Below are 57,671 nucleotides of genomic sequence, written 5' to 3'. Positions count from 1 at the left end.
CGACCGGCTCGCCACCGACCGCGTCTGGTACCCCCTGGGCATGACCCGTACCCGCTTCGGCCCCCTCTCCGCCACCGAAGCTGCCCGCTGCGCCCCCACCGAGTACGACGAGGCGACCGGCACCCACCTCAGGGGCACCGCCCACGACTTCTCCGCCCGCCTCCTCGGCGGCGTCTGCGGCATCGCCGGCACCTTCTCCGTCCTCGACGACCTCGCCCTCTTCCTCCGCCACATGCTCGCCCCCACCCGGGTGGCCTTCGGCCCCGCCTGGATCAACGACTCCCTCCGCATCCACACCGGCACCCTCACCCCCGCCCGCGGCCTCTTCTGGCACCCCGCCCCCGGCACCGACCCCGCCGAAGACGTCTGGGTCCACTACGGCTTCACCGGCACGGGCATGTGGATCAGCCCCACCCAGGACCGCTGGGCCGTCCTCCTCACCAACAAGCTCCGCTACAACCGCGATCGCGAACCCTTGACGGAGATCCGCAATGCCTTCCGCACGGCCGGGTTTACCTCGCCGCATCGCACCCGGAGAGCATGATGTTTCAACGTTCTTCACGGCGAGGTGCCGCCATGGCGGCATGCACGTAGCGGGCGGCGCTTGCGGTATCCCGATCGGGCAGCCGACGGATGCCACGCCGGGAAACGATCGCCGAGCGCAGCCAAGACTCGACGTGCCCTTGCGGCAAGAAGTGTTGGAGATGACGGACAGATCACGCCACACAACACCTACCATCATATGATCACTGTTGCTCTGGGTGACGGATCAGGGGTGGGGCGAGCGGTGTACGCGTCCAAGGTGTTGGTAGAGCGATTCCGATCATGCGAGCGGGTGGAGATCCCGCTGCGGCCGGAAGTTACGGTCCTGGTCGGGGAGAACAACGCAGGCAAGTCGAGCGTGATCGACGCGCTCCGACTGCTCGCGGATCCCCTGGATGGGCGCCGAATACGGTACTTCGAGGAAGCTGACGTCCTGCAGGCTGCGGCCACGCTGGGCGGCCCTCTCCTGCAACTGGACGTAGCAGGCATCGGTCCGCAGCACAGTGGGGCGTACTTGGAGGCACTGCTGCCCGAAGGAGCTCCCGATAGTCGTACCGCGCGGTGGCAGGTGTCCTGGACACCACCACAGCCGGGCGGACGCCGAGGAAGTACCGTCTGGACGCAGGGCGTGGGCCTCCCCGTCACAGGCGATCCTCCCGCTCGTGGGGGCGTGCGGCATGTCTACCTGCCCGCGCTGCGCGACGCGGAGCGAGAGCTGGCCTCGGCTGGCGGGGACCGGGTGCGGATGATCCTTCGCGGGCTGTTGGGGGACGATGAGCAGGTTGATGCCTTCGTGGAACGGATCGGCAGCGATCTGAAGAGGGTGGCTGCGGATCCGGACGTGGCTAGAGTCAGCGAGAAAATTAATGACCCTCTGCGGAACATGACCGTCGGCGCACACCCCCAGACTAGTCAACTCGCGCTGGCCGAGCCTACGTTCGCGTCGATCGCCCGGTCGCTCCGGGTGCTGCTGGGTGATGCCGTCGGCCAGCCTCTTCCGCTGTCGGCCTCGGGGCTGGGCTACTCCAATGCCCTGTTCATCGCCACAGTGATGGCAGAGTTGGACGCAGCAGCGGACGCCGACCTGACCCTGCTGCTGGTCGAGGAGCCTGAAGCGCACCTGCATCCGCAACTGCAGACGCTGCTGCTGCGCTACCTGCAGCAGCGGGCGCGGGCCTCGCGCTGTCGTCCTGCCGGTGACCCGTCCCAGCCGGCCGGGCATCTGCAGGTGGTGGTCACGACCCATTCCCCGATCCTGTCGGCTGCCGCCAGCGTGGAGAATCTGGTGATTATGGCCCGGTGCCCGGCCGGGTGGTCCAGCGGCTGGCAGGCACATCCTTTGCCGATTCCCCGGCTGCATCTGAGCCCAGATCGGATAAGGCATCTGGACCGCTACCTGGATGCCACGAAGAGCGCCCTACTATTCGCGTCACGAGCAATTCTGGTGGAGGGCATTTCCGAACTTCTTCTGCTGCCCGCCCTGGCCGAGCGGGTCCTTGCCGCCCCGGCGGGTTCAGACGCACGAGCAGTCCGGGAAGCGTCCGAAGCACTGGAACGCTTCTTCGGCACCACCCGGGTGATCGTCGACGGCGTCGGATTCGAGGTCTATCTGCGGGTACTTCTGGCACCCGTGGACGGGATGAGCCTGGGACGGCGGGTGGTGCTGATCACCGACACCGATGTGGCACCCGACCAGCCGGAACCGCGCCGGCTGCAGTCACTGCGGGCGCTTCCCCTCCGCTGGGGTTCGCCTGGTGAGCTACACCTGGCCGCGGCACCCCGCACGCTGGAACCGGCGCTGTGGTCGGCCGACAACATCGCCGCCTTGAAGGCCGCGTTCCTGCGGTGTGCGCCGCGCTCGAAGGAACGCTGGGAGCAAGTCGCCCAGGCAAAGGACCCCGCCCTGGCATTCGGGGAGTTGTTCGTCGCGAAGACCAGTCGGACTGCCACGGGCGCGGACGAGCAGGTCGTGAAGGGCACCGAGATCTCCAAGGGCCTCTTCGCCCAGGAGCTCGCCGATGTGCTGGGCGATCCGGCAGTTGAGTTCACCGTGCCCGACTACCTGGCGGACGCCATCCGCTTCATCGTCGCCATCGACAGCGCTGCCGGGTTGATCACGCCATGAGCGAGCCGGAGCAGACGAAGACGGTGCGAGCCGACGCCGAGGCACAGCAGAACACCGCAACAACGGTGATCGCTCCGGCCTACGTACCCGCCTGCCCAGGCGCGGGCAAAACGCATGTGATCACCAACCGCCATCTGCAGTCGCCCAGACGGCTGCTACGCCAAGGCCGGGCACTGATCTCGTTTACTCGGGTAGCGCGGGATCAGATGGCCCGCCGCTGCCGCCAGGCGGGCCGCGCCGACCTCGTCCAGGCACCACACTTCATCGGCACGCTCGATTCGTTCTTGTGGGAGTTCCTGGTCAAGCCTCGGCGTCCAGCCGAGCCCGTGCCCCGGCTACTGGACTCGTGGGCGAGCATCAAGGCCCCGGTGCAGGGTACAGACCGCGAAATCTCACTGCACCGCTTCCCCATGGCCCTGCACCCTTCGCACGATCCAGCGCGCGAGGAGGTGGTCTGGAACAACCTCGACTACGACACCAGGCAGCTCATCGAAGCCAGCGCCTACGACCGCCTGGCTTGGCAGGAGAAGATCTTCGCCACCCGCAAGTCTTTGTGCCAGCAGGGATACTTCACCGGGCATGAGGCACGGTTGTTGGCTCTGTGGAACCTGCACAACGCCGAGGCCTCAGCCAAGCTACTGCCCCCGCTACGCTCCCGGTTCGCGGAAATCGTCGTCGATGAGGCCCAGGACTGCTCAGCCGCCGACCTGGCAATTCTCCAGCTACTGCACGACGCCGGCCTACCGCTGATCCTCGTCGGCGACCCGGACCAGGCCATCTACGCCTGGCGCGGCGCCGAACCGCACGCACTTGGGAACTTCGCAGCCCGTCTGTCCCACACTCCTCACCGCCTGACGGGCAACTGGCGAAGCTCTCCCGTCATCTGCCACCTGGCGGCCACCCTGCGCACGGGACAACGCCCACCGGACGCATCCGTCATGCGCGACGACGACATCCCTGTCCTGCTGCTGCCCACCCGGTTCGCCACCTCCGGCAGCCGTCACCTGCACTCTCCGACCGGTGACAACATCGTCGATGCCTTCCGTGCACGCGCCGAGGAGTACGCCATCGAGGCCAAGGACTGCCTCGTGACCGCCTACAGATACGCCACCCTGCCGGGAATTGCCCGGGAGAAGCCCAACACCAACGCCATCACGAGCCTGGCCTGGGCCCGCACCGCTGTCCACACCACGGGCGCCTCCAGCGACGACCTCGCCCGGGCCTGCGCCACCGCCATACGCGCCCTGTTCGGCTACTGGTATCCAGGCGAAACGGGCGGCCTCGACCGCATCATGGCTGCTCACCGCCTATCGGCAGGTCAGATCTACCGCACGGCCTTCGCGTTCCTCCACAGCCTGCCTGCACCCCACAAGGAATGGGGTCCACAGGTGTGGCAGGCCATGAAGGCCTGGCCCCCTCTGCCCGGGGCTGCTCCGCAGGGCAGCAAGGGCCGCCTTGCAGGAAAACCCACACTGCCCCGCTCCCAGCCGGCCACCGGCATACGTACCAACATCGTCCACCAGCTCAAAGGCGACGAAGCCGACGGGGTCCTGCTACTGCTGCCCGACCTCGGAAGTGTCCAACGATGGGCCACCTCGGATCCGGCCACCGACGAGGTGCTGCGTGTCTGGTACGTCGCCGTCACTCGCGCCCGCCGCTTGGCCGCCATCGCCCTGCCCGAGGAGGAGATCAACGCGCTGGCCCAACTATTGGACGGTCGCCAAGTGCCCGTGCGAATCACATGATTCTTTTCCAAGCTGCAGGGCAGGGGCAGGTCTTGTGAGTTGGGAGACTATGCGAGCGACGCCTCATGCAGCAGGGCGTGCGGACGCTACTCGTACGGTGCCTGGACAACGCAGCACCGGATCGATGCAGCGCGCTTGAAGTGCGGCTGGCCGAAGTCGAGAGCCATGGACCTAGCTTCGCCCGTTCCAGGCGGAGTGGTGATGACCTGCGGCTTACCCGCGCCAGCCGTCGGCCCGCCAATTCGGCGGCCGGCGCTGCGTGAGTGTTCCCCGTTGTCATCGGCGGCCCTCGTCGCGTCTGGGGCGCTCAGGGGTTTGGCCCCTGAGCGGTGACATGCTGCTCGGCCAGGTCTGGGGTGTGCAGGGTGCGGATCTCGCTGGCGATGTCAGGTTGCCCGTAACGGTCGGTGAGGGCAGCCATCGTGTCGATCAGGTGGTTCTTGGCATCGGTGGTCAGGTCACTGATGAAGGTGTGAAGCAGACGGGCGAGGAGTGCCCAGCGACCTTGTGGTGCGTAGGCAGCTACTTGGCTATGCAGTTGTTCGAGGCGAGTAAGCGTGTCTTCGTCGATGGTGTGCGGCGCGGTGGCGTACCAGTAGGCCAGGGCCAGGGAGGGGTCGCTCATCACTGTGGTCCGGAAGGCGCGAGCCGTCTCCAGGTGGCGGGCCTGTTCGGCGCGGCGTTGTTCCTCCTCGTACTGGTGACGTTGGTGTCGGGTCGTGGCGCTGAGTGCCTCGAGGTCCGTGCTCAGGTCGACGTGGGCCCAGACGAGCCTGACAGGGATGCCCGGGATGTCGGAGGCCTGACCGAGGAGCGTGTTGATGCGGGCCGCTGCCAGGACGGCGTCAGCCGGAGTGAGGTTCGAGGTGATGTTGCGGACGATGGTCAGGGCGTGGTGGCTGGCGGCAGCGTCGGGATTGTGGTGGGGACGCGGCGAGGGGAGTTCTTCCCACGCCCCGGTGAGGGTGAGGGTGAAGGGGTGGCCGGGCATCACATTGGGCATGGGGCAAGTAATGCTGAGGTTGCCCGCCCGGGGTTGAGGCCAGCCACCCCCTCTACGCCGTAGTCGGCGCATCGCCGGCATGGATCGGGGCTGTGGGGTCTGCCTCTCGGATGGCGATCAGCACCTCGTCGCGCAGGCGGGTACGTTCCGTGGGCTGCTGCCCGGCGTGGGCAGGTTCCCATCCATTGGCGGCGTGGTTGAGAACGATGTACCGCTGAGCGAGGTAGGTGCGATCGGTATCGGATCGGAAGACGGCTTCGGTGAAGGTGGTGACGATTGCGGTGCGGAGGTCGCGGTGTGCGAGCGCGGCGTCAAACCAGGCGTTGACGGCGCCTTGGATCTGGCTACTGCTGGCGTCGTCGAGGGATCGGCGCCAGCCCGTGAGGGTCCAAGGGTCTGGTCCGCTGTTGTCTGTGGCCAGGAGGATGGGGATGCCGTAGGGGCCGGTCCGTTCTGCGAGATGCAGGAAGGCGCGGCGGGCGGCCGCGGTTTGATGGTGCTGTGCTGCGGTGAACCACGTGGTGAGTGTGTCGCGGATCCGTTCCGCGAAGCCTTCTTGGTCCCACATGGCCATCAGGGCCTCGCCAACGGCTTGTGTGACGGTGGCGTTGCCGGTGTGGGCGGCGAGGTCTGCCAGTCGCCTCACTGCGACCCTGGGATAGGCGGGGCCGAGTTGTGCCATTGCTTCGGCGAGGACGCGCTTGAGGGCGACCGGGGTGTGACCGCGTTCATCGGGGGGTGGCTGGTCGGGGGCGCTGGCCCATTGAAGGTATTTATCGCGGGCGAGCTTGCCGGTTTGCGGGTCAATGGCGGCGGCAACCAGGAGGTCCACCGCGTGGCCGCTGAGGTTCTTTGTGGCTGCCCAGTGGGTGGCGGTCGCGCGCAGGACAGTCAGGCTCTGTTTGGCAAGGGTGTAGCGGATGACCCACTGGCTGACGCGATCAGCCAGACGGATCCCGAGGCCGCCGGACAGGAGGGCTGCTTGCTCGGCTGTCCAGTGGGTGAAGGCCTCGACGTGGTGGGGGCGGTCGACCCAGAAGTAGTCGACGACGGCTTCGGCGTATCCCGGGCGTAGGAAGCGGACGCGGTCGTCGGCGCCGAGGTCTGCATTAATGGTGTTGGTGAGTTCAATGATGCCGGGGCCACGCTGGCCTTTAGTGGGTACGGGTGTGTCTTCGAGTGCCGTGCCGAGCTTGAGGTGGGAGTCGTAGACGGTCTGGGCTGTTGCTCCGTCGAGTACGGCGGCTGCGAGCAGGTAGGTGCGGTGACCGCTGTCGGTGTGCTCCCTGTGCCAATTGAGGAGTTCGCTACGCCAGTTCTGCGCGGACTGGATGACGAAGCCGACGAGTTCGTCGAAGGATTTCGGTTCCGCCGTTGAGCGGTTCAGCGTGACGGCCGACGCGATTGTGTGGGCACAGCTGACCGCCATCGCTGGTGTGGCGTGCTGGAGGTGGCTGGTGATCCCGCTGTCGCTGAGCCACTGGTCCACCTCGCTCGGTTTGAGAGGCTGGTCGGCGAGGTGCGCGCGGGCGACACGGAGCCCGTCCGCGGGCTTGAGCTGATGATCCAGATCTGATGCTTCGACAGCCACGCTCGTCCAGGTGTCGGTGTGGACGACGGCGACGACGAACGATCGGGTCTCGCGCAGATGATCCGCGATCTCTCTCAGATGAAGTCCGGTGGCGGTGGGTAGCGGCTGTGTCTCGTGTCGCAGGTCCAAAATCCAGCCGGTGTCCTGGTCCAGAAGCCCTTCGAGTTCGATCTTGTCGTCGGGGAGACGCCTGACCTGGCGGATGGAGCGCATACGCAAGGTGGTGAGGATGTGCAGGGCAGTGGTGTAACGGCCCGTACCGGGCGGCGCGTGGATGACCACGACGCGGTGGGCTTCGAGGATCGTCTCGAGTGCCTTCGTCGTTTCGTCGTTGCTGGCAAAGCTGCGCAGGCGCCCGCGGACCCAGTCGTCGGTCAGAGGGGTTCCGCGTAGTCGCTGGATCTCGTGGTTGTTCTGAACGCCGATGACCGTGCCCTGGTTGTTCGGAACCTTCTGTTCGACCCTCAGCGCGAAGTCGGCGTCGCTGGTGAGGTCTTCGGCATGGCGATCCGGTTCGGACACGCGATCAGCTGTGGTGGTCGCCTCCGCAGGCACCGGTGACTGCTCGGCAGCGGGCTGGACGCCGTCCTGCGCGAGCACTGTGGCAGGCGCAGGGGTAGTAGAGGCGGCCCCGGAGGGGAGGGCGGCGGGAGGCTTGGTCTCGTCGGTGCCGTTGGAGGGTGGAGCCAGTGCCGGCAGGCCGCGGGGCTGGCTGGGGACGGTCGGTTCATTCAGTGTCAACACACGGCCCTTCGGACGGATGGCGCCGTTGCGCGGGTGCGCAGCGGGTGGCGTTTCGGCGCTGCTATCCGCCGATCCGGCGCGCCTTCATTCCGATAAGCTTGGCGTTTGCCTCGACCGTTTCCACCTGCTGAGCGACCCGGGCGTTCCCGTTAATCTCGTCGGCATCCATGCCGGTGGCCTCACCGGTGAGTGTGGTCAGCTTCTGTTCGACGAACGGCCCGGAGGCTGGGCGGTTCTCGCCTTCAAAGGTCAGGCGCTGCCCGTAGATGTCCTCGAGAGCGGCCCGCAGCATCGTCATGCTGCGCAGCAGGTTCGGGTCTGTGATGTCTGTGTCCAGGCTACGGCCGGCGTAACCCTGGAGGACGAGGTGGAGCACTTCGAGTTCACGTTCGTAGACCTGAAGGCGCTCCTCGTTCGGGTGCAGGGGCAGCTGAAGCGCTCCGACCAGGGTGTCGGGAAGGCTGACGTCGGGCTCGATCTCACGGCGGCGTGGGCTGAGCAGGTGTTCCAGTCGCTGAAACAGGAAGGTTAGCGTGGCGGGCACGGCTGAACTGATCAGGGCGATCTCTACAGGATCCGGCATGACACTCTCCCCCGTTGTCTGGCTGGCAGGCTCTTGATTCTCACGAACCGGCCAAGCGTCGAGGAATCCTTTTCAGAATGTGGCGGAAAGCCCACGGTCTTCTCGATCACCGCTGTTGTCGACCGAAAACTAGTCGTGTCGAATCGGGCCATGTGGCCGGTTGTTGCCGGTCTGGTCATGCTGGTCGGTGCCAGCGGGAGCCCTGTGTCCGAGCCACACATAGGGAGCCTCTTCAGGGTGTCTAGCGACCCTGGCCCGCCGCCAGGCCACGTCGAATGAAGTGCGTCCACGGCTGGCCGTGGACACCCGAAGCGCCTGCCAGCTGGTGACGGGGTCGAGGATCCAGCGCAGGAGATGAAGTCGCATAGCCGTAGCGTCCACACGGTCCGGCGAGATGACGGAGAATCCGAAATTCACTTGATTCTGCAAGCCACCTCGCGATCTGTTTCCGCCATCACATTCACTAGGTTAATGTGACGTGCGATGCCTACTGTTTCTACTGTTACCTGAGAGGCATGGATCGGCGAAGCAGAGAGATACAGGTATCAGCCACCAACTGCTTGTAGCAGGGGCTGCCGGTGGGCACCGGGGCTGCCGCACGTCGGGTGCCATCTGATCTGGCTTGCAGTGCGGGGCGCGTGGAAAGGATGTCGCTGCGCCTAAACCCCCAACCCGGAACAATCCCGCCAGGACGTCGCGGGGTCGCGAGTATCCGCGGCCCGGCGTAACGATCGAGCAGGTGGCCGCCGACTTCGGAGTCCACGCGATGACGCTGGGAAGTGGGTGTGCCGGGCGGACATCGACGATGGGACCAAGCCCGGAACAACCAGCCAGGAGAGCTCGAAGCACGTTGGCGTAGCAAGTGCTGGCACAGGAGCACGAGGCCCTGCGCCGGGCCGCGACGTCCCGGGAAAACGATCTACTCGGAGCGACGCTCGGATCAGGCTCTGGCCGGTGACGATCCGTCTTCCCAGGCTGCTGCGGCTGGGGAGAAACTGGGGAGAACGCAGCCCCATTGGGGAGCGGCTGGGGAGGGCCGGGCGCATCAACGGGCAGCACGGCGAAAGAGCCTGAAAGGCGGATCGTCGCAGGTCAGAGCGCCTGACCAGCCGGTTTCCGCAGGTCAGCGGCGGGAGGGTGACGACTTCAAGAAGATCTCCGCCTGGGCCGCCATCCTCTTCGCCCCGCCCCTGGTCGGCACCATCTACGGCATGAACTTCGAGGACATGCCCGAGCTGAAGTGGGCGGGCGGCCACCCCTTCGCAATCCTGCTGATGGCGGTGGTCTGCGTGAGCCTGTACGTCATCTTCAGGAAGCGCGACTGGCTGTAGGCCGCACAACAGCGCCACTACAAACCGGCAGTGGTCCAACAACCTTGCCCGTGGGGCGCCGATGTCCGACCCTCTGTCTAGCCTGTCTCCGTGAAGCCCACCGAAAGCCGCCAGTTCCCCGCCGCGCTCGCCAATGCGATGGCCGTTCCATTCGACTACGCCGACGGGAAGACCGGGGTCGACTTCGAACCCTTCCCGGCTTTCCTGTCCGCTGCCGAGACCACCGACTGGTTCCAGGCATGGACCGGGAACAGCGAACTGGACGGCAACGACTTCCGCGTGTTCGGGCAGGACGGCACGGGCGGGTACGCGGCGATCTGGCTCATCCGCCAGAGCCGGCCACTGGTCGAGCAACCCGTGGTCTTCCTCGGCTCCGAGGGCGAGACCGGTGTCGTAGCACGCGACCTGGGCGACTTCCTGTGGCTACTGGCCGACGGCTTCGGCCCCTGGGAAGCCGCCACGTCCTACGAGCCGGACTGGAAGGCGCAGCCCAATCCGGAGTTGGCATCCATCGCCGAAGGATTCGCACCGAACCAGCGCCGGTCGGCGGCAGCCGTGATCGAGCTGGCGGCCCAGGAGTTCCCCGACTTCGACGACACCATCATGGACCTCTGCCGCTGAACCCAGCGTCGTCACCTGCACGACCAGCCGGAATCAGGAGACTGAGGGGACACCCAAGTCATCGCGCCCCTCTGTCGCGTTCGAGCACCGCTGTAGCCTCCGGCCATGAAGCACGGGGAAGACGAGGACGCGCTGGTTCTGGAGGCTCGCGAGATGCTGGCCACCGGACAGGACGAGGAGGAGGTCTTCGCCGAACTGGCCGCGCGCACCGGTGAGTGGGACGCCTGCGCGTTGGCCCTATGTCTGGCCCTGGAGGTGCCCCGGCCGGACGCCGAAGCTCGAATCCGCGAGGCACGGCCCCTCTTCGACGAGTTCGAGGCGGGAGAGGAAGACGTCGTCGCCATGCTTCTCACCTGTGGGCACGTGTTCGTCGTGGACCGAGTGCTGGACGGTCACGGCGAGCGGATCCGCGAACTGTTGTGGACTGCCGCCTGCGCCCGCGGAGGCTTTCCCGGCGGCATGATCCCCTGGTTTCGCACCGGGGAGCTCACGAAGATCTTCCTGCTCTTCGCACAGACCCGGTTCCGGAACGGGCGGGGCTCACCTCCCGAGTTCTGGGCGGCCATGGTTACGACCGGGGAACTCCTGGCGACCGAGGACGGCCCGGACCAGGCGGACGTGACGGCTGGACTGGAACGCTGCCGGGCGCAGGCGACCGCTGTCGGTACGGGTTCTCAGATGCTTCCGTGAGAGGGAACGAGGCCCTCAGGTACTACTCGGGCGCCGTGCCAAGCAGTGCGTCGATGGCCGCTCGGCCCCTGCCGCCGGCCTCCGGCATAAAGTGGGCGTATCTGGCGAGGGTGATGGCCGAACCGGAGTGGCCGAGCGATCGGGCGAGGGTGACGACGGATTCACCGCCTCGAGGACCTCATTGCCGTAGGTCGTGGTCAGGGCCAGAGGGAAGGAGCGCTTCTCCCGATCGAGTTCGGGGCCGCCCGGGGGCAGCGCGACCTCGTGTGCGCGCAGCTCGGCGGCCGCCGAAGGTGGCATGTCGACGACCCGGGTCTTCCTGCCTCAGCTGGAGGCCCTGGCCAGATCATGGAGCGCGCCACGACCGACGAGCAGCGAACCCTGCTGCTCCGCCAGGCGGAGGTCGCGCGCCCTGGGCCAGCCGGCGATGTACGGCCTGCTCGTTGCGCGTGACGACCTGCTGGGTACACCACGGTGCGGCCGCGCGGTCGGGATGGGTGGCAGACGGGTACGCACGGGAGATCCTCAGTCGATGGTGAAGCTCCAGAAGATGCCGACTTCCGTGGCGGAGACGGCGATCGCACCACAATCCATTACGTGGCTGGTGAAGCCCTCATAGGCACCCTCGCGACGGAACATATCGGCATGGGGATTCCTTCGCGCCGTCGCCGCATTGGTGAAGAACAGCGCGTCTTCTCCGAATCTCTCCAGGATCGTTGCCGCATGCGAGGTCAGCTCCGCCTCTCGCACATCGAAATCCGGAATGTCCTCTGTTCGGAACCAATCACCCTGGAGAGTGACCAGGATTTGCACGACGCCCCTCCTGAACACAGGGAAGGCCGTGTTGAAGTCTCCCGGCGTGACAGCAATGAACGGGCTGTCCGGGCCGGTGCCGTAATCGCCCCCTCCCGGTGCCGCGGCAACCTTCGACCAGCCACGCGGATCGTCCGTACGCAGCTGCATGACGTCGAGAGCGTCCAGGCGCCAGTCATCGCGCCGCCGCGCCCCCACGGCCGCGAACATGCCCTCCCCGAAGAGGGCCCGCAGGGAACGGCTCCACGATGTGGCGTCAATCTGAGTCACGGGCCTTACTCCAGTTCTCCAAGTGCGCACTGCCATCCTCTTCGCCCCCCCATCCTGGTCGGCACCCTCTACGGCATGAACTTCGAAACCATGCCGGAACTCCACCGGGCAGCGGGCCACCCCTTCGCGATCCTGCTGGTGGCGGTGGTCCGTACAGCCAACCACCGCACAAGCTTGATCGACCTGGCGCAAGCGAAGCGGACAGGACAGCGGCCCGGTCTCGCACGCGCCGCCCTTCCGGTCGCGGGGAGCGACGATCGCCGCCGTGCTCCGGGCGGTCGTCGACGGCAGCAACGCCCGGCCCGGCACCCACCTGTTCGCCGACCCGATCAACCCCGGCCGGCAAGGCTCGGAGTCGACATCGAGGCCCCGCCGTGGGCCGCTGCGTGCTGTGCGGGACCTGGGCGTCGACCTGTTCGCGCCGTACGCCGTGCACGACGCGTACGGATACCGGCGCGAAAGCACCCGGATATTTTCGACATAACTGTCGGATAGGTCGCGCAATCAGAATTCGCACCAGTATGTCGAGGGTTCGGCGCGACCAATGTGCGGAGGTGACAGTACGCCCCCGGCTCCGCCCCGGTGGGCGGGCAGGCCGATGACGCGGTAGCACGGGCGCCCGCAGCCGTGCCCGGCACGGCTGCTGCACGTCTCACTGTGTGGCCTGCTGTCCGAGGATCCGAACTCCCCTTCACTGAGCGTGTGTTCACGCCTGCCTCCGGCCGTGCCGTGGGCCGCGCCCCGTCGGGACGGAGGCTGCGCGAGGGACCCCGGCGTGCGATTCGAGGGCTTCCTGCCGTGACCCGGCACCGGAACCGGCCCATTCGTACCACTGTGAACCTGGAGAAGAAGATGATCAGGAACGTCGGCCGCACCTTACGTGCGGCTGCGGTGACCGCCATCGCTGCCATCGCGCTGGCCGCAGCACCGGCGAACGCTGCGGCACCGGCCTGGGAGACGCTGCCCCAGCCCGTCGACGGGCAGGGTGCGTACATCCTCCCCTTCGATGCGCAGAACGCCTTCGTCAAGACCCGCATAAACACCTGCATCGGCTGCAGGCTGGCGGAAAAGGTGTGGCAGAAGACCGGGAGCACCTGGAAGCAGCTGACGCCGCCGGCCGACGCGAGCGTCACCACGATTACCGGCACCGCCACCGACGATCTCTGGGCCATCGGCCGCATTGACACGAGCACCGGCGTCTTCCGGGTCAACCACTACGACGGGACCAAGTGGTCGGGGAACCTCAGCCCGAACACCCAGAAGCTCGAACTCCTCGCGGCCGAGGCCGTCAGCCGCAACAGCCTCTGGGCGGCCGGCAACTCCCGCGAGAACGGCTGGACCCCTGTGGTGACGCACTGGAACGGGACGTCCTGGAACACCACCAAGTTCGACCAGTTCAGCGGCAGCCTCAACAGCATCGACGTACGGGCGGAGAACGACATCTGGGCCGTCGGCTACCGTTCCACGGGCACTCTGACCAACCAGCGTTCCCACGCGCTCGCCCTCCACTACGACGGCATCCGGTGGACGGAGGTCCCGGTTCCGGCGACGGCCAAGGTCAGCACCATCCTGAATCACGTCAAGAGCAACGGCCCCAACGACGTCTGGGTGTCGGGGAGCATCCAGGACGAGAAGAACCAGGGCGAGCCGCGCACCGGGGCGTACGTCACCCACTGGGACGGCACCGCCTGGACCCGCCGTGACGTCCCGGGTGCCACCTTCGCCAACTCCTTCGCCGTGTACGACGGCCAGGTCCACGTGGGGGTCACCCGCGGTGCGAACCTGGTCCGTTGGACCGGCAGTGCTTGGGAGCCCGTCAGCGGCATCCAGCCGGGCATGAACGGTGTGTTCTCGTTGGCCACCACGCCCGACGGCTCGCTCTACCTGGCCGGTACCAGCGGCTGGGACAGCGTATTCGGCGGTCTGACCCACCACCTCCAGCGGCTGGCCGCGCCCACTGCGCGCTGACCGCACGTCGCACGCGCCCACGAAGGGAACGGCGACGGACCGGCCCGGTGAAAGGGACCCGGTCCGTCGCCGGCGAGCCGCTGCGCGACGCCCGACGGACCGCGTCGGTGCGCAGCAGTGCCCCGTGCAGGCCGGGCTCGGGTGTGGAGGTATGGCGACCTGGTGAGATGTCATTCGAATCTCACGCGATACAAGCGCGAGGCTTCGGCTTCATCACCGGCCTCCTCACGCATTCGTGCCAGCATCGCGTACGAGTCCGCATGTCCTGCGTCGGCGGCATGGCGTGCGAGTTGCTCGGCTCCGATGCCGTCCCCCGCCTTCTCCCGCAGGTGGATGAGAGTGTCGTACACACTGGGGTGTCCCGCGTCGGCCGCCCGGCGGACGACAGAGTCGGCTCCACTTCGATCCCTCGCCTGCTCGCGCAACCGGACCAGACCGTCGTATGCCTCCCGGGCCACGGAGGCATCGTCCATGTCCGCAAGTGGCATCTCTTCGGGGTTGCATGCCTCGGGCTCCCCGCCTTCCAGAGCCAAGCGGTACAAGCGCTCGGCCTCCGCGGTATCGCCGGCCTCCATCCGGAGCCGAGCCCGGCTCAAGCAGATCCGCGAAAGGTGACCCGCCGAGACCTCCGGCTCTCCGCGTCTCGCCACGGGGCCGCCCAAGGTGCCCGGATCTCCTGCGCGCCGGGCCTCGGCTGCCATTCTCGCAGCGCCTTCCTGGTCGCCGGCCGCCTCGCGCAGCTCGGCGAGTCGTCCGTAGACGTCCGGGCGACCCGCGGCGGCGGCAAGGCGGGCGAACTCCTCTGCGCCTTCCCGGTTGCCCATCCGTTCACGCAGTTCGGCAAGGTGGCGGTAACCGTGGGCGACTCCCGCCTCGGAGCCGAGCCGGGCGTGGAGTTCGGCGCCCTCCCGGTCGCCCGCGATCTCCCGCAGGCCGGCCAGGAGCACATGGGCCGGCGGATATCCGGCGTCAGCGCCACTGCGGGCAACGAGCTCGGCGCCCTGTGCGTCGCCACGTCCTATGCGCAGTTGGGCCAGGCGCAGATAGGCCTTGGGGTGGCCGCTCTCGCCTGCCAGCCGGACGAATCCTTCGGCCCCCTCGGAGTCGCCCGCGACGTCCCGCAACAGTGCGAGTCTGGCGTAGGCGGGGGCGTGGCCCGCCTCGGCCGCCAGGCGGGTCAGGTACTCGTCCTTCTCCAGGTCGCCGGAGCTCGCACGCAGTTCGGCGACATACAGATACAGGTCGGGGTGCCCTGCGTCAGCCGCAAGGCGGGCAAGGCGTTCCGTACGGGCGTGGTCGCCGGCCGCGTGTCCGTCCATGACGAGTTCCCGGTAGACGGACGCGTCTCCCCCGTCGGCAGCCATCCGGGCGATGCGCTCGGCGCCTTCGCAGTCTCCCGCTGCCAGCCGCCGCCGGGCCAGGTCTCCGTAGACGCTCGAGCCCCCGTCGGCGGCGAGCCGCGCGAAATGTTCGGATTCCTCGGGCCGGTCCGCCTCCTCGCTCTCCACTGCAAGCTCGGAGGCGGCGTCGCCGTCCCCCGCTTCGGCGGCCGCGCGACGGATCCGATCCGATGCGATCCAGTCCCCCTTGAAAACCCACCGGCGTCCACTTCGGTACACCCATGTTCCGTGCACCTCGACCGATCGGTGGAACAGACGCTCGGCTTCGGCGTAATTGCCCAAATCGTCTTCTATCTGGCACTGCTCGAGAGGGAAGTCAGCGGAATACTCGGAGCAGATCCTGGCAACGTCTCTCGCTTCGTCGAGTCGACCCCATCCGGTCCAGGTCTGGAACAGGTTCCACAGGCCGTCGAAGCACCCCGCGTCGGCGGCCTTGCGGGCGAGGAGCTCGGCTGCCTTGAAGCGGCGCCGGTCTGCCGCGGCCAGGGACAGCCCCACGAGCGCCTCGACATCTGTGGCGTGCTGTACGGCCGCATCCCAGAACGCGGCCGGTGGACTGGCTCGGCGGCGTACGGCGCGTCCGTGGGCGTCGAGGTAGTCGGTCAGCCGAGAGACGTCGGGCTGGGCACCCATCGCCCCGGGCCGCGGGACCGGCTCCAGGGGCGCAACGACATCCAGGACCTTGGCTCGGGAAGTGGTGAGGGCGTCGGTGAACCAGTCGTCGTGGGCCGCGGCACGCTGACCGTCAGTGAGATAGCCGGGGGCCGCGTCCTCCAGAAAGCGGTGTGCAATCGCACCGTCCCAGCCGAAGCGGGTGGCATCCATCGCCGCTGTGATCACCGCCCGCCCATAGCAAGCGGGAACGTCCTGGGCGTTGTCGTACCGGTCGGCCAGCTCCAGGCCTGCCGAGAGGGTCTGGGTGATCCGGCCGTCGCGGGCCCGGGATCGCGCGACCAGGAGCGCAGGATCCTCCGCACCGCCCAACGCGTGCATGTCCTCTTCCGTGAAGAGGGCGGGTACGTCCACGACCGTGTCCGCGCCGCTCAGGAGCAACCACGCTTGTCCGTTCGTGTGGATGCGTGCGGTGAGATCACGGAAGGAGTTCGTCCAGATGGTGGCCAGGAGGAGTACGGGACCGCCTTCGGCCTGGCGCGTGCGCAGAGCGGCGGCCAATTCCTCGCCCCCGCCTCCGGTGAACAGCCGGTGGGCATCGTCGAGCCACAACACGGTCCGGGGTGTCACAGCCCTGGCCTTCAGCACCTCCAGCGCACTGGCCGTGGTCCGTGGAAAGATCAGATCCCAGTCCCTGACCCCCTCGACGGCCTGGAGGGCCTCGTAGGCGGAGCGCGTCTTGCCCGCGCTCGACTCCGCTCTGACCACCACGAGCACGGCCTTGCTTCCGCTCGCGGCCTCTTCAACAGCCGCTCTCAACTCGGTGTCGTGCGGTCGGAGGTGATAGGCCGGGAGATTGAAACCCGGTGTCCGGCGTGAGCGGGGAACGGTTGATCCCGTGATGGAGGGGTGTACCCCGAGGTCGGCCGCCGTCCAGGCCCCCACCGGCCGCGGCCTGTCGGTCAGGGAGTGGCGCCGACGCTCGAAGTCCGCGTTCGTCAGAGCGGTGGCGGCGTCCGTTCCGAGGCGCAGCTGCTCGGCCTCGTCCAGCCGTGCCCGGTGCAGCTTCCGGTGCTGCGCCTCCCACCTGGCGACGTCCAATAATCCACCGGTACGCGCCCGGCCGTGGTGGGCAGCATGGCCGATCAAGGAAATGAGTGTGGCCAATGCCTGGAAATCCCGGGGAACGCGCCGGCCCTTCAGCCAGAGTCCGATGGTTGTGGCCGACACCCCCGTCTCCCGCGCCAGGGACCTCAGCGACGGCTTCCCGTCAGGGGACAGTTCGTCGTAGAGGAGACCCACCTCGGTCAAGTCCGCCTTGAGCCGGGCCTCCAGCTTCCCCGCGGCGGCGTTCCCTACCTGATTCCCCACGCGTCCGTTCTCCTCGCCCTCCGTGTCGACCTGCGGCTCGCCGTCAGCCTGTGGGCAGTGGACACCTTCCTCAGCTTAGGCGGCTGAACTGCGAGGAGGCCGATGCTTCGGACTTCCTTCGAACGGATGGTCGCTGGACATCTGCGTGGACGGAGACCTTGGTCCGTGTCCGACATCGGGTCGGAGAACCGCACTTCACTCAGGAGCCCCATGTCCATCGCCGAAGCCCTGCTCTCCGCCGCCACCATCCCGGCCTGCGCCCTGCTGCTGACCGTCGTGACGGTCACGGCCGCAACCCTCGCCATCGTCTTCCGGGCCCTGCGGGGTACGACGTCTGCGCAGCGGGCAGGGATCCTGCGCGCTGTGGCGGACGTCGTCCGCGCACTCCGGGGCCGCCGGCCGTGACCGGGTGGCCGACTCGCGCCGACTCATTCCCGTTGCTCTCACCGGATGTTGACGGTCCGGAGCAGCGGGAAGTTCGGCGCGGTACGGGATCAAGCCGGGCCACCCTCACCCTCGAGAAACGCGACTGCTTCGCGGGGACCTCTGTCAGGCCGTGCGCCAGCGGCGGAGGGTGTTGTCCGGGTGGGAGGTGAGCCAGGTGCCGTCGCCGAGGGCCAGGGGGTCGCAGCAGGTGGTGCCCGCATAGGTGAGTTCGGCGGTGGGGCGCAGGGTCCGGGCGTCCAGGAGGAGGTGGCGGTTGTCCTCGCCGTCCTGGTCCTCGGCCACAGCCGCCAGCACCCGGGCCGCATCGAGGAAACCCGGCCGATAGCCGACGAAGCGGAGGCCGTCGGGGAGGACGTCCTCCGCGGCGGCGCTGACGTCCGGGTGGCCGGGCTGGTAGCGGCCCAGCCAGTCGCCGCCCACGTCCAGCTTGAGGAAGGCTCCGTCGCGGGCCAGGCCCGCGAACGGCTCGTCCTCGTAGCCGACGTGTTCCGCCTGCGGAGTGTCGCCGTTCAGCGTGACGAGCAGGGCGTGGAAGGTGTCGCCCTGCGGAGCGTCCAGGAAGATCTGGGCCGGGTCGGTGAGGGACTGCTGGAAGCCGTAACCGGCGGAGGCGGACGGGAGGACCGTCTGTCCGAGGAGCCGACCGTCCGTGAGGTCGAGTACGACGATCATGTCGCCGGGGTAGGAGCCGTCGGGGTTCGTCGGGCCGGGTGTCGTCACGAGCAGGCGCCGGCCCGCGGCGTCGGCGGTGCAGGCGCCCGAGGCGATGCGCTCGTCGGACCAGGCATCGTGCTCGTAGGACCAGCGCGTCCGCCCGTCCGCCTCGACCACGGCGGTGTATCCGTTGCAGACGACGGCCACGGCTCCGTCCGGGAGCGGGGAGGCGAACGAGACGCGAAGGCCGGGTCGGGGCATCACCAGGCGTTCCTGTCCGTCGAACACCCGCGACGGGTCCTCGGAGATCCGCGCGAGGATCAGGTCCTTGTCCTGCCTCCCCACTGTCCAGACCGCTCCGCCCCGCACCTGCCAGGCATCGGGTCGGAAGTAGCCCGGACCGATGCCGGGCAGGAGCTCTTCGGCCAGCGGCAGAGCGGCTACGTGCGCGAATTCCATGCCGAATGTCTACACGAAGCACCAGGCGGGTCTCTCCTTCCCTTCTCCGGAGGGTCGGTCCTCGATCCGCTCGGTGCTCGCGAGCGCGGGAGCTACTCGGTTTCGGTGGTCGCGAGCCGGTCGAGGACCTCCGTGTAGAGGGATCGCCTGTCGGGGCGGACGTGGGCGGCGGCGTGGGTGAGGGCCGGGATCGCCGGCGTTCCCACTGCGATGAGTCCCTCCGCCGCGGCCTTGCGGACGACGGGGTGGGAGTGCTCCAGCAGTCCGGTCACAGCAGGGATCGCGGGTGCCCAGTTCGCGTGGCAGAGCGTGCGGATCGCCATGCGCACCAGGTCCGGCTGGGGGTCGTCCAGCAGGATCGACGTGTGGTGCAGGTAGGTCTGCCGGTCCAGCATGGCCCGCGAGGTCCGCTGGGCGTGCAGACGGACCTTGGGCCTGGGATGGTGCAGCAACTCGCCGATCAGATCCCGCAGGCCGGGGTCCGGGTCCGGGTCGGGGCCGCTGTGTCCCTCGGCCAGTCGCATGAGTGCCCGGCGTATCCGGACCGGGTCGCCGGTGCGGGCCAGGTCCAACAGCTCCTGCCGGGACGGAGGTTGTGACGCTGATGCCGCTGCCGCCGGGGCGCGGTCGCGGAGCGCTGCCAGGGCGGCGGCGTCCTGCCGTACGGCGTCCGGGCCGCGCAGCGGACCCTCGACGAGGAGGAGCCCGTCCGCGAGGTCGTCGCGTCCTTCGGCGCGCAGCCGCCGACAGGTCTGCGTCAGTGCGGGGGTGCGCAGCAGGGCACGTCCGCGGAGCAGGTCGAGGAGTCCCCAGGCTCCGGCGTCGAGGCGGTCGCCCAGGTGCTCGGCCAGCACGTCGGCGGGGACCCGGCGCAGTGCCCGTCCGGCTGCGGAGCTGCTGGACGCAGGGCCCTGCTCCCACCATGCGAGCAGCAGCGGGACCAGCGGTTCCAGGTCCCACGGGGCGAGTTGGCCCGCCACGAGGGCCGCCCTGTCGTGCAGGACGCCGTCCGCGCGGAGTTCCGTCTCGCCGATGGCGCCCAGGGCGCCGGCCAGGGCGGCGCCGACGGGTACGTCGACACGGCCCCGCAGGAAGGCCCGGAGCACCGGGAGCAGGGCCTCGGGCTCCGGCCACTCCAGGAGCGCCAGGGCCGCGGTGTGCCGTCGCTCGGGAGCGGATGCCTGCAGCATGGTCAGCAGGCGCTCCCGCAGTGCGGTCGAACGGGGCTGGTCGAGGTCGTCGATGTGTACGGTCCGCGGGTGCGGCACCGGCACGTGGCCGGTCTCGCCGATGGTCCAGGGTGGTGCGTCGAGGGGCTGGATGTCCGTCATCCAGTCGATGAGGACGGCGCGTACCGCGGGGCCTGCGGAGGCGTGGGCATCGATCAGTGCGCTCAGGCGGTCCCGGGAGCCCCGGAGGTCGTCGTACGGGACGTGGAGCCGGCGGAAGTCCTCCAGGGCGTCCGGTGTGCGCACCGCGGCGTCCAGTGCGGCCCGCCACGCCGCGGCCTCGGCCGGTGCGGTGTCCGCGGGGGCCTGCGGTGCGGCGAACGCGTCCCGCAGCACCGCCGTCTCGGCCTGCCGGGGGTCGGCCTCCAGCCGGGCCGAGGCGAGTGCCCGTTCGAGGTCGTTGCGGACCAGGACGGCATCGAGGCTGCGGAGCAGGGGCAGCGTGGAGCGGTTGCCCGCGGGTGCGCAGGGCAGTGCGCGTACGGCCTCGGCGACTGCCGGTTTCCGGGCCGCCGGCAGTGTCGGCGCGACCGCTTCCAGTACCGCGATGAGGTCGCGCCGGTCTTCGGCCGAGGCCCCGGTGTGCCCGGCGTGCCCGGCGAGCCCTGTGAGGAGGACCCCGGTGAACCGGGCGAAGGCGGCCCGTTCCTCCGTCGTCCACGGTGCGGGGCAGAGCCGGAGGGCGAGCCGCAGTACGGAACCTCGTACGGCGGGTTCGGCGTCGGCCAGGCGGAGCCAGTCCGCCAGCATGGGCCGCAGTGCCCGGAGCCGGCCGGGGTGCGGCAGCTCGCGCCGTGCGGCGATGCGCAGCGCGACCGCCGGATTCCAGCCCTCCGCCGTCAGGGATGCGATGTCGGGGTCCGCTCCGCCGTCCACCGCCGGCCTCGGCGCGGCGGGCGGGGTGATCCCGTGCCGGGCCATGGCCGTCGACAGGTCCTCGACCGTCCCGGGGGCGAGGCCGATCCGGCCGGTCGCCACGAGGGCGAGCAGGGTCGGTGCGACCCGCGCCGCCTGGGCTTCCATCGCGAGGACCGAACGCGCCGACAGCGTGCGGTCGAGGCCCTCCAGCAGCAGTCCGCGGGCCCGGCCGTCCTCGCTGTGCTCGGCGGCGGCGAGGACGGTCGCCGGGTAGGCGTCGCCGAGGATGGCGCGCAGCGCCTCGATGAGCGTGGCGCGCAGACCCGGGTTGTCGTGGCGCCCGAGCCAGAGGAGCAGTGCCGGTACCGCCATGGGCGTGCCCGCGCGGACCAGGACCTCGGCGGCGGTCTTCTTGACGTTCATGTTCGGATGGCCGAGACATGCGGCGATCGCGGTGGAGGCCCAGCGGGCCCGTGCGTGGCCGAGGGCGAGCAGCGCCTGGCGGACGGTCTGGACGTCCTGGGCGGCGGTCAGCGCGATCAGGGTCGCCGACAGCGCCTGCGCGTCGTCCCCGGTGGCGTCGCGGGCGAGCAACGCGATCACGTGCTTGCGCACGTGCCGGTCGCGGTGACGCAGCAGGCGGTGCGCCCGCGCACGGGTGCGTGCGGAGGGGACCCGGAGCAGGAGTTCGAGGAGGACCGCCTGCTCGCCGGCCGTCAGTCCGCTCCGGTCCAGCAGATCCAGCGCCATGGTCGCGACGAGTGTGTCCCCGGCCTCTCCCGCGGTCGCCGCGTCGAGCAGGCAGGACGGCCTGATCCGTCCCCGCTCGTACAGACGGCGGCCCAGGCCGTGGACGGCGTCCAGGATCTCCTGGGGCACCACGGGCTCCCCGGGCGGCTGTCCGCTGTCGGGGCGCGGGGCGGCTGCGCCCGGCTCCCGGGACGCGGCCAGTTCGGCCACGATGCGCAGGAGCAGGTCCGCGATGACCGGCAGCGTGCCGGCGCCGCCGTGGGCGGCCAGTCTGCACAGGGCGGCCACCGGCTCGTCCGGGTCCAGATGGGAACTCAGGAGGGCCAGTTCCTGCTCGTCCGGGCCACCGAGGTCCGCCGCGATACGAGCGGGCAGATCGGCGGGGTCGAGACGGACGAGGAGGGCGCGCCGCTGTGACGGGTCGTGGGTCAGATGCCACAGCACCTCAAGGGCGCGGTTCCGCACTGCGCGCAGGTGCGGTGCGATCACTCCCACGCCCACGCCCCGGCCCACGCCCCTGCCCACGCTCCGGCCCCGGCCCACGCCCTCGCTCTCGCTGCTCTCCACGGCGAGACCGAGTCCTTCACTCAGCGCCGCCGCCGTCCGCTCCCCGCCCATGGCTTCCAGAGCGTCCAGGGCAGCCGCGGGAGCCGAGGGCAGGAGGTCGATCACGGCGTCTTCGGCATCCGCATGGCGCAACGCGCGGATCGCGTCGAGGAACGGTCCCGCCACGGGGGCCGAGGGAAGGAGCCGTGTGATCGCGTCCCCGATCGGGAGCTCCCCCGCCCCCTGTCCGGCCAGGGCGACCAGCAGCGCGAGCCGCCGCGGCCAGCCCGGATCGTCGGCGGCCGCGTCCACCAGTACGCGGAACATCTCCTGTCGGCAGGTGAACAGGATCGTCGCGACCTCGTGGGGCGCGACGGAGTGATCCGCCAGCGCCAGGCCGATGAGGGACGCGACGTGCGGACCGTCCGGGAAGTGCCCGCGGCGGTGGAGCCCGCGCAGGCATGTCACAAGCGGCCCGCCGAACAGCAACGGGTCCCGTGCGGCGACGGCCGTCAGCGCGCCGATGTCACCGCGGTCCGCCAGGTCACCGAGCAGTTCCATCGCGCGCCGGCGAAGACCCGGTGGCAGATCCGGATCGTCGGTGACCCGGCGCAGCAGGTCACCGTGCCCGTGATGAGCCGCAGTCGTGAGTGCGGCACCGGCCGCCTCGGGCCGTACCCGCACCGAATCGGCCGTGAGGAAGGGAGACAGGCGTGTCGCCGGAAGGGGGTCCAACGCCGCCCAGGGCCGGCCGAGTTCGCCCAGCGCCGCGGCGACGACATCCGTACGGTGGGCACCGAGCAGGCCGGTGACGTGTGCGCGGACGAGAGCGGGAGCCAGCAGACCGGCGTGCAGCCCCTGCCGGGCCAGTCGCAGCGCCGCGGCCTGCAGCACCGGGTCACCGCTGTCCGCCAGCTCGTTCACGAGGTAATCGGGCCGGTGGGCGCCGGTGACGGTCGTCTCCTGCACGGCCTGGTAGAGCAGTTCGCCCCGGGGCTCCTTGCGGATCACCGCCGGATCGTTCAGGATCTCGGCGCGCAGCCACGCGATCCGTACCCGGGCCGGCAGTTCGGCCGTACGCCACGACGGCAGCCGGTGTCCGGGGAGATGCGGCCCCAGTCGTTCATGGAGCCGCGCCAGGACGAGTACCGCCTCCGGCGTTCCCTCCAGCGACACCGGCAGCAGCGCGGCAAGTTCGGCCGCCCCGGGCTCCTCGCCCGCCCGGCCCGAGGTGACGCGCTCGTGCAGGAGGAGCAGTCCCAGATGCCGCAGGCGGGCGTCCTCGTGCCGGATGAGACGTCCGAAGACGTCCGGCGGGCAGAGCTGCGCGTCGAGATGGGCGGCGAGCCAGTCGGCGTCGGCCCGACGCACCGCGTCCTGGAAGGGTTTGTCCGCGGGCATCGTCATCGTCGGATGCTAACCGGGGCGGTCCCGGCTCCATCCCCGAGGGGCTGCCGGGCACGGGGGACGCCTCGCGTACGGCCGGCCGACCGGCTGACCTCCGAGTATCGACATATGGTCATACAGGCGGCTTGCCACATCTATGGCATATGCATTGACCTGTCCCTTCGGCTTCCTGAATGATCAGTGGCGAAGTCGCGCGGGACGAACGCATTGCGGGGGCCGGTATGGCGGGTGAGCTGGACGATCTGGTGCTCCTCCCGCACTGCGATCTGCACCTCGCGCTCAGTGGGACACCGCCGCTGAGACTCCGCGTGTTCCGGCGTACCGGGACGCCCGGTGTCGTCGCGCCGTACACCCTGACGGAAGTGCCTCCCGCGGACTGCACCTACGCGTTCATGGCCCCGTACCGGGCCACCGGGGACCGGTTCGACGGGCTGCCGACCGTCGATGCGAGCGGCGTGGTGCACCCCGACGGAATCGGAGTGTTCCTCTTCCAGCTCGGTGTCGGCGACCAGTACGTCGTCGGCCGGCTCCAGGTCCATCAGCGGCTGGAGAAATGGTGGTTCGGGAACAGCACCCTCACCACCGCCCTCGACCCCGTGATCGGGCACGCGCTGCCCAGCATCTACGCCCGCTTCAGCGACGACGACAACGCCGCGGACCTCATCGGGGACATCAGCGGGCACGGCTACGTGACGCTGACCTCGCAGGACCCCGGGCGAGTGGTGATCACCGAGTACGGGCGCCTGCGCGGCCTGGTCGAGACCCCGACGCCCCCGGAGGGCGAGATCCCCGACTTCGTCCCCGTCACCGGCGTGCTGGGAACGCTGCCGGCGCAGACGCTCCCCGTCGGCGTCGTCGACTACCGCAAGGAACGCCGCGTCCTGGTCGGCAACCAGCTGTGGAACCTCTCGGAACTCGACCAGATGCAGAACGTCCTGATCCTGGCGGAGGGATTCGAGGGAAACCCCGCCGACGGAGCCGCCTTCACCTCGGTGGCCGAGCGGATCACCTCCCAGCTGTTCGGCCTGCGCCGCCACGAGCCCTACGGCACGCTGAAGGAGCGGTTCAACGTCTTCAGTGCCTGCCCCGAGTCCTTCGAGCGCGGCCTCACCTGCGGAAACCGGGTCACCGACACCCTGGACCCGGTCACCCCGGCCGGCACCCTCATCCCGTACGAGAAGACGGTCGAGGTGATCCGGCCGGGCCGGCCGCGGCCGTACACACTGGCGGAGCTGGTGCACCGGGTGGGACTGCCGCCGCGCGTGGATGTCCGGCCCGACCTCGTACGGGTGTGGAACGGCCAGGGACTGGACGACTTCAAGCCGGAACGGGTCGACGACAAGTTGATCAAGACGTGGAAGATCCACCGCTCCGAGGGCATCCTCCAGGCCAGGGACAGCTTCTTCGGCCTGATGGTCGGCCACCGTCCGGCCGACCGGACCACGGGCGACGGAGTTCCGGTGCCGAAGCCGGCCCGCGACGTGGTGAACGCCGACATGAAGGCCTTCGTCAAACGCCTCTACGAGTTCTACGACACCGGACCGACCGGGCTGCTCACCTTCGACCCCCGGCGCCACCCCCCGGAGCTCCACGCCCCGGGCCGCACGAATCCGCTCTGCTCCGTGTTCACCTACGTGAAGGGTCTGGGCCACGTCAACCCGTACTCCCACGTGCACCACCACCTGGGCCAGGTCTGGGCACCCGAGGAGCCCGGCCACCGGCGCAGCCGGGGACTGATCGCGATCGTCGCGTACGAGTACTCGGGCCGCGGGGTCAACACCAACCGCCGGTCCGTGACCCTGAACTCCTTCGGCGACGCCCGCAGGCTCGCGTTCCGGTACGACACCGCCGGCCGCGACCCGAAGGTCATGCACCGCGTGATCGCAGCCCCGGACCCCGACCCCGCCAAGGTCCGGCTCGGCGTGATCGTCGACATGGTCTCCCACGAGTTCGGGCACACCTTCAACCTGGGGGACGAGTACGAGGACTTCCCGGAAGACGGTCCCGGCAACGATCCGGGCGACGAGATCCAGGACAACCTCACCCGCCTCGGGCACGCCCGTCTGCACGCCCAGGGACGGGAACTCAATCCGGCCAACGTCAAATGGCTGGACCTGCCCCGCATGCGGTACTCGGCCCGGCTCGTCAGGGACAGCCGGATCGTCGGCAATCCGCCGAAGCTCGAAGTGACCGTCGACACGGACCGCCTCGACGACTGGCGGGCCGTCCAGCGGGGCGAGAACCGGGTGTCCTTGAGGCAGTTCCTCCTCATGGAGTTCGGCGCACAGCTCCCGCTGGCCGGCGCGCTGCTGGAGGGGCTCCGGATCGATCCCGTCACCGACACCACGGGAGTCCTGCACCTGACCGGACCCAACCTCCCCAGCACGGTGTTCGGCACGGGATCCGTGCTGTACGTCCCGCTCAAGGACACCGCCGGCACCCCCCTCACCGTGGTGGACCACCGGGTCATGGACTTCCTCCGGGCCCATCAGGGTCCGCTCAACAGCGATCCCGACCACGCGCACCCGAGGGACGAGCCCGACAGTCCGGGGCCCATCCCCGGGCTCGCCCCGAGCGAACTCCGCCGGACCCTGATCGGCATCTACGAAGGCGCGCACCGCTACGCCGGCGCCCACTACCGGCCCGCCGGTGCGTGCAAGATGCGCAACGGCGGCCGCGCCGACGCCATCAGTTCCTTCTGCTTCGTCTGCATGTGGCTGATCGTCAACCGCATCGATCCGACCCGCCACGCCTTCGTCAGCCGCAGGTTCTATCCGGGGAGGCGCCGGTGAGCCGGCCGGGAACCTTCGAGACGCTCCTCACCGAGATCGGCCTCGCGCTGGTCCCGCTGCGCTCCGCGCTCGTCTCGCCGCAGACCTGCGCCGGGCTGCTGCGCGAACTCGGCTGGTACGCCCCGGAGGTCCCGCAGGTCCTCCAGGGGCTGCGCGGCCCGGTGGACACCCTCGCCGACATCCTGGCCGGCCTGCTCGACGGGGAGCTGGCCGCCGACGACGTCCCCCGCGTCCTCGGCGCGCTCCAGGCCCTGATCGGCGGCATCAGGGCCATCACCGGCGCTCCCGACGAGGCGGTCCCGGAGCACCTGCGCGCCGACGGCTTCAAGGAGCACTTCCCCAGGCAGCTGATCGACCATCTGGTGATCGGCCACCTCCAACGCCACCGGCCGGCCCTCGGATTCGCGCTGAGCGCCCTCGGCGTCGTCACGTCCCGCTACGAGCCCCCCGCCGGGAACCGCCCCGGACACACCCGCCTCGTCCTCGACCTGAGCGACCTGCCCCGGGCGCTCACCGACCCGGCCGCCGTCCTGCGGGACGCCCACGGCTGGGGCGGCCCGGGCTTCGACTACCCGCAGTTCGCCGACCAGCTCGACAACCTGCTGCTCGCCCTCGGGGCGCACACCTCCCACGGCCCCGGCGACGACTGGACCGTGGAGTCCGTCCACGGCGGCCCGCGGGAGCTCGCGGAGCCGCCGGCGCCCGTCCTGCGGGCCGTCCTGCTGGAGCAGCCGGGCGGCTCCGGGGAGAGCGTCCACACCGCCGAGGTCCGGATGCTGGAGCTGCCGCCGGACGGCGACCGGCCGGGTGGCCTGGCCGTGCTTCCCTCGTACTCCGGCCGGATCGGCGTACGGATCCCGCTCGGCGACGATCTCGCCCTGACCGTGCGCAGCGAGCTCGATCTCCGGGGCGGGGTGGCCCTGCGGTTCCGGCCGGGGCAACCGGTCGAGACCGTGGCCGGGTTCGAAGCCGGGGACGGCACCCCGGTGCGCCTCGACGGCGCCGTCGAGGCGGTCGTCGAACGCACCCGGGCCGACGGCGAACCGGTGCTCCTCGTCGGCTCGGCCGACGGCACCCGGCTGCAGTTCCGCGGCCTCGCCGGAGGTGGCGGAGTGCGCCTGGACTCCGGCGGCGCCGACGTCTACGCCGCACTGCGCCTCCACGGGCTGGAGTTCGTCCTCAGCCCGGGCGACGCCGACGGCTTCGTCGCCTCCGTCCTGCCGCGCGAGGGCTTCACCCTCGGCGCCGACCTCACGGTGGCGGTGTCCCATCGGGACGGGTTCTCCTTCGACGGCAGCGCCGCTCTGGAGATCCTGATCCCCACCCGGCTGGAGCTCGGCCCGGTCCGGATCCAGGCCCTCGGCATCCGCGCCACGCCCTCCGGCGACGCGCTGCCGGTCGCGCTCGGCGCGACCTTCAGTGCCGACCTGGGTCCGGTCCGGGCGGTGGTCGAGGAGATCGGTCTCACCGCCCGGCTGGCGTTCCGGCCGGACCACGACGGCAATCTCGGCCCGGTCGACCTGGACCTCGGCTTCAAGCCGCCCAAAGGCGCCGGCCTGTCCGTGGACGCGGGCATCGTCAAGGGCGGCGGGTACCTGTCCTTCGACCCGGACCGGGGCGAGTACGCGGGCGCCCTGGAACTCGACTTCGCCGGGATCGTCGCCCTCAAGGCCATCGGGCTGATCAGCACCCGGATGCCGGACGGGAGCAGGGGATTCTCCCTGCTGATGGTCATCGCCGCCGAGTTCGGCGGCGGCGGCATCCAGCTCGGCTTCGGCTTCTCGCTGCTCGCGGTGGGCGGGCTGATCGGCCTCAACCGCGGCATGGACCTCCGGGCGCTCGGCGACGGAGTCCGCTCCGGCGCCATCGAGTCGGTGATGTTCCCCAAGGACGTCGTCGCGAACGCACCGCGGATCCTCAGCGACCTGCGCGCCTTCTTCCCGCCCGAGGACGGCACCTTCCTCGTCGGCCCGATGGCGAAGATCGGCTGGGGCACCCCCGCGCTGCTGCGGATCTCGCTCGGCATCGTCATCGAGATCCCGCCGGGCAACATCGCCGTGCTCGGTGTGCTCAGCTGCGTCCTGCCCACCGAGCAGCTGCCCCTGGTGGTCGTGCAGGTCCAGTTCGTCGGCGCGCTGGAGGTGGACAAGTCCCGGCTCTGGTTCTTCGCCCGGCTCTTCGACTCCCGCATCCTGAGCCTCACCATCAACGGCGGGATGGGACTGCTCGTCTCCTGGGGCGACGACCCCCAGCTCGTGCTCACCGTCGGCGGCTTCCACCCCTCCTTCCGCCCGCCGGAGCTGCCCTTCCCGGTCCCCGAGCGGCTGTCGGTGGACATCCTCAACCAGCCCGGCCGGCTGATCCGGGTCTCCGGCTACTTCGCCCTGACCAGCAACACCGTCCAGTTCGGTGCCCGGGCCGAACTGCGGCTCGGCTTCGACGACTTCGGCATCGAGGGCGGGCTCTCCTTCGACGCGCTGTTCCGCTTCTCGCCGTTCGCCTTCGTCATCCGGATCTGTGCCCACGTCTCCCTCAAGGCCTTCGGTGTCGGTCTCTTCGGCATCTCGCTCGACCTCGTCCTGGAAGGCCCGACGCCCTGGCGGGCCCACGGCCGCGGCTCCATCTCCCTGCTGTTCTTCGAGATCTCCGCCGACTTCGACATCGAATGGGGCGAGTCCCACCACACCACCCTGCCGCCCGTCGAGGTCCTCGCCCTGCTGGAGGACGAGGTCCGCCGGACCGACGGCTGGAGCACCCGGCCCCCGGACGGCGGCACCCGCACGCTGGTCACCCTGCGGGACCTCACCGCCGGCGAGGGCCTCGTCCTGCACCCGCGCGGCACCCTGTTCGTCGCCCAGCGGGCGGTCCCGCTCGACGTACGCGTGGACAAGGTCGGCGCCCAGCGGGCGAGCGACGGGCAGCGGTTCCGTATCGAACCGGACCGGGACAGCCGGCTCGTCAAGCTCTCCGACACCGGCGAGAAGTTCCCCATGGCCCAGTTCCAGGACATGGACGACGCCGCGAAACTCTCCCGGCCCGCCTACGAGGAGCAGGACGCCGGAATCGAACTCGCGGCGGTCGAGGGGGTTCTGGCCGCACTCCGGGTGGTCCGGCGCAGCGCCCGGTACGAGCAGATCGTGGTCGACCGCGTGGCACGGCAGGTGCCCGGGCCCCCGGCCGCCCCGGGCTCCCCGGCCGCGGCCGCGGCCGTCCCGGGCTCCCGGGCAGCGGCCGGGGAACCCGTGCCGCCGCCGCCCGGCCGCAGGCTCGTCAGCGTCAGTCCCGCCGTCTTCGGCCGGCTCCTGGGCGGCAGCAGCACCAGCCGCTCACCGCTCTCCCGCACCGACGCGCTCCGCCGCCGGCCGCTGCCGGAGGAGCACACGGCCCGGGCGGCGGGACAGCGGTACGTGGTGGCGTACACCCGCAACAACGCCCAGGCCTTCCCGCCCCAGCTGCCGGGCGCCCCGCTGCCGCCCGCCGCCGACTTCCGCAGCCCCGCCGCGGCGGCCGACGCGCTCGCCCGCTGGACCGGCTCCGACGCCCGGCTGGCCGGGCGGCTGCACGTCATCCCGGTCTCGGACGCCCGCGAGCGGCCCCGTACCCCGAACACCTGGACGGCTGCGGCCACACCCGCGCCCGCCGCGGTCGGCGGCGCGGAGGCGGTTCTGCTGGCCGGTGGGGCGGTGCTGCTCGCCGGAGGCGCCGACGGCGCCGGGACGCCGGTGGCCACGGCGGGCCTGTTCGATCCGGTGACCACCGCCTGGTCGGCGGCCCGGCCGCTGCTCGCCGCCCGCCGCGGCCATTCGGCCACCCGGCTCGCCGACGGCCGGGTGCTGGTGGCGGGCGGCAGCGGCGCCACCGGGGCCGCCCTCGCCTCCGCCGAGCTCTACGACCCGGTCACCGGGGCCTGGCGGGTCACGAACGGGGCTCCGGCGGCCGGGCGTACGGACCATGCGGCCCTGGTCCTGCCCCGGGGCGGGCTGCTGGTCACCGGCGGCACCCGGGAGGGCCGCACGCTGGCCTCGGCCGAGCGCTACGACCCGGCGGGCGACGACTGGCACACGGTGGCGCCGATGACCGACGCCCGGTCCGGCCACCGGACGGTGGCCCTGCCCGACGGCGGGCTCCTCGCCGTCGGCGGCGCCCTGGCCATCGGCGGCGGCAGCGTCCCGCTGGCCTACTGCGAGCGGTACGACCCGGACACCGACGCCTGGACTCCGGCCGCGAGCCTGCGCATCCCGCGCGCGGGCCACCAGGCCACGGTGCTGGCGGACGGCCGGATCCTGGTCACCGGCGGCGATCCCGTCCTGCTGCCCGGGGACGGCCGGATCGACGCGCGCAGCCGGGCGTCCGCCGAGATCTACGACCCGGACGCGGACACCTGGACCCCGGCCGCCGACCTGCCCGCCGGCCGTGGCAGGCACCGCGCCGTGCGGCTGCCGACCGGCGAGGTCCTGGTCGTCGGCGGCACGGGCGGTCCCTCGGCGACCGCGGCCCACCGCGGCGCGCTCCGCTACCACCCGGCCACGGACCGGTGGACCACCGCCGGCGCCCTGGACCGGGGCCGTGCGGACTTCGCCGCCCTCGCCCTCGCCGACGGCCGGGTGCTGGTGGCGGGCGGCCTGGTCGCCGCCGGCACCGCCGCCCCCGGCCCGGACGGCGCGGTGACCACCGCCGGAACCGAACTCTTCGTCCCGTGAGGGCGACCCATCCCGTGACCCCACCGAGGGCGACGACGGAGGAACCCACCCCATGACCACGACCATCACCGGGGCCGCCACCGGGCAGTGGACGGCCCAGGGCGACCTGCCCGAGGCGGCCTGCTGGTACGGGCAGTACGACACCGCCGTGCCGCTGGGCAACGAGAAGAAACAGGTCCTCGTGGTGGCCGGGGCCGACGGCCGGTCCGCCGCCCTCGCCAAGGCCTGGCTGTTCACCCCCGGTGCCACCCCGGCCGACGCCGGGACCTGGAGCGCCGCGGGCCAGGTCCCGGGCGGCGGCCGCCGGCTGCACACCGCCACCCTCCTCGCGGACGGCGACGTGCTGGTCACCGGCGGCACCGCCGCGCCCGGGATCTCGCCCGCGCTCGGGTCCACCGCCGTCTACCACCCGAAGACCAACACCTGGACCCCGGCCGACGACCTGCACGAGGCCCGCTGGGGCCATGCCGCCGTCCGGACCGCCGACAACAAGGTGCTGGTCAGCGGTGGTTACACGGTCCGGTCCGGGGACTCGGCCCGGGCGCTGTCCTCGGCCGAGCTCTACGATCCGGGCACCCGCAGCTGGACCCCGCTGGGCGCGATGAACGACGCCCGCGGCGGTCACACCGCGCTGGCCTTCCCGGACGGCCGGGTCCTGGTCTGCGGCGGTACCGCGCCCATCGCCCCCGGCCGGGAGGCCGCCCTCGCCTTCTGCGAGCTCTACACCCCGTCCTCGTCCGCCCCGTCCACCGGGGCGTGGGCACCGACCGGGAACCTCGCCCGGCCGCGCAGCGGCCACCAGGCAGTGCGGCTGTCGGGCACCACGGCCCTGGTGATCGGGGGCAGCACCCCCGGGGTACCCGGCGACGGCACCTACGACCCGTACGCCCTGATCGACGCCGAGCGGTACGACCTCGCCACCCGGAAGTGGACGCCCGGCAGGCAGGTGCGCGGGGGCCGCGGACACCACCGGGCGGTACCCCTCGGGCCGGACCGGGTGCTGGTGATCGGCGGCGCCGCCGGCCCCGAGGACGCCGCCGGATTCCAGAGCGTGCTCGTCTACGGCACCGCCGACGACAGCTGGGCTCCCGCGGCCGGGCTGGCCACCGGCCGCTGGGCCTTCGCCGCCGCCGCGCTGTCCGCCACGGAGGTCCTGGTCACCGGCGGAACCGTGCGGTCGGGCCTGGCCGCCGCCGATCCGCAGACCGACGAACTCACGCGCGGCACCGAACTCTTCCGCACCGGAGACGGCTCGTGACGTCCAACGCGTACTCCTTCCTGCCCTGGCTGCGCACCGGCCTCACCACGCGGATCACGCAGGACGCGGCCGCGGGGTCCGGGAGCCGCCCGCGGATCCCGGTCACCCTGCGGCTGACCGGGGAGGGCCCGGACCGCACGGTGGACCGCACGCTGACCCAGCCGGTGCAGCTCTACGGTCCGGGGGACGTGGTGGGTGTGGACCCGCGCGCGATCTCCCGTACCGAGCCGCAGCCCTCCGTCACCGACGCCGAACCCAACTTCCTCGCGCACATCGAGTTCTACGAGGAGGACTTCCCCTGGCAGTACAGCCCGGCCGTGCCGGACGGGGCCAACCGGCTGTGCCCGTGGCTCGCCCTGATCGTGCTGGCCGGTGCCGCCGACCCGCAGGACGCGTCCGGCGGCGAGTTCCGCGAGGGCGGGCCCGCGGAGGGGCCGCTGCCGTACATCGTCGTCGCGGACGTCGGTACGCTGCCGCCGGTCGCCCAGCTCGGCGCCTGGGCGCACGTACACGTCAACGGCGACCTCGCGGGGACCGGCGGTGTGCTCACCGAGGTGATGGACGGGCCCCTGGAGGCCCTCGGGCAGCTGCTGCGGACCAGTCCCGACGACGCCTGCTCGCGACTGGTCTGCCCGCGCCGGCTGCGGCCGCTGACCACCTACCACGCCTTCCTGGTCCCGGCCTTCGAATCGGGGCGGCGGGCCGGGCTCGGCCTCGCCCAGGACGGGGTCGGGGCCACCGATCCGGGCTGGGAACCGGGCCGCCAGGACACCCGGCTGCCCTACTACCACCGCTGGTCCTTCCGCACCGGCACGGCCGGCGACTTCGAGTACCTGGTCCGGCTCCTCGACCCGGCCGAGGCCGATCCCGGTGTCGGCCGCCGCGACGTCGACGTCCACGAGAAGCCCGGCCCTGCCCTGCCCGGCATCACCACCCCGCCGTCCATCGGCGGCGTGCTCAAGCTCGGCGGCGCGCTGAAGGCCGTACGCCCGCACGACGACTGGGACAACTGGGACAGCAGGTTCACCGAGGCGGAGGGGCACCGCCCGCCCGCCGGCCGCTACCCGCACGATTTCCAGGAGGCGCTGGCCGCCCTGATCAACCTCGCCGACGACTACCCCCGGCTGCCGCCCGCCCAGGCGCACGCCCGGCTGGCCGCGCCCCTCGGCCCCGCCGCCGCGACCGGCGCCGAACCGGCCGACGGCGTCGACCCGGTCATCACCCCGCCGCTGTACGGACGCTGGCCCGCCCGCACCTCCCGGCTGCTGCGGGCGGCGGACGGCAGCCCGCTGCCGTACGACCGGAACTGGGTGCACCGGCTCAACCTCGACCCGAGGTTCCGGATCGCCGCCAACTTCGGCACGCAGGTGGTGCAGGCCCGGCAGGAGGAGTTCATGGCCGCGGCCTGGGCGCAGGTCGGTGACCTGGTGGACGTCAACCACCGGATCCGCGCCGCCCAGCTGGCCTGCGAGGTGGGGCTGCGGCTGCAGGACCGGCACCTCGGACCGCCGCCCCCGCCCCCCGGCGGGCCGGGCCTGCGGGCCGTGCGGGCGACGGCGCGCCCGGTGGGCCGGGCGCTGGCGCTCACCGCTCCGGCCCACCCCCGGGTCACCGTCCCGGTGTCCCGCCCGGCCGCCGCCGTGGCCGCCGGTCCGCAGGGCGGGACCGAGCAGGTCACGGCCGGGTTCAAGGTGGCCACCAGCCGGATCGCCGCCGCTCCGGTCTCGGCGGCCATGCGGCGGATCACCCGGCCCGGGTCACGGTTGATGCGGAGCATGGACTTCCCCGAAGAGCACCCGCCGGAGGCGCTGCTGCCGCGGATGGACACCGAGCCGGAGCTGGTCACCGCGGCTCCCGAGAAGGCCGTCCCGGCCGCCGTGGTGACCCCGGTCCAGGTCGACCGGATCATCCGGCCCCATCCGCTGCCCGACCCGGTGAAGTCCCTCCCGGTCAGCCCCGGTTTCGTACTGCGCCGCCCCGGGGCCACCCCGCCCGTTCCCCGGGTGCCGGCCGCCGCCACCGCTGCCGGACCCGATCCCGTCGACAGCGAGCAGGCCCGCCGCTTCAAGCTGGGGCTGAGCGACCTGTACGAGGGCTGGGGCACGGCCGCCGCCTCCGCCCGCACTCCGGTGCCCGGCCCCCTCGACGTGACGGGCACCGCGGGGCGGGTGCTCGGCGGACTCGACGCGGCCACCACCGTGCCCCGCACCCTGCTGAGCACGGTCCGCCTCGACGCCCCCCGACTGGCGCCGTTCGCCGAGCGGTTCCTGGAGGTCATGGCGTACCCGGTGATCGACCTGCCGATGTACGAGGCGCTGCTGGCCCTTTCGGCCGAGTCCTTCGTGCCCCACCTCGACCGGGTCCCGGTGAACACGGTCACCCTCCTCGACACGGACCAGGAGTTCATCGAGGCGTTCATGGTGGGCCTCAACCACGAGCTGGCCCGCGAGCTGCTGTGGCGCGAGTACCCGACCGACCAGCAGGGCACTCCCTTCCGCCAGTTCTGGGACCCGCGCGCGGCCGCCTCCGTACCGGAGGAGGGCGAAGCCGCCCGCCGCGAGCGGCTGTACGACATCCCGCCCCTCCACCGGTGGGAGGCGCGCAGCGAACTCGGCGCCCACGACCACCGGCAGCCGGACCCGGCGCGCAAACGGGACGAGCTGGTCCTCGTGATCCGCGGCGAACTGCTCAGGAAGTACCCGCACACCGCGGTCTACGCCCACCGGGCCCGCTGGAACCCGAGCAACGAGCAGCCGGACCGCAGGCGAGAGCGGTCTCCCGTCACCCCGCGCGACCCCGAGCGGCCCGGTACCGACGAGATCCGGCTGCCGATCCACGAGGCGCGGGTCGAGCCGGACATCACCCTGCTGGGCTTCGACCTGACGGCGGCGGAGGCCAGGGGGAACGCCGTGGATCCGGGCTGGTTCTTCGTCCTGCAGGAGCGCCCGGGGGAGCCGCGGTTCGGTGCCGACGACGGAGCGCCCGTCAAGGTGGAGGTGTGGAACGACCTGACCTGGGAGGACCTGGACCCGGGCGGGCGGCGCGGGTTCATCGCCCTGGACGGCGCCACGCCCGTCGTCGAGCTCGTGGACGTCGACGACCCGGCGGAGGACGAGGAGAAGACCGCCCAGCACGGTGAGGACACCGCGCTGCGGTCCTGGCACGCCGGCCTCGACTCCGCCGACGTCGCCTACATGCTGTTCCAGGCCCCGGTCATGATGGCCGTGCACGCACAGGAGATGCTGCCCCGTGGCTGACCTCGCCCGCACCCACCCGGTCCTGCTGGGGCCGGTCCGGCTGGAGACCCGGTTCACCGCGACCGAGCTGCTGGTGCGCATCTTCCCGGACGAGTGGTCGGTGGACGGCGTCCAGCCCCTGCCGACCCGGGCCGAGCTCGGTGCCGTCACCGCCTACTGGACCGCCCTGTGGCGGGCGGCCGGTGAGCCCGGGGGCGAGCGGGCCGCATGGCAGGAACTGACCGGGCGGGTGGCGCAGGGCCGGGCCGCCCATCTGATCCGCACCCACGTGCCCGCGAACCCCGCCGACCGGCCGTCCGGCCTCCTGGCGGGCACCACCGTCCTGGTCATCACCACCGAGCGGGCGCTGCCGGCCGGGGACCGGCCGGCCACCGTGGCGTACTGGACCGCCGTCTGGCAGGCGCACGGCGACCGCGGGCGCACCCGGACCGCCGACGCGGCCCTGCTCGCCGCCGTCGGACCGGGCCGCGCGGCCGCCGTCCGGGCCCGCCCTCCGGCCGGCCTGGAGGGCGCCCCGCTCACCGCCGCGAACGAGGTGGCGGTGGCCTTCCTGGTCGTCCCGCCGCCGCCCGACGCGGAGGTCGCCCCGCAGTCGTGGACCCGCCCGGCCGAGGCCGTGCTGCTGCCCGACCGGTTCGAGGTGTTCGGCTACCGCGACGGCCGGCTGGTCTGCCGGGCCACCGGCGCACCGGTCACCGGTCCGCTGCCCGTCGGCCCCGACCCGGCCACCCCGCGCGAGGAACAGCTGCGGGTGGACGAGGGGACGGGCGCCCTGCGCGTGCCGCCCGCCCTGGCCTGGCTGACCGACTTCGACGCGGCGGTCGCCGCCGGGATGGCCGTACGCATCCCGCTGGACGACACCCTCCGCACGGGTCTGCACCGGCTGGTGGTCCTCGGACTGCGCACCGGGGCCACCCCCGAGGAGTCCGCCGGGCAGCTGGCCGAGCTGATCGGCCACCAGGTCCGCAGCCCCGCCGGGTTCGCGCTGCTCCCCCAGGGCACGCCCACCAACAACTCCGAGGAGACCGCGGCCGGCCCGGACCCCCGCCGGGAGACGGAGGCCGCGCGCCGGGCGGTCCACGGCCTCTCCGCGGACACGCAGCCCGGGGACCGGGCGGCCCGGACCGACGGCCGGTGGCTCGCCGAACTCCTCGGTATCGATCCCGCGGCCCTGACCGGAGTCCCGCACGCCGACGGCACCGATCTGCGCGAGGCCCGTGCCGCCAACACCGCACTGTGGCCCGCCACCTGGGGCAGCCACCTGCGGACCGTGCTCCACCCGATGCTGTCCGAGGAGACGATCGCGCAGACCCGGGACTTCTTCCTGCGCCACGTCTCCGGGCGCGGCCCGCTGCCGGTGGTCCGGATCGGCCGCCAGCCGTACGGGATCCTGGTCACCACCGCCTTCGGACAGCTGACCTGGCCCGGACCGGACCGGCACCGGGCCGGGCTCCACCGGGTGCTCACCGAGGCCGCCGCGGACTGGGAGAAGGCCACCGCGCATGTGGCCCGGCTCGGCACCGCCGACCGCGACACCCACCGGCAGCTGCTGGACATCCTCGGCCTGCACCCGTCCTCGGCCGAGTTCCACCAGCGGTACGCCCAGTCCGTCGACGACCTGTTCAACCGGGAGGACCTGGGCGGTCAGGGCCATCTGGTCGTCTCCGCCCTGGAACAGCTGCGGATGGCCGAACCGGTCCGGGCCCTGCTCACCCGGCTGGGGGCCGACGGCGCCGACCCTGACCTGCTCGGCCGGCTGTTCACGGACGGCCAGCATCCGCTGCTCGGCCCGCTCGTCGACGACCGGCCGCCGTCCGAGACCCGGCCGGTCCGTCCGTACACCACCGCGCCCGCCCGGAACTACCTCCAGTGGCTCGCCGGGCACGCGGGGACCGACCTGGAGGCCGTCCGGCAGGAAACGGGCTTCGAGGACGACGCCCGCCCGGCCGCCCTGCTCCACCTGCTGCTGCGGCACGCCGTCCTGGTCACCTGGGTGGAGACGGGCCGGCGGCTCGCCCTCGCCCGGGGTCTGCCCGCCCCCTCCCCCGCCGACCCGCCGTTCATCCACATCGCCGACGACCCGGAGCAGCCGGAGGTGCTGCTGCCCAGCGAGAGCCGGTACCGCCAGCTGTACGCCCCGGCGCCGGAGATCACCGGCAACGGCGAACCGCTGCACCGCTTCGTTCCCGCAGCCCTGGCCGCCGGACATCCCGCCACCGCCGAACTCCGGGAAGTCGTCGAGGCGCTGGAGCTGCTGGCCAAACTCCCCACCGCCCGGCTGGAGCGCCTCGTCACCGAGCACCTGGACTGCGCCACCTACCGGCTCGACGCCTGGCGGCTGGGCCTTGCGACCGAGAAGCTCATGGACCTGCGGTACGGGCCGGACGGCGCCGGCATCCCGCGCCGCGGCCTCCACCTGGGGGCGTACGGCTGGCTGGAGGACGTCACCCCGCGCACCGGTCTCCTGGACGAGGCTCCGGTGCCGCAGGAGCTCCGGGACGTCTTCGGAGCGGCCGCCCTCCCCCACGACCCGCGCAACGGCGGCTGGATCCACGCCCCCTCCCCGGCGCAGGCCGCGACGGCCGCCGTGCTGCGCGCGGGCTACCTCGCCAACGGCCACCGGGAGGGCACCGCCGCCTTCGCGGTGGACCTCGGCTCGGGGCGCGTGCGGACCGCCCTCGCCCTGCTGGACGGGCTCCGGCAGGGCCAGTCGCCCGGCGGGATGCTCGGCCGCATCTTCGAACGCGGCCTGCACGAGGGCCATCCCGACGTGGAGCTCGACCGGTTCGTCCCCCTGCTGCGCGGTGCGTTCCCGCTGCGGGCGGGCCGCCTGTCGGACGGGCCCGCGTCGCCCGACGAGGTCCGGCTGGTCGAGGCCCGCACCGTGGTGGACGGTCTGGAGCTGGTCCGCCGGGCCACCCGGGACGGCCTGGTCCACTACCCGTACGGCGCCGACGGCCTTCCCGAGGACGCGACCGGACGCCAGCGCGACGCCATGGACGCGGAGCTGCGGAACCTCCTGGACATCCACGACGCGCTGGCCGATCTCGCCGTGGCCGAGAGCACCCACCAGACGCTCCTCGGCAACGCCGAGCGCGCCGCCGCCACCCTGGACGCGTACGCGAAGGAGGGCTTCCCACCCGACCCGGAGGTGGTCCGCACCCCGCGCAGCGGCACCACCCTCACCCACCGGCTGGCGCTCCACCTCACCGCCGGCCTCGGCCCCGACCACGGCGCCGGGGCGGCCGTCCGCAACAGCCCCCGGGCGCGCGCCGAACCCGCCGTCAACGACTGGCTCACGGGACTGCTGCCGGACCCCGAGGACGTGGCGGTCCAGGTCACCTGGACCGACCCGGTCTCCGGCGCGCCCCGCGAGCGCGTGATCACCCAGGCGGAGCTCGGGCTGCAGGCCGTCGAACTGCTGTGGGCGGTCCGGCCCGCCGGAGAGGCCTCGACGGGCGACCTCGACGACCGGATCGTCCGCGAACTGCTCGGCGCGCTCCTCCCGCCCCGGCCCGACGCCCGCCCCGTCATCCACTACACCCGCCGGGTCCCCGGGAAGATCACCTTCTTCGAACTCGCCCCCCTGATCGGTGCGCTGCGGGGGCTGCTGACCACCTCCCGGCCGCTGCGCGCCACCGACCTGATGCCCGGCGCCGGCACCGTACCGGTGGACCGCACCGCCGACGAGGCCGTGCACCTGCGCCGGGAGCGCCCCGCCAGGGTCCTGGAGTCCCTCACGGAGCTCAGGACCCGCACCGCGCAGTTCCGGGACGGGCTCGGAGCGCTGCTCCCGGCAGGACCGCCGCCACCGGCGGCCCGCACCGAACTGCTGCACCGCATCGACGAGTTCCTCGCCGGGTACGCGGACCTCGCCGCCGGGGCCGGCCGGTTCGGCCTGCTCCGCAGCGGCTGGGCGGAGCTCTCCGTCTGGCGCCGCCAGGTGTTCACCGACGTGCTCGCGGCCGTCGCCGGGACCGCCGCCCGGATGGACCGGGCCCTGCGGCAGGCGGACGGACTGCTGGAGCAGTACGACCGGCTGCCGCGGGACGTCCCCGACGCGGAGCGGTACCGCCTGCTGCGGCAGGCCGAGCGGCTGCTGCGCACCGTACCGGCCGACCCGTCCCCCGAGCCGCCCGCCCTCTACCGCGCCGTCCTGCGTTCCCGCCGCCAGGAGTTCGCCGACCGGCAGGCCGACCTCGGCGCGGTGCGGGAGACCGCCCGCACCACCCTGTCGGGCCTGCTCGCCGAGGTCGCCGCGCTGCTGCCGCTCGGCGACCTCGACCCGGTGGGGCTCGACCTCATCCCGTACGGCGACCGGGTGGTGGTGCAGGCGCGTGAACTGCTCGCCCGCACCCGGGGCCTGCTGGAGGAGGCGGACGGCCGGATCGGCGCCGCCGAGCAGTGCCTGCGGGCGTACGACGCCGCGGTCACCGGACCCGACCGGGTCCGCGCCGGGCTGGACGCCCTCAAGGCCCTGCTCGGCGAGGACGTGCTCGCCGTACCCGAGTTCACCCCGTCCGAGGCGCTCGCCGCGGACTGGCGTGCCGCCCTCCGGGACAGCGACGCGCTGATCGCCCACCTGCGCAGCGACCCGCCCGCGCCCCGCAGTTTCCCCGTGGAGGACTGGCTCCACGGCATGGCCCGGATCCGGGACAAACCCCGGCTGTGGGAGAAGACGGTGGTCCTCGCGGACGCCCTGAACGGCTATGGCGGCCTCACCGTCACCCGGGAGGAGCCCCGGCTGCTCCCCGTCCAGCTGCCCCACCGGCCCGGCGACCACTGGCTGGCGATGGACTTCCCCAAGGATCCCCGGCGGCGGCGGGCGCTCGACGAGGACCGCGTGCTCTACACCGCGCACTACGCGGCCCGCACCGCGCAGCCGCTGCCCGGTGTCACCGGCGCCTGCGGTCTCCTCCTCGACGAATGGACCGAGGTGGTGCCGACCGGGCACGAGACCACCGGGATCGCCGTCCACTACGACGGCCCGGACTCGGAGCCCCCGCAGGCCATGCTGCTGGTCGCGCCGCCGCGCCCGGACGGCGACTGGAGCACCGGGGACCTGCTCGCCGCGATCGCCGACACCTTCGACCTGGCCCGGGCCCGCGCCGTGGAACCGGCCCACCTGGAGGACACCGCGTACGCGCAGCTGCTGCCCGCCACGGTCATGTCCGCGACCCGCAAACCGATCACCGTCAGCACCGATCTGGCGCTCGGAAACCTCCGCTGGAAGGCGACGGCCCATGACTGAACCGGCCCGGATCGAGTTCCCGCGCGCCCTGGACGAGCGCCACGAACCCACCGTCGGTGTGTGGAACCGGCTGGAGGGCCGACCCCGTACCGCCGACTTCACCCGGGCCCTGCGGGCGGAGATCCGCGACCCGCTGTGGATGCTCACCCGGCAGTGGCAGTTCGGCGAGTTCCGGGCCTCGGACGCCGGCTCGCCGGTGACCGCCACGTACTCGGTGAGCGCTGCGCCGCCCACCCGCTACCGTCCGCCGACGGGCCCGGTGGAAGCGCTGTCCGGTGCCCGGCCCCTGGAGTCCGTGGCCGAACGCCGCCCGCTGGCCTTCCGGTTCGGCCCGGACCCGGTCTCCTTCGACCTGCGGCTGACGATGGGGCACCGCTGGCTGAAGCTGATCCGGGACCTGGAACTGGCCGCGGTGGAGGACTTCCGCGGGCAGTACGTCGCCCGGTACCCGGTCGTCCTGCCCGATCCCGAGGACCCGGCGGACACCGCGCGGGTGGCGCACCCGGAGGTGTGGGCCACCCTGCAGGCCGCCGCGGGCCGCCAGATGGACGGCTACCTGCTCTACCGCCACCTCAAGGACGGCGCCGCTCACCTGGCCTCGGACGGGATCGTCGACATCCTCCACCTCCACTACGAGGAACTGAACGCCCGCGGGAGGGAGTTCACCGCCTGGTTCGACACGCTGATCGACCGTCCCGAAGCCGCACCGGCCTGGGACCCCGGCCGGCTGGAGCACCGCTTCTCGGTGGCCGTGGCGGCACCGGACGGCGAGCAGGTCCTGACCGCGCCGGAGTACCCCGGGGGCGAACTGGACTGGCACGCCTTCTCGCTGGACCGGCGCGGCGGCCCGCTCGGCGGCACCCCGCCCGCCCCCGCCCCCGTCCACCGCACGGTGTTCCCCACCCCCGTCCGGTTCTCCGGCATGCCGCTCCCCCGCTGGTGGGCGGTGGAGGACGGGCGCACCAACTTCGCGGCGGTGCGCCCGGACAGCACCGACCTGGCCCGGCTGGTCTTCCTGGAGTTCGCCCTCGTCTACAGCAACGACTGGTACCAGCTGCCGTGCGACCTGCCGTCCGGCACCCTGGCCTCGGTGCGCGGGCTGAGCGTGACCGACGTGTTCGGCACGAAGCTGTGGATCACCCCGGCCCCCGCCGGGACCGGTGACCCGCGCCGGCGCTGGACGATGTTCAGCCTGGACCCGCTGGACGCGCCCCGTCCAGCGGGAGGCGAGCCGGGTCCGGGCGGCCCCGCCCCGGGCGGTCCGGCGGCCGAGCGGCCCGTCCTGCTGCTGCCGCCGGGCGCGCCCACCGTCGCGGAGGGGCCGGTGCTGGAGGAGGTGCTCATGGTCCGCGACGAGCAGGCCAACCTGGTCTGGGGGCTCGAGCAGACGGTCCGTACGGCGACGGGCGAGCCGCGGCGCGGCAGTGAGATGTCCGCCGAGAGCACGGCCCACCGGCTCCGGCTCCAGGACCCGCCGGCGCCCGGTGAGGCACCGCGCGCCCCGGTGGCGTACCGGGCGATGAACTCCGTGCCCGAGCACTGGATCCCCTTCATCGCGGTGCACACGGGCGAGAACCGCCGCTCGGTGCGGCTCCGGCGGGCCGCCATGCCGCACGCCGTCGACGGCAGTGCGGTCCGGCCGCGGACGGAACTGCTGCGGGAGGGCCTGGACGCGACTGCGCCGCAGACCGGACCCTCGGCCTACTACGTCAACGAGGAGGAGGTCCCGCAGGGGGGCTCGCGGCTGACGGTGGCCTTCAACCGGACCCGCGGCCAGGACGGTCAGGTGACCGTCTGGCTGAGCGCGCGCCGCGGTGCGGGCCGCGGCGAGACCTCCAGCGGCCTGGCCTTCGACCACCTGATCCCGTCCCCGAAGCCCGCGCCCGTGCCGGCGCCGCCGCCCCCGCCCGGCGTCCGCTGAACGGGTGCGGCCGTACCCGTAGGCCCGGGACTCCGACCAGGCGCTATTGTCCCTCTGCCGGGCCTGGTCCGGTTCACGGAACGTGGGTTTCAGGGGAGGACGGGCAGAGCAGTGGGCGACAAGAACAAGACGGTGCAGCCGCTGGAGCTGGAGGTCGACGAATTGTCGTTGTCCCTCCTGGGCTGGCAGATCGACGAGATCGAAGCCCGCCTGGTCACCACGACCTACGGCAAGAAGGACCACTTCCAGGAGATCGCGCTCTCCGGAACGGCCCGGTTCCTCGGTGAGGACTGGTCCGACCGCTTCAGCGGCGGCGACTACGCCCCCGCACTCCTCCTCGCCGTCGGCCGCACGGGCTCTCCCACCGCACCCCGCTACAAGCGGGTGTTGATGGAGACGGTGAAGAAGGTCTCCAAGCGTCCCCAGCGCTTCTCCGAGAAGAGCAGCTCCTGGGAGTGCAAGACGCCGCTCACGCCCGAGGAGATCACGCTCCGGATCACCGCCCTCGACGTGGAGGAGATCGACTCCGACTTCGCCCTCCCCGCCAAGAAGTTCTCCGTGCTCCCGGTCGAGGTGATCGACGAATCGACGCACGCCGGGGTACGGCTCACGGTCACCACGAGCAGCGCCCACGTCCTGCGCGACACCTACGACGCGCAGCTGCGGGTGCACCTCGCCGGCACCGCCGACTTCGGCACTCCCGGCCAACTGCTCGCCGCCCACCTCGCCGCCGACGACTGGCGGGACGAGGACTCGACGCTCGAGGACGAGTGCCCCTTCGAGGTGAGCATGCCCGGACTGGTCGTCGAGGTCCTGGAGGAAGGGGGCTTCCTCCTCGGCAAGCGGGAGATCAGTCTCTACGGCAGCATCCCCGTGGGCGAGTCGGGCAAGCTGCCCGCCCGCAGGCCCCGGTGGATCGCCGACGCCGGTGACGACCTCGACGAGTACGCCGGGCCGCCCGCCCGCGTCCTCGTCCGGATCGTGGATGCGGACGACCTGTGAGCGACCTGGCACGCCACCTGCTCGCCCTGCAGGACACCCTCGTCCGTGAACATGCCCAGGCCCCCGGCCTGTTCGGTGAGATCGCCCGCATGGAGGACCTCCTCGCGGACACCTATCGCAACCGGGTGCCCTACGAGCTCCTCCAGAACTCGGACGACGCCGGATCGGTCAACGTCGTCGTGGAGGACCTCGGCGACGGCCGCTACACCTGGAGCAACGACGGACGGCTCCTCCACGCGGGCGACGTCGAAGCGCTGTGCCGCAGCGCCAGCTCGACCAAACTCCGCGGGGGCGGCTCGATCGGCTACCGCGGCATCGGTTTCAAATCGCTGGCCGCCCTGGCCACCCGTATCGAGGTCCGCTCGGCCGGCGTTGCCTTCACCTTCGACAAGGCGGCCTCGGCGGCCCTCCTCGGCGAGCCCGCCGGTGCCCCGCTGCCGCTGATCCGGATTCCCTCGGACATCCGCGACGGCGGCCGGACCGAGGGCACCGGCTTCACCATCACCTGCCGTCCCGGCTCCGACGGCGGGCTGGACGCCATCGACCCCGTCAGCGCCCTGTTCCTGCGCAACGTGACACGGATCGAGACCCGGTCGGCCCACGGCACCCGGCACGTCCAGGTCGATCGCGGGCCGTCCGAGGTCGTCCTGCGCCTGCACGAGGGCGACGCGCGGTTCGGGGTACTGGTGCACGGCACCGCGACGGTCGCCGTTCCGCTCAACGCGCGCGCCCTGGCGATGACGGGCGTCCGCGGAAGGCTCGCCTGCTTCCTCCCGCTCGACGACGAGGTCGGACTGCCGGTCGTGGTGTCGGGCGACCTGCTCACCGACCCGTCGCGTACCCACGCCGTGGTCGCGGACGCGTCGACGCGGCAGGTCCTGGCCGACGCGGCCCGGGCCCTCGCCGACCGGCTGCGCAGTCCGGGCGACCCGGTGTCGGAGCGACTGTGGGAGCTGCTCCTCGAAGGCGAGGACATCCGCAGCCTCCTGGTCTCGGCGGGAACTTCCGCGGCCACCGTCCTCCTCACCGCGCTGCGGGAGGAGATGACGGCGCGCCGCCCGTCCTTCGCGTACTCGAGCCTGCCCCTCGAACCGCAGGACGTGCCCGTGCTGTTCCCGGCCGGGGCGCCCGCCGCCCTGTACGCACAGCGCAATCAGGCGGCCGCCAGGGCGGCGAAGGCCGTACTGGGGCTGCGCACGCTCGATTTCACCGGCGTGGTGAGCGGACCCGGGGCCTCCGGGCTGTCCGAGGCCCTCCGGGGCCGGCTGGGCCGGCACTTCGGGGAACTGGCGCGCACCCACGGCCGGACCCTCGCCCCGGCGGAGCGAGAGCTCGTGGAAGCCGTGACGGATGATTCCGGGACCCCGGCCGCGAAACCCGCCGCGCTCCCCGCCCCGGCGCCGGCGCCCCGTACGGGTGCCGGCGACACCCCCGGGCCGGGAAGCTCCTTCCCCGTCGTCATGGAACGCTGGCGCACCGCCGAGGTCGCCACCATGGAGTTCCTGGGCGGCCGCGGCTGGAACCTGAGCGACGTCAGCGGCCAGAACGTCGGCTACGACCTGGAGGGGACGGACGCCGAGGCCCGGCCCGTACGGATCGAGGTGAAGAAGGTCGACCGGCCCGATGCCCGGTTCGCCATGACGAACAACGAGATGTCGCTGATGCTCACGGCCCCGGGCGGCTACCTGCTCGCCGTGGTGGTCGGCGACGGACGGCACGCCAAGCTCCTGCTCCTCGATCCCTCCTCCGAGGACCTCCCCCGCGAACGGGTCTGCCGGCGCTGGGACTGGGAGTTCACGGACTGGGCCCGCTTCGCCCGGGTCGTCGAATAGACCCGCCCGGCTTCCCGTCGGGTGCGTCCCGGGCGGGTGGCCGTGCGGGTGTCGGCCCCCAGGGGGTGTCGCCTTCCTGGACCGCGGCGCATTCCGGGACGGCACTGTCCGTCAGCAGTTCCGGACCCAGGCGTGGGAGCGGGGCGGCCGGAGCGACCCGCTCAGATTGCCCCTGGTCCCCACCTCCACGCAGCCCAGCAGCTCCTGCTCGGCAGGCTGCGCGTAGTAGAGGACATCGACCTTGGTGGCCCCCTCGGTGAGGTCGAAGCCGTTGTTGTGGACCGAGCGGGGCGCGCTGCGCGCTGTCCAGGAGCAGGGGGCCGGGCCGTCTATCCAGTCGGCGTCGCCGTCGACCCAGGCGCACATCTCGCCCCGGCCGTCCTCCTCGGAGAAGAAGCAGACGGCCCCGCGCCGGCACCGGTCGTACCCCACCGCCTCGGCGGAGCCCCCGAGGGTGAGCAGGCCCGAGCCCCATGCGGCGCCCAGGCCCGCGAGCGCCGCCGTCCCGGCCGCGAGCAGCACGCGGCGGCGCCGCCGCGGCCCGGGAGCGCGCGGTGCAGGCGGGGCGCTGCCGGGAGCGGGCGCCCGGCCGGCGGCCGCGGCCTGCACCCGGCGCAGCAGAGAGGCCGCGGTGTGCGGGGCACGGTCCTCGTGTCTTCGGGCCAGGCAGTCACGGACGATGTCCCGCCAGTGCTCCGGAAGTTCCGGCGACAGGCGCAGTTCCTCCTCGCCCCGGGCGTAGCGCAGCGCCGCGTCCCGGCGGGCGCCGGGCGTGCCGCCGGGCAGCGGCAGCGAGCCGGTCAGGACGACGTGGGCCAGCACGCCGAAGGCCCAGATGTCGGCCGACGGGCGGACCTTCGTCCCGCGTTCGCCGACCTCCGCCCAGAGCAGGTCGGGCGGGGTGTAGTCGGGGGTGGCGAAGGCCGGTGAGTAGGCGTGCGTGCCGTCCAGCTCCGCGGCCATGTTGAAGTCGCCCAGCCGCGCCGAGCCGTCCGCCATCAGCAGGACGTTCCCCGGCTTGAGGTCGCCGTGCACCCAGCCCGCCCGGTGGAGTTGGTCGAGGCCCTCGCAGACCTGGGCGAGGAGGGCGGGACCGGCCGGCGGCACTCCGTCGGCGAGCAGGGTGTCCAGGGAGCCCGCCGCCTCCTCCAGGACGAGCACGGTGGCGCCGTCGAGTTCGGGCCGGGCGGGGTCGTCGATCGTGAGCACCTCGTACAGCCGGATCAGCCGGGGGGTGCGGACCCGGCGCAGCACCTCGGTCTCGCGGTCGGCGAGCTCGCTCAGGTGGCGCAGCTGGCGCGGGGTGCGGGTGCCGGTCGGCAGGACCTTGAGCGCGGCACGGCCGGGCAGGCCCGGCTCGGGTAATGCGCGCCGGGCCGCGTACACGCTGCCGAAGGCGCCGGCTCCCAGCGGGTGCCCGACGATCCAGGGGCCGATCCGGTAGCCGTCCGGGACCGTGAGGGCGCCGGGGTACCCGGCCCGGCCGGTCAGCGGCCGGTACCGGTCGGGGCGGCCGGGAGGGCCGCCAGGTCCTGCTCGCGAACGAGGTCGAAGCGCAGGGCCAGCGAGACCAGGGTCTCCTTCTTGCCGACCAGCCGCGGCCCCGGTTCCGCCGTGTCGGGGCCGGGCTTGAGGCGCAGTTTGACCGCGAGGTAGTCGATGTTCCACTGCACGGCGGCGCGGTTGGCGGCGGGCCAGGACGGCTTGAGCCGTTCGACCACCTGCTCGACGGTGGGCAGGGGCGCGTGCGGTTCGCCGCGCAGCCGCGGCTCGCAGAGCGCGGTGAGGACCAGGAAGTAGCGGCTGGAACGGTCGAGCGGGAAGGCGAGTACGGTCGGCTCCCCGGCGAGCTCGCCGGGCTCGTCCCGGTCGGCGTAGTCGTGGCGCGGCGCCCAGACGTCCAGGGTGAGCAGTTCGGAGCCGGCGGGCAGGACGATCCGGGCGAACTCGAACGGGACCGGTGCCTCCAGCCGGCCGGGGCCGATCTTGATGTGCTCGCCGGCGCCCTCGGGGTTCTCGACCACGTACGTCGCCGAGCGGGAGAAGTTGCTCAGCGACCAGTACGTGCCGGTGGCGGTGATCTCCCCCGCGGAGCGCGAGACGCCGGCGTGCGGGACGTACAGCATGTGCGGGGCGTGCGGAGTGTTCCGGGTGTGCTGAATCTGCACGGTGTTGCTGCTTCCGCCGCTGTCGGCGGGTCCGCGGCCGAACCGGAGGGTCTGCCCCGGTGCCAGGCGGATCTGTGCGGCCGGGGACATGGTGGGCCCCGGAACGACGATGATGCTGTCCACGCTGCTTCCTTCCCCGATGGTGCAGGGGAAGGTTAGCCAGTGGAATCAATCGTTCCGGCAACGATGGCACGTCCCGGCGAACGGTGTCCCGGCTCAGCACTCGCCGCGCCACTCGAACCGGTCGATGGTCCGGCCGCCCGCGGGAAGGTTTCCGCGTCCCTCGTCCCAGCCGCGGTGCAGACAGGCGCTGCCGCCCTCCCGGAAGTACACCTGCACGTGGTCGTAACCCGGCTGCGTCGTACCGTTGTTGAAGAAGGACCTGCGCAGCCCGCACGTGCTCCGGGGGTCGTCGTCGGCGGAGCGGCAGACGGTGCCGGTGCCGTCGGCCCCCGAGTAGAAGCAGACGTTGCCGGGCGGGCAGTCCTGCCAGGCGGGGGCCGGTGTGCCGGTGCAGTTGCGGCTGGTGACGCTCGGCCATTCCTTCGCGGTGCCCGAGTACTCGACCCCGTCGAAGTGGGCGGGCACGCGGTGGGTCTCGTCCGTGAAGTCGCCGGAGGCCAGGTAACGCTGCTCGTAGTGCAGGTGGGACCACTCCGAGGCGCCCGTGGTGCCGATGCGGCCGATCTGCGTGGACGGCTGGACGGCGTCGCCCTTCTTGACGTACCTCGCCGGGTCGTCCTTCAGGTGGTAGTACGCCGTGAACCATCCGTTGCCGTGGCTGACCTGGATGGTGTTGCCCGAGCCGTTGGTCCAGTACGTGGCGGACACCGTGCCGGCGGCGGACGGCAGGACGGGCAGTCCGTCGGATCCGGTGTTGCCCTCCACGACGAGGTCCAGCGCCGGGTTGTGGCCCCAGGTGTTCAGCTGCCAGGCGGTCCCGCACGGGAAGGGCAGCTGGAACAGCGGCTTCGCGGCGGCGGCCGCCCCCTGACCGGCGGGGGCGGAGGCCGCGACCGAGGCGGACGCCGGCGTACCCGCCAGCGCCAGTCCCGCCACACACATCAGCACCACTGCCCGCAGCCTGCTCAAGTACCGCAGCACGTCTTCCCCTCCCGGCCCCTGTGGACGGCGCCCGGACGGGCGGCCCGGCGTCATGGTCGGGGGCACCGGCCGGATCGCACCACCTCGCAGCTACGAGGACGGGGTGCGGGCAGCGGCGTGCTATTCCTAGGGCCCGTCCTGCCGATCAGGCCGGGCCCTAGGGCTCGATCAGGCCCACCCGGATCGCGTACCGGGTCAGTTCCAGACGGTCGCGCATGCCCAGCTTCTGGAGCAGGTTGGCGCGGTGGCGCTCGACGGTCTTGGCGCTGATGACGAGGAGGTCGCCGATCTCCTTCGAGGAGTGGCCCTCCGCGACGAGCTTGAGGATCTCCTCCTCGCGCTCGGTGATCGCCCGGGCGGGCAGCGGATCGCCCTGGCGGGCCCGGTCGAGGTAGTTGCGGATGAGGGTGGTCTCCGCGCCGGGATAGATGAACGGCTCGTCCCGGATGGCCGCCCGGCACGCCTCGACGAGGTCACGGTCGGCGACCGACTTGGGGACGTAGCCGGCCGCGCCCGCCTTGAGCGCCTCGAAGAAGTACTGCTCGTTGTCGTACATGGTCAGGATGAGGATGCGCAGGTCCGGCCGCAGCCGGGAGAGTTCCCGCGCGGCCTGCAGCCCGGTCATCCGGGGCATCGCCACGTCGAGGACGGCGAGGTCCACCTCTCCGCCGCGGGCCAGGGCGACGGCCTCGGCGCCGTCCCCGGCCTCGGCGACCACCGTCAGGTCCGGTTCGGCGTCGAGGATGAGCCTGACCCCGCGCCGTACGAGGGCGTGGTCGTCGGCGAGCAGGACACGGGTCGGCGGCCGTTCCGGGGTGGTCAACGGTTCCCCTCCCCGTGGCCCCGGGCGGTTGCGGCCGCGTCGGCGGGAGCGGTCGCGGCGGCCGCGGCGGCGGAAGGAACGTCCAGCCGTACCTCGGTGCCGCCCTGCGGGCCGCCCCCGATGGTGAGGTCCGCGCCGATCAGCAGGGCCCGTTCCCGCATGCCCTGGATCCCGGCGCCCTCACCGGCCGGGCCGATCCCCTTGCCGTCGTCCCGTACCAGCAGCCGTACCGCACCGCCGGGCCTGCCCGCCAGGTGCACCTCGACGGAGCTCGCGCCCGCGTGCCGGGCGGCGTTGGTCAGGGCCTCCTGGGCGACCCGGTAGACGACGAGTTCGGCCGCTTCGTCCAGTCGGGGGACGCCGGGGGCGATCACGTGCCGCACGGTCAGCGAACCGCTGGTGAACTCGGCCGTCAGCGCGCGCAGGGCGCTGTGCAGCCCGAGCTCCTCCAGTACTCCCGGGCGCAGCCGCCGGGCGACGCGCCGGATCTCGTCGAGGCTGGTCCGGGTCGTCTCCTGCACCTGGTGGAGCTCCTCCTTCAGGGGGGCCGGAGCCCGGTCGGCGACGTGCTTGAGCTGGAGCAGGACCGCGGTGAGGGTCTGGCCCACCTCGTCGTGGAGCTCCTGGGCGATGCGTCGGCGTTCGGCCTCCTGCGCGGACAGGGCGCGGGCGCTGCTGCCGGCCCGCTCGGCCTCCAGCCGGCCCAGCATGGCGTTGAAGGAGGTCGTCAGCTCGGCCACTTCACCGGGACCCTCCACCCGGGCCCGGCTGCCGGGGCGCAGCAGGTCGACCCCGCTCATCGCCCGGGTCAGCCGGCCGAGCGGCGCCAGCCCGATGCGCAGCAGGACGGCGTTGGCGATCAGCATGGCCGTCAGTCCGGCGAGCAGCACCACGGCCTCGCCGAAGAGGACCGGGGTGGAGACGGTGACCGGACCGAGCAGCAGCAGGACCGCCGTGACGAGGACGGCCGCGTTGAGCAGGAAGATCCGCCAGTACAGCGACACGGTCGTCTCTCCCCTCGCTCCGGTGTCCGCCGCTCCGGCGGACCGCTTGCTTCCACTATCCCTGCCGAAGCTGCCCCGCACCTGCGGTGACCTGCGGCGGGATCCATGTCCCCGCCTCAGCCTGTCGTCCGCCGGGGGCCTTGTCCATCCGTGCCGACACCCATATCCCGTGCCCTGCGCGAAGTGGCACCATGAGCCCGCGCAGCATCCGGAACCCTGCTTCCGCCAGGCTGCGCCGCACCACGGCCGAACACGAAGCAAGGGGGGACAGAGCTGTGCCTGCTCCACGGATGAGCACCACGCCACTGCCCGGCATCGGGGTCCAGTACGACCTCACCACCCGCGAGCACCGCCACCTGTCGGTGATCGCCCACCGCGACGGGACCCGCACGGTGAACGTCTACCGCGCGGACGATCCCGACGCGTGTGCGCAGTCCCTGCACCTGACCGGGGCGGAGACCACCTCGCTGATCGACGCGCTGATGCCGGCGCACCACAGCCCCAATCTGCTGCACACCACCGACCTCGGGCTGGTCGCCGAGCGCATCGAGCTGTCCGCGCACTCGCACTGGAACGGCCGGCTGCTGGGCGAGACCCGGATGCGGACGGAGACCGGTGTCTCGATCGTGGCGGTCCTGCGCCGGGCCGAGGCCCGGCCCTCGCCCGCGCCCGACTTCCGCCTCGCGGGCGGGGACACGCTCATCGTGATCGGCACCCGCGAGGGCGTCGACGCGGCCGCTTCCATACTCGGACGGGAGTGATCGCCTGTGCACTCCGCCGTCTTCCTGATCGAGTTCGGTGCCATCATCCTGGGCCTGGGCCTGCTGGGCAGGCTCGCCGGCCGCTTCCGCTTCTCGCCGATACCGCTGTACCTGCTGGCCGGTCTCGCCTTCGGCACGGGCGGTCTGCTGCCCATGGGCGCGAGCGAGGAGTTCGTGGCGATCGGCGCCGAGATCGGCGTCATCCTGCTGCTGCTGATGCTGGGCCTGGAGTACACGGCCACCGATCTGGTCTCCAACCTCAAGACCCAGTACCCGGCCGGGCTGGTGGACTTCGCGCTCAACGCCGTGCCCGGCGCGGTCGCCGCGCTGCTGATGGGCTGGGGTCCGGTGGCCGCCGTGGTCCTGGCGGGGGTCACCTGGATCTCCTCCTCCGGCGTCATCGCCAAGGTGATGGGTGACCTCGGGCGGCTCGGCAACCGCGAGACCCCGGTCATCCTCAGCGTCCTGGTCCTGGAGGACCTGGCCATGGCCGTCTACCTGCCGATCATCACAGCGCTGCTGGCCGGGGTCGGTCTCGCGGCGGGCAGTCTGACGCTGGCGATCGCCCTCGGTGTGGCGGGCGCGGTGCTGTTCGTGGCCGTCCGCTACGGCCGTCTCATCTCGCGGTTCGTCTCCAGCGACGACCCGGAGAAGCTGCTCCTCGTGGTCCTCGGTCTGACCCTGCTCGTCGCCGGCATCGCCCAGCAGCTGCAGGTCTCCGCCGCGGTCGGCGCGTTCCTCGTCGGCATCGCCCTGTCCGGCGAGGTGGCCGAGGGCACGCACACCCTGCTCAGCCCCCTGCGGGACCTGTTCGCCGCGGTGTTCTTCGTCTTCTTCGGCCTGCACACCGACCCGGCCAGCATCCCGCCCGTCCTGCTGCCCGCGCTCGCGCTGGCCCTGGTCACCGCGGGCACGAAGATCGCCACCGGGTACTGGGCCGCGAAGCGGGCCGGAGTCGGGGTCAAGGGCCGCTGGCGGGCCGGCGGCACCCTCGTCGCCCGCGGCGAGTTCTCCATCGTCATCGCGGGTCTCGCCGTCACCGCGGGCATCGAACCCGCCCTCGGGCCGCTGGCCACCGCCTACGTGCTCATCCTCGTGGTGATCGGGCCGCTCACCGCCCGGTACACCGAGCCCGTGGCCGCGTGGTGCAGGGGGCGCCGCGCCGTGCGCCCTCCGCTGCTCGCCGCCGTACCCTCCCCCGCGAAGTCCCCGGAGGCCGCAGCGGAGACCGCCGCCGACCAGGACCCCGCCGGGCGCCCCTAGGGAGTGTCAGGGCGGGGCCGCGGTTTTGGACCGGTGGGCCGTACGGGGCTCCGCACCCAGCCGGTTCACCGCCAGCGCGGCCACGACCAGCCCGGCCGCCAGCACGAGCCCGTTGGGAAGCGTGACCCCGGCCACCGCACCCCAGACCCCCAGGAGCACGGCCAGCCAGGCACCGGCCCGCCGGTACGGCCGGGGCGACCGCGGGGTCCGCGGGCGCCCTGCGCGGGGGTTCCGGCCGGGGCGGTCGGCCCTAGGTCGTGTCTTGCCGGTCAGGCCGGGCTCGCGGCGCCCGGCACCGCTCCCTGATCCGGCCCGATCGACAAGACACCCCCCAGCATCGTCGGATCGCGGCATTCGCGGCATGACCCCGCTCCTTTCCGTCGACCGGGCGACGGAGCGGGAGCGGGCTCCCCGCCGCGGGCGCGGGCCGCTCCACGTCGACGCCCTCGGGACATGGGGGTGTTCATCGTCCGGGCGAGCCCGCGCAGCGGCCGGCGCGCGGGGCGCCGAGGGCCCGGGGGCGCCTGCGGGAGGTGGCCGGGAGGGGCTTCGCGGACACCCTCAGCATCACCCGGCCCGCCGGCCCCGCACATCGGGGCCGGCACCCATCTTGTGCACCGCGGTCAGCAGATGCGCGGCAGCTGCTCCCCGATCGGCAGGTCGACCACGCGGGTCCCGCCGAGGGCGGTGCGGGCCACGACCAGCCCCGGGTGGGCGTCCACGGCCTCGCCGATCACGGCCGCGTGGCGGCCCAGCGGATGGGCGCGCATGGCGTCGAGGACGGCATCGGCGTGCTCGCGGGGCACGAAGGCGACCAGCTTTCCCTCATTGGCCACGTACAGCGGGTCGAGGCCGAGGATCGCGCAGGCGTTCGCGACGGCCGCGGGGACCGGGACGCGGCCCTCGTGGATCACGACACCGGTGCCCGAGGCGGCCGCGATCTCGTTCAGGGAGGCCGCCAGGCCGCCCCGGGTGGGGTCGCGCAGCACGTGGAGGTCCGGGGTGACCGCGAGCATGCTCTGCACGAGGCCGCCCAGGGCCGCACAGTCGCTCTGGATGTCGACCCCGAACTCCAGACCCTCGCGGACGCTCATGATCGCGACCCCGTGGAGTCCGATCTCGCCGCTGACGATGACGACGTCACCGGGTACGACCCGTTGCGGGCGCAGGTCCACCCCGTCGGGGATGATCCCGATGCCCGCGGTGTTGATGTAGATGCCGTCCCCGTGGCCCGCTTCCACGACCTTGGTGTCGCCGGTCGCCACCTCCACGCCCGCGGCCCGCGCGGCCGCGCCCATGGCCTCGGCGACGCGCGCCACGACCGACATCTCGACGCCCTCCTCCAGGATGAACCCGCAGGACAGGTACGCCGCCCGGGCACCGCTCATCGCCAGGTCGTTGACCGTGCCGTTGACCGCGAGGTCACCGATGCCGCCACCGGGGAAGAACAGCGGTCGCACCACGTACGAGTCGGTGGAGAACGCCAGCCGGACCCCGCCCAGGGTGAGCGCCGCGGAGTCCCCGAGCTGGGCCAGCACTTCGCCGCCGAACGCCGGGGCGAAGAGGTGCTGGACCAGTTCGGCGGAGAGCGCGCCCCCGCCGCCGTGCCCCATCACCACGCGGGGACGGTCCCGCAGCGGGGCCGGGCAGGTCCAGCCCGTGATGTCGAGTGCGGTGTCAGACAACGGGGCTCGCCTCCAGCGGGGCGGTCGGGGCGGACGGGGCTGCGGGCACGGTCCCCAGCTCCAGCCGCCGGTAGAGGTAGTACGCGGCGCAGGCCCCCTCGCTGGAGACCATCGTGGCGCCGAGCGGGCTGCGCGGGGTGCACAGCGTGCCGAAGGCCTCGCACTCGTGCGGTTTCAGCAGCCCCTGGAGCACCTCGCCGCTGCGGCACTCGGCCGGCTCCCGGGTGTTGATGCCCGTGACCGAGAAGCGGTGTTCGGCGTCGAAGTCCCGGTAGCGCTCCGACAGCCGCCAGCCGCTGTCGGGGATGACCCCGATGCCCCGCCAGGCCCGGTCGGTGACCTCGAAGACGTCCTCCAGCATGGCGAGGGCGGCCGGGTTGCCCTCGGGGCGCACCGCCCGCGCGTAGGCGTTGTCGACCGTGTGCTCGCCGCGCTCCAGCTGCCGCACCGCCCGGCGCACCCCCTCCAGGATGTCCAGCGGCTCGAAGCCCGTCACCACGATCGGTACCCGGTGGCGCGCGGCCAGTTCGGGGTACTCGCGCACGCCCATCACGCTGCACACGTGCCCGGCGGCGAGGAAGCCCTGCACCCGGCAGCTCGGCGACTGCATGATCGCCTCGATCGCCGGGGGGACCCGGACGTGGGAGACCAGCAGGCTGAAGTTGGGGATGCCGAGCCTCTTCGCCTGGTGGACCGTCATGGCATTGGGCGGCGCCGTGGTCTCGAAGCCGATGCCGAAGAAGACCACCTGGCGCTGCGGGTTCTCCTGGGCGATCCGCAGGGCGTCGAGCGGGGAGTAGACGACGCGTACGTCGCCGCCCTCGCTGCGCACCTGGAACAGGTCGCGGCCGGTTCCCGGCACCCGCAGCATGTCCCCGAAGGAGCAGAAGATCACATCGGGGCGGGAGGCGATCTCCAGCGCCTTGTCGATGACCTCCAGCGGGGTGACGCACACCGGGCATCCCGGACCGTGGATCAGCTCCACCTGTTCCGGGAGCAGTTGGTCGATGCCGTGCCGGATGATCGTGTGCGTCTGGCCGCCGCAGACCTCCATCAGGGCCCAGGGGCGGGTGACGGTGGCATGGATGTCGTCGAGCAGCCGGCGGGCGAGAGCGGGGTCCTGGAACTCCTCGATGTACTTCACGGCCGGCCTTCCTCCTGGGGTGCGGCCAGGGCGGCGGCCCCGGGCCGGGGTTCGGGTTCGTCGGCGAAGGGCCAGGGGTCGCCACCGGCCGCGGCCGCCTGCTCCCACGGGTCGCCGAACTCCTCCTGCAACATGCCGAGCTGGGCGAAGAGTTCGAGCGTCTGCTTGGCCGACTCCTCGTCGAGGCGCTGGAGGGCGAAACCCACGTGGACGATGGCGTACTCGCCCACCTGCAGGTCCGGCAGGTATTCCAGGCACACCTCCTTCTGCACACCGCCGAAGTCGACGGTGGCCATGCGGGTGCCGTCCTTCTCCCCGATGTCGAGCACTCTGCCGGGCACCGCCAGGCACATGGGCTTCTCCTTGCTGTGGGTGGTGTCAGGGGGTGTCGTGGGCGGCGGCCACCATGAGCTGGCCGAGGGACAGCCCGCCGTCGTTCGGGGGGACCCGGCCGTGCCGCAGGACGTTGAACCCGGACGCGCGCAGCATCCGGGCACACGCCGAGGAGAGCAGGGTGTTGGCGAAGACCCCGCCGGTCAGGGCGACGGTGTCCAGGCCGTGGCGGCCGCGCGCGAGGTCGCAGAGCGCGACGACGAGGGCGGCGACGGAGGCGTGGAAGCGGGCCGCGATCAGCGCCGGTGCGGTGCCGGCCCGGAGGTCGGCCACCACGGCCGCCAGTACGGGCGCGGGATCGGCGGTGACCGGCCCGCCGTCCGGGTCGGGCGGCACGCGCAGGCCGAAGGCGTAGCCGGGTCCGGGGTGGTCCGGGCCGGATCCGGGGCCCGCCGGGTGTGCGCCGAGGGCCGCGCCCTCCAGTTCGATCGCGGCCTGCGCCTCGTAGCCGGCCCGGTGGCAGATGCCGATCAGGGAGGAGACGGCATCGAAGAGACGGCCCATGCTGGAGGTCGGGACGCAGTTCAGGCCGCGTTCCAACTGCCGCTCCAGAACCTGGAGTTCGTCCGCAGGGCAGGCTGCCGTACAGGGCAGGTCCGGGGTCCGGCCGATGCCCGCGGCCCGCAGATGGGACAGCGCCATGCGGTACGGCCGGTGCACGGCCGCGTCGCCGCCCGGCAGCGGGACGTACGCGAGGTGGGCGAAGCGGGTGTACCCCGCGTAGTCGGCGAGGAGGACCTCGCCGCCCCATACGGCGCCGTCGTCGCCGTAGCCGGTGCCGTCGAAGGCCACGCCGATCACCGGGCGGCCGCCGTCCAGCCCGTGCTCGGCCATGGCGGAGGCGATGTGGGCGTGGTGGTGCTGGACCCGGACGAGGGGACGGGTGCCCGCGGCGCGCAGGGCCCACCGGGCGGAGCGGTAGCCGGGGTGCCGGTCGGCGGCGAGGCGCACGGGGGTGACGCCGGTGATGGACTCCAGCTGCTGCTCGGCCCGTTCGAGGGCGTACTGGGTGGCGAGGTCGTCCATGTCGCCGATGTGGGCGGACAGCCAGGCCCGGCGCCCTTCGCCGAGGCAGAAGGCGTTCTTCAGGTCCCCGCCCGCGGCGAGGGTCGCGGGGACCGGCACGGGAAGGGCCAGGGGCAACGGGGCGTACCCGCGCGAGCGCCGTACGGTCAAGGTCTCGCCGTCGCACACCCGCACCACGGAGTCGTCGCACGGCACGTGGATGGGCCGGTCGTGCGTGAGCCAGGCGTCGGCCAGGGCCGCGAGCCGGTCCAGGGCCTCGTCGTCGTCGGTGACGATGGGCTCCCCCGCGAGGTTCCCGCTGGTCATGACGAGCATCCGGGGGCCCGGGGGATCTCCCGGGAGGCCGAGCAGCAGGTGGTGGACGGGGGTGTACGGGAGCATCACGCCGAGGTCGGGACAGCCCGGGGCGACCGCGTCCGCCGGGGCGTGCCGCTCCGCCGCCGCCCCCGCGCGGCGGCGGAGCAGCACGATGGGGCGTACGCCGCCCGGGTGGAGTTCCCCCTCCACGGGTCCCACGTGCGCGAACC

At 72.2% G+C, this 57,671-nt stretch carries 35 protein-coding genes and 2 pseudogenes (1 of these 37 running past the window's edge); 20 read left to right on the top strand and 17 right to left on the bottom strand.

Annotated elements, in window-relative coordinates; all coding sequences use genetic code 11:
• The 3 genes from ACWGE1_RS06765 to ACWGE1_RS06755 form a co-directional block, all read left to right on the top strand.
• Nucleotides 1-544, top strand: partial view of a serine hydrolase domain-containing protein gene (locus tag ACWGE1_RS06765; RefSeq protein ID WP_453419470.1) — the 3' portion only. It extends 515 nt beyond the left edge of the window; 544 of the gene's 1,059 nt are visible here — the last part of the coding sequence; its start codon lies off the left edge, out of view; its stop codon occupies nt 542-544.
• Nucleotides 545-742: 198 nt separating this feature from the next.
• Nucleotides 743-2,668: an AAA family ATPase gene (locus ACWGE1_RS06760; RefSeq protein ID WP_438310670.1), complete on the top strand. Its 1,926-nt coding sequence runs from the start codon at nt 743-745 to the stop codon at nt 2,666-2,668.
• Nucleotides 2,665-4,413 (top strand): UvrD-helicase domain-containing protein, encoded by a 1,749-nt coding sequence (locus tag ACWGE1_RS06755; RefSeq protein WP_453419469.1) that lies wholly within the window; start codon nt 2,665-2,667, stop codon nt 4,411-4,413. Before ACWGE1_RS06760 ends, ACWGE1_RS06755 begins: the two co-directional genes overlap by 4 nt.
• 307 nt (nt 4,414-4,720) lie before the next feature.
• On the opposite strand, the gene ACWGE1_RS06750 is transcribed toward ACWGE1_RS06755, so the two are convergent.
• The 3 genes from ACWGE1_RS06750 to ACWGE1_RS06740 form a co-directional block, all read right to left on the bottom strand.
• Entirely contained in the window at nt 4,721-5,416 is a 696-nt protein-coding gene (locus ACWGE1_RS06750) for a hypothetical protein (RefSeq protein ID WP_453419468.1), read from the bottom strand.
• A 52-nt stretch (nt 5,417-5,468) separates the two neighbouring features.
• Complete coding sequence (locus ACWGE1_RS06745) at nt 5,469-7,607, bottom strand: hypothetical protein (protein WP_453419467.1); 2,139 nt, start codon at nt 7,605-7,607, stop codon at nt 5,469-5,471.
• A gap of 205 nt (nt 7,608-7,812) precedes the next feature.
• Nucleotides 7,813-8,334 carry a hypothetical protein gene (locus ACWGE1_RS06740; protein WP_453419466.1) on the bottom strand — a complete coding sequence of 174 codons (522 nt, stop codon included), beginning with the start codon at nt 8,332-8,334 and terminating at the stop codon, nt 7,813-7,815.
• 1,145 nt (nt 8,335-9,479) lie between these two features.
• On the opposite strand from ACWGE1_RS06740, the pseudogene ACWGE1_RS06735 reads away from it, so the two are divergent.
• From ACWGE1_RS06735 to ACWGE1_RS06725, 3 genes and pseudogenes are all read left to right on the top strand, one after another.
• Nucleotides 9,480-9,665, top strand: a pseudogene (locus ACWGE1_RS06735) (CorA family divalent cation transporter); the annotation flags it as partial.
• A gap of 90 nt (nt 9,666-9,755) precedes the next feature.
• The gene (locus ACWGE1_RS06730) at nt 9,756-10,286 is read left to right on the top strand and encodes an SMI1/KNR4 family protein (protein ID WP_453419465.1); all 531 of its coding nucleotides are present in this window, start codon (nt 9,756-9,758) and stop codon (nt 10,284-10,286) included.
• Nucleotides 10,287-10,391: 105 nt separating this feature from the next.
• Nucleotides 10,392-10,976, top strand: coding sequence for a hypothetical protein (locus ACWGE1_RS06725; protein ID WP_453419464.1), 585 nt, complete (start codon nt 10,392-10,394; stop codon nt 10,974-10,976).
• 525 nt (nt 10,977-11,501) lie between these two features.
• On the opposite strand, the gene ACWGE1_RS06720 is transcribed toward ACWGE1_RS06725, so the two are convergent.
• On the bottom strand, nt 11,502-12,059 hold the full coding sequence (locus ACWGE1_RS06720; RefSeq protein ID WP_453419493.1) for a hypothetical protein: 558 nt from the start codon (nt 12,057-12,059) through the stop codon (nt 11,502-11,504).
• Nucleotides 12,060-12,107: 48 nt separating this feature from the next.
• Here ACWGE1_RS06720 and ACWGE1_RS06715 point away from each other — a divergent pair.
• The 3 genes and pseudogenes from ACWGE1_RS06715 to ACWGE1_RS06705 all read left to right on the top strand — a co-directional run.
• A pseudogene (locus ACWGE1_RS06715) lies at nt 12,108-12,215 on the top strand (CorA family divalent cation transporter); the annotation flags it as partial.
• A gap of 109 nt (nt 12,216-12,324) precedes the next feature.
• On the top strand, nt 12,325-12,543 hold the full coding sequence (locus ACWGE1_RS06710) for a hypothetical protein (RefSeq protein WP_453419492.1): 219 nt from the start codon (nt 12,325-12,327) through the stop codon (nt 12,541-12,543).
• Between the two features lie 368 nt (nt 12,544-12,911).
• Entirely contained in the window at nt 12,912-14,027 is a 1,116-nt protein-coding gene (locus ACWGE1_RS06705; RefSeq protein ID WP_453419463.1) for a hypothetical protein, read from the top strand.
• A 170-nt stretch (nt 14,028-14,197) separates the two neighbouring features.
• Here ACWGE1_RS06705 and ACWGE1_RS06700 read toward each other — a convergent pair whose 3' ends face one another.
• Entirely contained in the window at nt 14,198-17,410 is a 3,213-nt protein-coding gene (locus ACWGE1_RS06700; RefSeq protein ID WP_453419462.1) for a hypothetical protein, read from the bottom strand.
• Nucleotides 17,411-17,620: 210 nt separating this feature from the next.
• Between ACWGE1_RS06700 and ACWGE1_RS06695 the strand changes: the two genes are divergently transcribed.
• Nucleotides 17,621-17,815 (top strand): hypothetical protein, encoded by a 195-nt coding sequence (locus tag ACWGE1_RS06695; protein ID WP_453419461.1) that lies wholly within the window; start codon nt 17,621-17,623, stop codon nt 17,813-17,815.
• Nucleotides 17,816-17,959: 144 nt separating this feature from the next.
• On the opposite strand, the gene ACWGE1_RS06690 is transcribed toward ACWGE1_RS06695, so the two are convergent.
• Nucleotides 17,960-18,970 carry a hypothetical protein gene (locus ACWGE1_RS06690; protein ID WP_453419460.1) on the bottom strand — a complete coding sequence of 337 codons (1,011 nt, stop codon included), beginning with the start codon at nt 18,968-18,970 and terminating at the stop codon, nt 17,960-17,962.
• 92 nt (nt 18,971-19,062) lie between these two features.
• Complete coding sequence (locus ACWGE1_RS06685; RefSeq protein WP_453419459.1) at nt 19,063-23,760, bottom strand: HEAT repeat domain-containing protein; 4,698 nt, start codon at nt 23,758-23,760, stop codon at nt 19,063-19,065.
• Between the two features lie 173 nt (nt 23,761-23,933).
• Here ACWGE1_RS06685 and ACWGE1_RS06680 point away from each other — a divergent pair, with 173 nt between their 5' ends.
• From ACWGE1_RS06680 to ACWGE1_RS06645, 8 genes are all read left to right on the top strand, one after another.
• Nucleotides 23,934-26,552 (top strand): hypothetical protein, encoded by a 2,619-nt coding sequence (locus ACWGE1_RS06680; protein WP_453419458.1) that lies wholly within the window; start codon nt 23,934-23,936, stop codon nt 26,550-26,552.
• Nucleotides 26,549-31,252 (top strand): DUF6603 domain-containing protein, encoded by a 4,704-nt coding sequence (locus ACWGE1_RS06675; RefSeq protein WP_453419457.1) that lies wholly within the window; start codon nt 26,549-26,551, stop codon nt 31,250-31,252. The genes ACWGE1_RS06680 and ACWGE1_RS06675 overlap by 4 nt, the downstream gene beginning before the upstream one ends.
• A 52-nt stretch (nt 31,253-31,304) precedes the next feature.
• Nucleotides 31,305-32,510: a Kelch repeat-containing protein gene (locus tag ACWGE1_RS06670; RefSeq protein WP_453419456.1), complete on the top strand. Its 1,206-nt coding sequence runs from the start codon at nt 31,305-31,307 to the stop codon at nt 32,508-32,510.
• Complete coding sequence (locus ACWGE1_RS06665) at nt 32,507-35,767, top strand: hypothetical protein (protein ID WP_453419455.1); 3,261 nt, start codon at nt 32,507-32,509, stop codon at nt 35,765-35,767. Before ACWGE1_RS06670 ends, ACWGE1_RS06665 begins: the two co-directional genes overlap by 4 nt.
• A complete protein-coding gene (locus ACWGE1_RS06660; RefSeq protein WP_453419454.1) occupies nt 35,760-41,018 on the top strand; it encodes a hypothetical protein in 5,259 nt (1,752 codons plus the stop codon). The genes ACWGE1_RS06665 and ACWGE1_RS06660 overlap by 8 nt, the downstream gene beginning before the upstream one ends.
• Nucleotides 41,011-42,939, top strand: coding sequence for a hypothetical protein (locus ACWGE1_RS06655; RefSeq protein WP_453419453.1), 1,929 nt, complete (start codon nt 41,011-41,013; stop codon nt 42,937-42,939). Before ACWGE1_RS06660 ends, ACWGE1_RS06655 begins: the two co-directional genes overlap by 8 nt.
• A gap of 111 nt (nt 42,940-43,050) precedes the next feature.
• Entirely contained in the window at nt 43,051-43,941 is an 891-nt protein-coding gene (locus ACWGE1_RS06650; protein ID WP_453419452.1) for a hypothetical protein, read from the top strand.
• Complete coding sequence (locus tag ACWGE1_RS06645; RefSeq protein WP_453419451.1) at nt 43,938-45,773, top strand: sacsin N-terminal ATP-binding-like domain-containing protein; 1,836 nt, start codon at nt 43,938-43,940, stop codon at nt 45,771-45,773. The genes ACWGE1_RS06650 and ACWGE1_RS06645 overlap by 4 nt, the downstream gene beginning before the upstream one ends.
• Nucleotides 45,774-45,884: 111 nt before the next feature.
• On the opposite strand, the gene ACWGE1_RS06640 is transcribed toward ACWGE1_RS06645, so the two are convergent.
• From ACWGE1_RS06640 to ACWGE1_RS06620, 5 genes are all read right to left on the bottom strand, one after another.
• Nucleotides 45,885-47,264 carry a serine/threonine-protein kinase gene (locus ACWGE1_RS06640; RefSeq protein ID WP_453419490.1) on the bottom strand — a complete coding sequence of 460 codons (1,380 nt, stop codon included), beginning with the start codon at nt 47,262-47,264 and terminating at the stop codon, nt 45,885-45,887.
• Nucleotides 47,261-48,064 carry an FHA domain-containing protein gene (locus ACWGE1_RS06635; protein WP_453419450.1) on the bottom strand — a complete coding sequence of 268 codons (804 nt, stop codon included), beginning with the start codon at nt 48,062-48,064 and terminating at the stop codon, nt 47,261-47,263. The genes ACWGE1_RS06640 and ACWGE1_RS06635 overlap by 4 nt, the downstream gene beginning before the upstream one ends.
• 93 nt (nt 48,065-48,157) lie before the next feature.
• The gene (locus ACWGE1_RS06630; protein WP_453419449.1) at nt 48,158-49,045 is read right to left on the bottom strand and encodes a peptidoglycan DD-metalloendopeptidase family protein; all 888 of its coding nucleotides are present in this window, start codon (nt 49,043-49,045) and stop codon (nt 48,158-48,160) included.
• A gap of 157 nt (nt 49,046-49,202) precedes the next feature.
• The gene (locus ACWGE1_RS06625; RefSeq protein WP_453419448.1) at nt 49,203-49,868 is read right to left on the bottom strand and encodes a response regulator; all 666 of its coding nucleotides are present in this window, start codon (nt 49,866-49,868) and stop codon (nt 49,203-49,205) included.
• Nucleotides 49,865-50,872, bottom strand: a complete 1,008-nt coding sequence (locus ACWGE1_RS06620; protein ID WP_453419447.1) for a HAMP domain-containing sensor histidine kinase — start codon at nt 50,870-50,872, stop codon at nt 49,865-49,867. The genes ACWGE1_RS06625 and ACWGE1_RS06620 overlap by 4 nt, the downstream gene beginning before the upstream one ends.
• A 290-nt stretch (nt 50,873-51,162) precedes the next feature.
• Between ACWGE1_RS06620 and ACWGE1_RS06615 the strand changes: the two genes are divergently transcribed.
• Nucleotides 51,163-51,633: a cation:proton antiporter regulatory subunit gene (locus ACWGE1_RS06615; protein ID WP_453419446.1), complete on the top strand. Its 471-nt coding sequence runs from the start codon at nt 51,163-51,165 to the stop codon at nt 51,631-51,633.
• 6 nt (nt 51,634-51,639) lie between these two features.
• Entirely contained in the window at nt 51,640-52,896 is a 1,257-nt protein-coding gene (locus ACWGE1_RS06610) for a cation:proton antiporter (RefSeq protein ID WP_453419445.1), read from the top strand.
• 6 nt (nt 52,897-52,902) lie between these two features.
• Here ACWGE1_RS06610 and ACWGE1_RS06605 read toward each other — a convergent pair whose 3' ends face one another.
• From ACWGE1_RS06605 to ACWGE1_RS06585, 5 genes are all read right to left on the bottom strand, one after another.
• Nucleotides 52,903-53,055 (bottom strand): hypothetical protein, encoded by a 153-nt coding sequence (locus tag ACWGE1_RS06605; RefSeq protein WP_453419444.1) that lies wholly within the window; start codon nt 53,053-53,055, stop codon nt 52,903-52,905.
• A 464-nt stretch (nt 53,056-53,519) separates the two neighbouring features.
• Entirely contained in the window at nt 53,520-54,581 is a 1,062-nt protein-coding gene (hypE, locus tag ACWGE1_RS06600; protein WP_453419443.1) for a hydrogenase expression/formation protein HypE, read from the bottom strand.
• Nucleotides 54,574-55,725: a hydrogenase formation protein HypD gene (gene hypD / locus ACWGE1_RS06595; RefSeq protein WP_453419442.1), complete on the bottom strand. Its 1,152-nt coding sequence runs from the start codon at nt 55,723-55,725 to the stop codon at nt 54,574-54,576. The genes hypE and hypD overlap by 8 nt, the downstream gene beginning before the upstream one ends.
• Nucleotides 55,722-56,078 carry a HypC/HybG/HupF family hydrogenase formation chaperone gene (locus ACWGE1_RS06590; protein ID WP_453419441.1) on the bottom strand — a complete coding sequence of 119 codons (357 nt, stop codon included), beginning with the start codon at nt 56,076-56,078 and terminating at the stop codon, nt 55,722-55,724. The genes hypD and ACWGE1_RS06590 overlap by 4 nt, the downstream gene beginning before the upstream one ends.
• Nucleotides 56,079-56,103: 25 nt before the next feature.
• Nucleotides 56,104-57,671, bottom strand: a 1,568-nt coding sequence (locus tag ACWGE1_RS06585) for a Kae1-like domain-containing protein (protein ID WP_453419440.1), incomplete at its 5' end; no start/stop codon positions are given.

The organism is Streptomyces sp. NPDC054932 (genome assembly GCF_053610205.1).
This window is presented reverse-complemented; position numbering and strand designations above follow the sequence as displayed.

What these genes read in the sequence shown, in the direction of transcription:
- ACWGE1_RS06750 (WP_453419468.1), bottom strand. Translation starts at nt 5,416, where the DNA reads ATGCCCAATGTGATGCCCGGCCACCCCTTCACCCTCACCCTCACCGGG.
- ACWGE1_RS06680 (WP_453419458.1), top strand. Translation starts at nt 23,934, where the DNA reads ATGATCAGTGGCGAAGTCGCGCGGGACGAACGCATTGCGGGGGCCGGT.
- ACWGE1_RS06755 (WP_453419469.1), top strand. Translation starts at nt 2,665, where the DNA reads ATGAGCGAGCCGGAGCAGACGAAGACGGTGCGAGCCGACGCCGAGGCA.
- ACWGE1_RS06615 (WP_453419446.1), top strand. Translation starts at nt 51,163, where the DNA reads ATGAGCACCACGCCACTGCCCGGCATCGGGGTCCAGTACGACCTCACC.
- ACWGE1_RS06740 (WP_453419466.1), bottom strand. Translation starts at nt 8,334, where the DNA reads ATGCCGGATCCTGTAGAGATCGCCCTGATCAGTTCAGCCGTGCCCGCC.
- ACWGE1_RS06725 (WP_453419464.1), top strand. Translation starts at nt 10,392, where the DNA reads ATGAAGCACGGGGAAGACGAGGACGCGCTGGTTCTGGAGGCTCGCGAG.
- ACWGE1_RS06590 (WP_453419441.1), bottom strand. Translation starts at nt 56,078, where the DNA reads ATGTGCCTGGCGGTGCCCGGCAGAGTGCTCGACATCGGGGAGAAGGAC.
- ACWGE1_RS06655 (WP_453419453.1), top strand. Translation starts at nt 41,011, where the DNA reads ATGACTGAACCGGCCCGGATCGAGTTCCCGCGCGCCCTGGACGAGCGC.
- ACWGE1_RS06760 (WP_438310670.1), top strand. Translation starts at nt 743, where the DNA reads ATGATCACTGTTGCTCTGGGTGACGGATCAGGGGTGGGGCGAGCGGTG.
- ACWGE1_RS06685 (WP_453419459.1), bottom strand. Translation starts at nt 23,760, where the DNA reads ATGACGATGCCCGCGGACAAACCCTTCCAGGACGCGGTGCGTCGGGCC.
- ACWGE1_RS06695 (WP_453419461.1), top strand. Translation starts at nt 17,621, where the DNA reads ATGTCCATCGCCGAAGCCCTGCTCTCCGCCGCCACCATCCCGGCCTGC.
- ACWGE1_RS06670 (WP_453419456.1), top strand. Translation starts at nt 31,305, where the DNA reads ATGACCACGACCATCACCGGGGCCGCCACCGGGCAGTGGACGGCCCAG.
- ACWGE1_RS06690 (WP_453419460.1), bottom strand. Translation starts at nt 18,970, where the DNA reads ATGGAATTCGCGCACGTAGCCGCTCTGCCGCTGGCCGAAGAGCTCCTG.
- ACWGE1_RS06705 (WP_453419463.1), top strand. Translation starts at nt 12,912, where the DNA reads ATGATCAGGAACGTCGGCCGCACCTTACGTGCGGCTGCGGTGACCGCC.